The sequence below is a fragment of the Enterococcus sp. NBRC 3427 genome, assembly GCF_007996925.1.
Lineage (GTDB): Bacteria > Bacillota > Bacilli > Lactobacillales > Enterococcaceae > Enterococcus_B > Enterococcus_B lactis.
In genome coordinates, this window is the sequence record NZ_BJLL01000003.1 from 57672 (window position 1) to 105611 (window position 47940).

The following is a 47940-nucleotide window of genomic DNA, read 5'->3' on the forward strand; positions in this document are numbered from 1 at the left end:
AGCTAGTACTCCTTTTTTTGTCCGCTGTTGCAGTATTTGTTTCTTTTTTTCTTCTTGTTTCTTAACCAAGTTTTTTACCCCTTCTAGTTTGCTTGTTGCTCAGGTAAAAAGATGGAGAGGACAATTCTTTTCCTCTCCTCTCTTCCTTTTTCTATCTATCATGCGTCCTATTATTCACTCAAAGATGGCCATTATTCTGGTTTTAATGGTGTTGCTGCAAATAAGGCTTTTGCTAGTAATGGTGTTATGATTCCCGCACCTATTGCTTCGGGTATCCCATTGATTGCTGCAACTCCTGCTAAGGTTTTAAATAAAAGAGCAGAATCTACACCATAGGCATCTGCCGTTGCACCTGTATAAAACAATCCCATGAATCCTAACACTAAGACTGTATTGACCAATGAACCTAATACCCCTGCAAAGACCGAGCTGATCGTTATTGATTTATTTTTTTGATAAATCCAGTGGAAAACCAAACCAGCTACTAAGCCAACAAGCACTCTGGGAACTACCGAAATAATCGGGTTCGTGAATACCAATGTATCAAATGGTGTTGTCGGCATGGCGTAGGCACGGACAATTGTAGCAATTCCCCAAAACAGGCCAATTACCATACCATCTTTTGGACCCAATACTACTGCGGCAATAATTACTGTAATATGAATAATCGTTAAACTGATGAACCCTAATGGAATAAAGCCAAGCCAAGGTACCATAGCTTGTACGATGATGATTGCTAATAAGATAGCACGTAAGACTAGTCGAAAGGTTTTATTTCTGCTATTCATTTTTTTCACCCCTTTTTATTTATACTAATCGTAAAAATTTCTGTCACTTTCGTCAACTAAAGACCATCCGAAATCGACCATTTGATTAGATGCGCTCTTCTATTCCATCGAAAAAAGTATGAGGGCAAGACTATTTGTCTTCGCCCCCATGATCGTGTTTCGTTCAATGATTGAACAGTTGGTTTTTTCTATCAAACATAAACGGTCTATTGTTGCGCAAGCCATTCTTTCGCAGCTTTAAGTGCATCTGGAATACCAGCAGGATTTTTCCCACCAGCTTGTGCCATATCTGGACGTCCACCACCGCCACCGCCTACTTTCGGTGCGATTGCTTTAATCAAGTCGCCAGCTTTTAGTCCAGCTTCATTTGATTCTTTCGTCATTGCCGCTAGCAGACTGACTTTTCCTTCTTGTTCGTTTGCTAAAACAAGAATGTCTGAGATATTTTTTTGTTTCCATTGGTCAGCTAATTGACGCAGCTGATTCATGTCTTTCACTTTTACTTGTGCTGCAATAATTGTTTTTCCATTGATCGTTTCTGGATCCTTGAATACATCACCGGCTTGTTGATTCGCTAACTTGCTAGCTAATTGTTCATTTTCCTTTTGTAGCTCTCTTACTTGCTGTTGCAATTGTTCCGTTTTTGAAACAACTTCCTTCAATTGAGGTGATTTAACAATTGTTGCTACTTGTTTTAGTTGTTTTTCTTCTTCTTCAAGTAGTTCGTACGCTTCTTTGCTTGTTACAGCCTCGATTCGTCGCACGCCTGCACCAATTCCTGATTCAGAAACGATTTTGAAGATTCCGATATTTTCTGTGTTTGCTACATGTGTGCCTCCGCACAGTTCGATTGACCAACCGCCAATATTTACTACGCGAACGTCATGTCCGTATTTTTCACCAAACAAAGCCATTGCACCCATATTTTTGGCTGTATCGATATCTGTTTCAATTGTTTCAACTGGGATAGCTTCCCAGATTTTTTCGTTGACGATTCTTTCCATTTCAGCTAATTCATCTGAAGTGATTTGACCAAAGTGGGTAAAGTCGAATCGTAAATGTCCAGGAGCGACTAAAGAACCAGCTTGATTTGCATGCTCGCCAAGTACTTTTTTCAATGCTTTGTGCAGTAGATGGGTTGCTGTATGGTTTTTGATGATACGATTGCGCATCGATTGATCGATCAATAGATGATAGGTTTGTCCTTCGCTCATTGGTGCTTTTACTTCTACTGTGTGCATAAATTGACCATTAGGCGCTTTTTGAACATCTGTAACAACTGCAACGATTTCTCCTGCTTCATCCATGATCCAACCTTGGTCTGCTACTTGCCCACCCATTTCTGCATAAAAAGGTGTTTGGTCAAAGATCATTTGGGCTTCACTTTCTGCGATTTCATTCAGAAGAGATTCGCCTTTTACGATGACCAATAATTGACTATCTGATTCTTGCTCCGTATATCCGATGAATTTACTTTCTACTTTGATATCTGTCAATAAAGCAGATTGTACACCCATTGATTTTTCTGTGCTACGGGCAGAACGAGCACGTTCACGTTGTGCGTCCATTTCTTTTTCAAAACCAGCATGATCAACTTTCAGTCCTTCATCTTCTGCCACCTCTTCCGTTAATTCTACTGGGAAGCCATATGTGTCGTATAGTTTGAAGATGTCTTTTCCTGCTAGAGTCGTACCGTTTTCGTTTTTCACTTCTTGGATCACTTGATTCAAGATTTCCAAACCTTCATTGATCGTTTCATTGAAACGTTCTTCTTCTGTACGGATAACTTTTTCAATAAATTCTTTTTGTTGAAGTACTTCAGGATAATAACTTACCATGATTTCCCCAACGACAGGGACTAAACGATATAAGAATGCTTGTTCAATACCTAATTTTTTCCCATGCATGACCGCACGACGAAGCAAACGGCGTAAGACATACCCTCTTCCTTCATTCGATGGTAATGCACCGTCCCCAATAGCAAATGAAAGGGCGCGAATATGATCTGCGATTACTTTGTAAGAAATATCTGTTACTGGGTTTTCACCATATTTTACTTGTTTGCTTAGCTTTTCTACGGCGTGGATAATAGGCATAAACAAATCTGTCTCAAAGTTCGTTGGCGCATCTTGAACGATTGAGACCATACGTTCCAATCCCATGCCCGTATCAATGTTTTTATGAGGAAGTGGTTCAAATGTATTATCAGGTTTATGGTTGAATTCTGAAAATACCAAGTTCCAGATTTCTAAATAACGTTCATTTTCTCCTCCTGGATAGTTTTCAGGATCATCTTCTGCTAAATCGTTATAAGCTTCTCCTCGATCATAGAAAATTTCTGTATCCGGTCCACATGGGCCTGCACCGATATCCCAGAAGTTGTCTTCTACATCAATAATGTGATCTAACGGAAGACCGACTTCTTCATGCCAGATCCGTTTTGCTTCTGTATCTTTTGGATAAACTGTTACATAAAGTTTTTCTGGATCGAATGCCATCCATTTTGGATCAGTCAAAAATTCCCATGCCCAGTGGATGGCTTCATTTTTGAAATAGTCACCAATAGAAAAATTACCCAGCATCTCAAACATCGTATGGTGACGTGCTGTTTTACCGACATTTTCGATATCATTTGTTCGAATAGATTTTTGGGCATTCGTGATTCTTGGATTTTCTGGTACAACTGAACCATCAAAATATTTTTTCAATGTTGCAACACCAGAGTTGATCCATAATAAGGTTGGATCGTTCACGGGGATCAAAGACGCACTAGGTTCAATTGTATGTCCTTTAGATTGGAAGAAATCAAGAAACATTTGTCGAACTTGTGCACTACTTAATTGTTTCATGTCATTACCTGCTTTCTATAAATTAAATACAAAAAAACACCATCACAGCCAAGGACGAAAACTCGCGGTACCACCTTGATTGCAATGATGTGTAATCATTACCTCTTAAACTCGATAACGCTGAGCTGCGTCGGTATTTCTACCAAAATAGAAAAAGGGAGCAATTTGATTAGTGACTATTCTTTTTTCAGCCAAGAAAGAATTTTCTGTGAGTCTTAAAAAACAAATCATGTCCTTTTCGTACTTTAATAAGTATACGCATTCTGTCAATCACTGTCAATATCTCAATTGCCTATTTTTATTTCCTTTTGGTCATATTCCATATTTTTTGGTACGATAAGGATAAAGAAATCAATACATCTCTGTTATTCATGATGAGGAGGAACATAATGAAAAAAATAGTTGGCGCAGATGAATGGATCCGCGCAGCTAGCTGCTTTTTGAGATATCAAGTTTTTGTATTAGAACAAGGGATTCCTGCAGAACTAGAATTCGACGGAAAAGATATCCCGCAACAAAACTATTATCTATTTCTTGATCAAAAAAGACCAGTAGCCACATTGCGTTATGAAAAGAAAACACCTACTTGCTTCAAGCCAGAACGCTTTTGCGTAGCAAAAGAATACCGAGGAAAAGGGTTAGGCGGTCAGTTGCTTGAAGCTGCTGAAAAACGGGCGGTTTCAGAAGGTTGTCAGACTAGTTATGTAGTAGCTGAAATGACGGCTGTAGATTTTTATGAAAAACAAGGGTATCATACTTGCACAGAACCTTTTATTGAAGATGAAGTACTTTGTATCGGAATGGAAAAAAGTCTAGCTTAAAAACAAGAGATTGTGACACGCCTTCTGTCACAACCTCTTGTTTTTTATTTATGCGAATTTTTCTTATTTTTACGAGCAGTACGACTTTGCTGTCTGCGTTCGATTTTACGTTCTTTTTTATTTTTTTCTGCAATTGCCCAATCGATTTTTTTCTTATAACCAGGCTTGATCTTTTTCTTTTTCTTCTTCACAAGTCCAATCAGAGTTGGGTCTAATACATCCTTTGATTTTTCTCGTTTGGTACGTCTATTACGATCATATGTTTTAACGATTTCACCATTTTTGATTTCTTTTGGTTCAAACGAGACGCCTAATTTCTCGATCGCATCAATGGCTTGTTCATCGTTTGGTGAATACAACGTAATGGCCGTTCCTTTTAAACCATTACGTCCAGTACGTCCGACACGATGGATAAAGAAGTCCAGATCTTCTGGGATTTCAGCATTGATAACATGAGAAACACCTTCAATATCAATTCCTCTAGCAGCTAAATCAGTCGCTACAACATATTGATACTCCAGATTCTGTACTTGTCGCATCACTCGTTTTCTCTCTCTTGGTGTGATGTCCCCGTGAATCTTTGCTACTTTCAAGCCTTGGTTTTTCAAATAATCAGCAATTTCATCCACATGCTGTTTTGTATTGGCAAATACGATTGCTAAATAAGGATGACCAATCGTCAGCAGTTGATAAATCATTTGATTCTCATCTTTACCTTTTGTTGAAATCAGCCAATTTTCGATATCTTCAGAGATAACTGCTTTCGGCTTGATTTCTTCAATGATTGGATTCTCCATATATTTTCGCAAGAATGGACGCAGTTTTTCTGGAATAGTGGCAGAAAAGACTAAGAACTGCAATTTTTCTGGTAACCGACTTGCAATTTGGTCTACTTCATTTAAAAAGCCCATATCTAATGTCATATCCGCTTCATCAACAACAAATGCAAATGCTGTGTGAATCTTCAGCGCTTGTTCATTCATCATGTCTAATATTCTACCAGGCGTGCCTACTACGACCTGCGGCTGCTGATGGTGCAGACGGTTTAACTGACGCTGTTTGTCTGTCCCCCCGACAAAATTCGAAACACGGATCTCCGGTGTAGAAAATTTAGCGATTTGTGTAGCTGCTTCATAAATTTGTGCAGCCAGTTCTCTACTTGGAGCTGTAATAACAACTTGTACTTCCTCTTTATCTGCATTAATTTTTTCAAACAACGGCAACAAAAACGTATGTGTTTTTCCTGTACCAGTTTGAGATTGCCCAATGATATTTTTTCCTTTTTTAATTAAAGGAATCAAACGTTCCTGGACCTCTGTGGGCTGTTTGAAGCCCTTTGCGGCTAACGCTTCATTGATAAATGGTTTGAAGCGGAATATATCAAAATTATTCATTCGTGCACCTCTTCTCTTTAAATTATCACGACTTTGGCATTATAACATAGACAAAGTATTTTTGCTCAGCTAATTTCGAGAATCATCATCCTTTGTTTGAGCAATCGTGCTAACAGTATATGTGTGACTAGCTTTTTCATAAAACAGAATCCGTTTTTTTCTCAAAAATGATAGCAAGATATTTAAAATAAAAATACCTTGCAGTAACAAGACACCGAGAGAAATGAATACTGCACTCATCTGCAACACCGTATTCGTTGTCGAATTCATGATTTGCTGAAGTAACTGCCCCAACCAGCTTAAACCATAAAAAAGAAAATATAGATACCCATAGCGGATGATCAATGCTTTCAAAGAAATTCGCTCGCGGTCTTGCTCCACCAAGCGGATGCGTACAATTTTTTTCCCAAGTGTCCATCCATTGGTTATAAACGGTACAATCATAAAGTATAGCCCTACTTCCAATAAAAGCCACCAGATATGAGAAGTAACTGTCCCTGAATCAAACGCAAGTTTAAAGAAAATCGCTGCGATAAAATTGACAATAGATAAAAATGTCCAGTCGATCAAATAAGCGACTAAACGTCGTGTCAACGAGACAGTCTTCCCTTTTTCATAAGAAAGTTCATCCATCCGTCTTCTCGTAGGAAGCATAAATGTAAATAACGGCGTAACGACAAAACCAATGATCCCACCCAATGTATTTGTCACTAAATCATTCACATCAAATAAACGGTATGGTCTTGGATAGATAAAATAAAGTCCACTTAACTGTGTCAGCTCAAAAAATAGCGATAGACAGAAACTAGCAATCATCGTTTTCATAAAAGAAAGCCGGAAATAATATCTTAAATAAATGCCAAATGGTATGAGTAATAAAACATTAAAAGCTGGTTCCAAAAATACACTCTGCTTCATCGCCGGCAGATAGGTACTAGGTTCAGACAAGACCAATACCGTGTTGTCTCTGAAATGTTGCCATGAAGCAAATAAATGCAGCTCCATCTTTGGCCCTGTCATTTGGGCAACCGTCTCCTTTGCCGGAAGTGGTAAGATCACCAGAAAGTATGCACACAATAAATAAAAAACAAAGGAATACAAAATAACTGCCCTTGTTACTAGAAATGTTCCATACTTTCGATATTCATAAATAAAAAAAACAGATGAAATCGCTAAGGCTAAAAATGGAAAAACAATCAGCGCAAAACGAATCGGTTCGATATAACTTGCCATATGACTCCTCCTTGATTCTTTGTATCTCCCTTATCTTAGCAGTCCTTTGCTGTTTCAAGCAAGTAACGAGGCTATTATTTCTCATTTCTTTCAAAGTAAAGTAAGATAAACTCAAAGGGGGTGTCGAGATGCTGAATATGTACTTTGTTTTTGGCGTACCTATTTTTTTACTGTTCCTTTATGCTACGATAGCTTATGTAAGAAAAAGAACTACCATTCATTATTTAGGATTTATTCTCCTGATTATTTCGGGTTTCATGCTAGTCTTCAATCTTCAGACTTGGCAGCAAGCGCTTCTTGAAATGGATAAAATGACTCCACATGCTTTGTCTAAAATAATTGGCTACCCTGTCTATCTGATTTGGCTTCCCATTTTCATTTCTGGTTGCTTGGTTTTATTGAATATTTATCGCGGTGTACGCCGAATATTTCTCTTACGCAAAACAAAATAACAGGCAGAAATCGGGTTCAACCGATTTCTGCCTGTTATTTTGCTATTTCGTCGTAGACAGAACGTAATCTAAATGAATGAGTGCTTCTGTTATTTCTTCCGTGTATTCCTCATTCCCATAAAATAGTTTGTTTAGCAGAAAATTTGTTTCCAATGTATTTCGAATCATTTTTAGCTATCTACGTTTCAAATAAAGGTAAAACGGGATACCGGCAAGTGTCAATGCGATCCCCATCGAAGCTAAAAAAGTTTGAGTGATAAGTGTGCTTGATACAATAAAGGTTCCTCCAATGATTGCTACTAATGGGATAAACGGATACATTGGAACTTTATATGGTCGAATCAGATCAGGTTCTTTTTTACGAAGAAGAATGACACCTACAAAGACCATCGTATAAAAAATCCAAATGACAAAGATCAGCATATCCGTTAGTGTATCAAAACCACCGATCATCATCATGCCAATAGCGATGACTAGCTCTAAGATACCTGCGGCTACAGGAACTTTAGTTTTATCATGAAGTTTAGCAAAGAGCTTGCTAAAAGGCAGGTTGTTTTCTTTTGCCATAACATAAGGGAGACGCATTCCAGTAAGGGTATAGCCATTGATAGTTCCATAAACAGAAATCAAGATACCAATTGTGACCAGTCTTCCACCAAAGCCGCCAAAAATCATTTTTGCAACATCACTTGCCGCATTGCTGTTTCCTACGACTCCGTCGATAGATGCGGTTCTTAAGAACACCGCATTTACTAATAAATAAACGATCATGATTCCGATGATTCCTAAAGAAATTGCTTTTGGCAAATCTTTCGCCGGCTTTTTCAATTCTCCCGAAATATTTCCTACGTGTATCCAACCGTCGTATGCGAACATCGTTGCTAGCAAGCCAGCTCCCAAGGCAGAGAAAAATGAAAGGTTTTCTCCTGCTTGGATCGGAAACAGTTGGAAGTCTACTCCTTCTTGTCGGAATAAACCGAAAATAACGATCACAAACAAAGGAATGAGTTTGCAGACAAGCGTAATCGACTGAAAAGCTCCTCCAGCTTTAGAACCTAAAAAATTGATCAGCATGATCGATACAGCAGCTGTAACAGCTACAGGAACAATCATCGATTGGGAAAGATCGAATAAATTGACGAACTGTGTACCGAAAATGATCGACAAGGCTGCTACATTTGCTGGAAAATAAATCACGACTTGAGCCCAGCCAAGTAAAAATGCTGCTGTATTTCCGTAAATCCGTTCGATATATTTGATCATCCCGCCTGTTTCAGGAATAGCCGCTGCCAATTCAGCTCCTGTCAGTCCTGCACAAACAGAGATCACACCACCTAGAAACCAGGAAAACATATGCAAACTGACGGTACCTGTTACTTCTGCTACGCTTGCGGCTTTGAAAAACACCCCTGCACCGATTACTGTACCCATAACAGTCGATAAAGCAGTGAAAAAACCCATCGTACGCTTCAATTCATTTTCCGTTTTTACTTCCTTTACTGGCGTGGCTTGATATTCTTCCATTACTTACCTCCTTCCATACCATAGCCAAAAAGTATAGAAACCTTTTTGGCTATGGTTCTTGCTTTATACCGTCTCTGCTAATTTTTCTCTCAGTTTTTCCAACATATCCTTTGTCATTGCATCTAAATCGTATTTTGGCGAAAAGTCCCATTCCTCTTGCGCACAAGAAACATCTAGTGAGTTTGGCCAAGATTCTGCTATCGATTGACGCACAGGATCCACATCGTAATCCATTTCAAAATCTGGTATGATTTTTTGAATAGATGCTTTAATTTCTTCAGGCTCAAAAGACATTGCCGATATATTAAAAGCATTTCGATGAACTAGTCGATTAGGGTCTGCGTTCATGAGCTTTATAATGGCATCGATTGCATCTGGCATATACATCATATCCATTGATGTACCTTGATCAATGAAACTAGTGTACTTTCCTTCTTTGATTGCTGAATAATAAATATCGACTGCGTAGTCTGTCGTACCGCCTCCTGGCAAGGTTGCATAAGAAATCAATCCAGGGAAACGGACACCACGAGTATCTACGCCATACTTCACATAATAATAATCACATAGTAGTTCTCCAGCTACCTTCGTTACCCCATACATGGTTGTAGGACGCTGAAGAGTATCTTGTGGGGTATGATCTTTTGGAGTATTTGGACCAAACGCGCCGATTGAACTTGGCGTAAAAAATTTCAGCTGGAATTCTCTAGCGACTTCCAATGCATTGACCAGCCCAGTCATGTTCAAATCCCAGGCTAATTGTGGTTTTGCTTCTGCAACAGCTGACAAAAGAGCAGCCAAATGAATCAATGTGTCCACTTGATATTGTTCTGCTATACTGCGCATTTTTTCGTAATCCATTACATCTAGGATCTCAAAAATATCGTTTTTCTCAATGACTTCAGGCATGCGTATATCTGTCGCAATGACATTTTCACTGCCTAGTTCTTGACGTAGCCGTGTGATCAACTCTGAACCAATTTGTCCTAAACATCCTGTCACCAATACTTTTTTCATGATGATCCTCCCTGATCTTTTTTACTACTATCTTCAGATGATTAACAATATATGCGTGTACATGTTCTCTAATTTTAAATAGGCGAAAAAACTAAATTTAGTTAAATAATTTCCATTTCTTTTCCTATTTTTTGATAAACCGCTACTGCTTCATCAAGCATTTCCTTTGTATGTTCCGCAGTCGGCATATTTCTGATTCTGCCTGTCCCCAGAGGAACAGTTGGATAAACGATTGGTTTAGCATAAATCCCATGTTCGATCAGTTTCTTAGAGAAAGTCTGAGTCACTTTTTCATCTCCTAAAATAACTGGAGTGATAGGTGTTTCAGACACACCGATGTTATAGCCGACTTTTTTCAATTCTTCTTTAAAATAATTAGCATTTTCCCAAACTTTTTCGACAAGTTCCGGATGTTCCTGCATCAAAGAGATTGAAGCCAATGCAGATGCAGCTGCTCCAGGAGTTAGCGAGGTAGAAAATAGAAATGGCCGGCTTCTAGCTTTCAACCAGTCAATCAGTGTTTTTGAACCAGCAACATAGCCCCCAACAACACCTACAGCTTTCGATAACGTACCCATTTGCATATCAATTTTGTCGCTTAATCCAAAATGTTTGACGGTTCCTGCACCTTTTCCAGTTACACCTGAGCCGTGCGCATCATCTACATAAGTGATGAGTCCATATTTTTCGGCGATTGGGATGATTTCCGGCAATCGTGCAATGTCTCCATCCATGGAGAAAACCCCATCTGTGATATACATGATTTTTTTATATTTCTTACTTTCTACGGCTTCCTTCGCTTTATTCTCAAGGTCTTCCATATCTTGATGTTTAACTCGGATGATTGTTGCTCCGGATAAACGGCAGCCATCAATGATAGATGCATGGTTTAATTCATCCGATAAGATAGCATCTTCTTTTGTCATTACTGCAGAGATAGCGCCCATATTACAGTTGAATCCAGATTGAAAGGCGATTGCAGCTTCTGTCCCTTTGAATTCTGCGATTTTTTCTTCTAATTGTTGATGGATCTTCAGCGAACCATTGATCGTTCGGACTGCACCTGCTCCTACGCCATAAGTTTCAGTTGCTTCAATACATGCTTTTTTCAATTCTTTGCGATTGGCAAACCCGAGGTAATTGTTGGATGCCAGATTGATCATCTTTTTTCCGTCTACGATGATACAAGCACCGTTTTCACTTTCTAGTACATCGATCGTGTTGTACAATCCCTTTTCTTTCAGTTGCTCCAATTCTTTCTCCAAATACATCGTTAACTCTTTGGAAGACATGACCTCCACCTCCATATTCATCTGTCTTGCAGAACATACCAAACATATATCGTGTCATTCATCTACGAAGCAAGTATGCCACATTTTTGATAACGCTTACATCAATTATGAGAGTTATTTAACCATATTTTTTATTTACTGCATCTTTTTATTTTAGCAGAACTTGTATAGTATGAAGAATTAACTTTTAAATAATGGCGATATTTTGATTTACATAGAAAAAAAAACACAGCAAAACCATTGATAGAAGCTAGCTAGACAAAATCAAGTATATTCTGATTTTTTAAACTATTTATCGCATAGACCAATAAAAAATAAAAAAATAAGCAAAAAGCTTTCATCTTTGTTTATCAGCAATTTTTAATCTTATTATCTGATCATTTTTTCACAAAATATCCATGTAGAATTTGAAAAAAGGACTGTGACAAATATCTTATCACAATCCCTTCTTCCGAATAAACGGTGTTCTCCCACCAACTCCTCGGTCACAAGCTCCATCATTTTTTGTTATTTTTGATCCAATTGTCTGGTGTGAAAGATGGATCGTCAATAGACCACTCTAGAAAAAATTCTTCTAAAAATTCACGCATAAAGCCTTCTCTACGTTTGGCTTCTTTGTATCCGTAATCAGTGTTCATTTTATCAGGCAACAAGAACAGTTTTTCATAAAAATGATTGATCACTGTCGTGCCTTTTCGGTAATTTTTTTTGTCCTTGAATGTTTGTGGATACAGTTCAGAATCAAAAATCGGGTGTCCATGTCCTCCACCGAAATAAGCAGTTCGCAAAATGCCGATTGCTCCTAACGCTTCGATACGATCAGCATCTTGAACGATCTTCCCTTCCAAAGATAGTTCGACTGCTTCAGAGAGATTTTTAGAAAAGGACATATTTTCGATAATGGCAAAAATCATTGAAATCTGTTCCTCTGTGATTGGCAAAGTGCGAAGAAATACACGAAGCTGTTGCTTTGCTTCGTTCTCATCTTTAACGACTTTATCATCAATCGTATCATGTAGGTAAGCTGCTGCAAGCGTCACAAAACGGTCTGCCTGCGGTTCCGTATCCAAAATTCTCTCTGCTAGCTTGACGACTCTTTTGGTATGGTCGCTTCCATGTCCCGTTTGATCATGTGCTAATTGTTCCATGCTATAATCAGCGATTACTTGTAATTTATCCATCCAGTCCACTTCTTTCTTAAGTAAATAGCTGAAAACATCTAATCGATTAGATGAATTCCAGCTATCTTTATAAATAGGTTTTATTTTACCTGATATACATTGAAATATAGCTCTCTCATGTAATCGATCAGATATTGTGGATTAAGTGATTCATGCGTTGCATCCATAATCAATTGATTTGGCTTTCTAGATGCACCATATTGATGGATATGCTCTGACATCCAATTTTTGATTGGAGAGTAATCATCTGACGCTAGAACATTTTCCACATCTATTTCTTGCTGCAATGAATGAAGTAATTGTGCCGCATACATGTACCCCAATGCATAAGATGGAAAATAACCAAAGCTTGCACCTGACCAATGAACGTCTTGTAAGATCCCTTCCACATCATTTGTTGGTCGTATTCCCAGATACTCTTCATATTTTTTATTCCATATTTCAGGTAATTCAGCAACATCTACCCCTTCATTGAAAATCATTTTTTCGATTTCATAACGAATGATGATATGGAGAGGGTAAGTCAAACTGTCTGCCTCGATACGAACCAAACTTGATTGTGTATGTTTCAATGAACGATAAAACTTGTCAAAAGGAATATCATCGAATGTTCCTTCTGCACATTCCTGGAAGAAAGGATATTGCTTTTTCCAGAAGCTGCGACTACTTCCCACAATGATCTCATTAAACAACGATTGTGATTCATGAATACCCATTGATGTACCTTGATAAACCGGTGTATAAGCATATTTATCATCGATGTCTTGTTCATACATTCCATGACCAGCCTCGTGGATCACTCCAAAAACAGCCATTTTGAAATCTGTTTCGTTCCAGCGTGTCGTGATCCGTGCATCATTTGGATTGATTCCAGTCATGAATGGGTGGACAGTGTCATCTAGACGACCACGACTAAAATCATAACCAAGTTGTTCGATCACTTTTACTACAAATCTCTTCTGTTGTTCCTTTGTCATTCTCCGATTTAAGAAGTCTGTTTCAGGTTCCGTCCCTTTTTCTTGGAGCGTACGGCGGATCGTAAGAATTCCTTCTTTGAGTTGATCAAATACCTTATCGAGGATTTCAACAGTCATCCCAGGTTCATATTGGTTCAGCAAAACATCATAATCTGTCTTTTCTTCTTTTTTCCAATAAGGTATCAATTGTTTTGTCAATTCGATATTTTGGTCCAATGCTTCTTGAAAATCAGAAAACTGTTGTGTTTCTCTAGCTTTTTGCCATTGACCATGAGCGGAAGAAACAGCAGCTGTATATTTTCTCATGAGATCTTCCGGTACGCGATATTCTAAATCATACTCTTCTTTTACTTTGTCAAAAACGGACGTTCCGACTTCCGATAATTCTTCCGGATGTTCAGAAAAATAGCGAATGGCTTCTTTAATTTTTGGACCGATCTTTTTTGAAAAATAAATACTGTAAAGATAGCTATCTACTTCACTCCGGTATGCACTAGCTTTTTCTGGCATACCTGTTTGTGTATCCCAATCGAGGATTCCTAAAGCTTGTTGTAGAAGATTGATTTCTTTTACTTCTTGTAAAAACTCTTTTTCTTTCATTCCCTATTCCTCCAAACATCCAATTGAATGAATCAATTAGTCAGATTATTCGTCTTTCTCTTTTTTTCTAGGCGGACGAGTTCCCCAATACTGGAACAGATCCGTACGCAAAGCACCATTATACAATTTTCTTTTTTTGGTTGCTTTTTGTCCGTAAAATTCCTCAAACGCTAAGTCGCTAGTCAAGATATATTTACTCCATGTTTTTAATGGACGGAATACATCGCCCATTTCTTTATATAATTTTCGAACGGTTTCTTCTTCTCCTAGTCGTTCTCCGTATGGCGGATTAGCAACGATGACCCCATATTCTTTATCTGTCTTGAAGTCTTTCACTGCTTGTTGTTTAAAGACAATCGAAGAGCCTAGCCCGATTTCTTCTGCATTGGCTTTGGCAATTTCAATCATCCGTCCATTGATATCTGAACCAGTAATATCTAATTCAATATCATAATCTGCTTTTTCTTCTGCAGCTGATCGAACATTTTCCATGATTTCCTGACTGAACCAGTCCCAAGATTCGCAAGCAAACTCGCGATTGAATCCTGGTGCGATATTATGACCTATTAAGGCTGCTTCAATACAAAGCGTACCTGAACCACATACAGGATCATAAAATGGACGATCTTTCCGCCAATTTGTCAGCATCACAAGCGCGGCCGCCATGTTTTCTTTCAATGGTGCACCACCTTTTTCTAAGCGATAACCACGTTTGAATAAACTTGGTCCTGTCGTATCCAAAGTTACCATCACATGGTCTTTCAGCAAAGCTACTTCCAATTGGAAATGTGCGCCTGTTTCCGTCAGCGGAACAGAAGCTGGACGATGATAATACGTACGAAGACGTTCAACAATTGCTTTTTTTGTGATTGCCTGGCAATCAGGTGTACTATATAGTTTCGACTTGATTGATTTTCCAGCTACAGGGAAAGCTGCATCTAGTGGAAGAAAATCTTCCCAAGGCAATGCTTTTACGTTTTCAAACAATTCATCAAACGTATACGCATCGAATTCCCCAACCACGATTTTTACTCGATCTGCTGTACGTAACCATAAATTAGCTGTAGCGATCGTTTCCATTGTTCCTTCAAATCGTGCACGTCCGTTCTCAACTTGGCATTCAATTCCAAGATCTCTTAATTCTTTACCAACCAGCGCTTCGAGACCGCTTGCCGCAGTTGCGACGAGGTTGAACTTCCTGTTTTTTTCCATACATAATCTCCTTATTTATAAAAAAAGGGGGGTGGGACATCAGTCAGTCCTACCCCACGCTTTTACTCAAACTCCGAATAACCGGTGACACAAAAGTCTGTTTTGTAATAAGAACAAAATACTTTTGTCACGACCTTATTCCCTGATGTTTGCGGTTTTCTATAAGCCATGTTCTGTACTTTGCTTTTCCAGGGAGAAAAAGCAAAGCGGTAACCATCTATCTGCAGTTGTACTGCCTTTTTGTCTTGTTCTTCTTCCAGACAAAAAGCGCCCCTACCATTGTTTGGGTTGCTCGCTCGAGGGGTTTACCGCGTTCCACCGGATGGGTTTCCCCAGCCGCTTCGTCACTGTGGCACTTTCAAGGATACTTAAGCATAGCCGAAGCCTTAGCTTGTTTTCCTGCCGTTACTCCAAAGAGTACCTTAGCTTATGGTTTCGCTAAGCACGAACACTACAGGCATCACAGCCTGTGCGAGCATGGACTTTCCTCAGCCTGATCAAGTCAGACCGCGATTACCCGAAAACCGCAAATTCATTAGTCAAAAATTAAAATTGACGTGTTTTTTCATTATCATCTAAGCTTGTATCTGCATTTGTGTAGTTATTTGGATTAGGTTGTGCTGGTTTGACTGCACTTGCTTGTTGATCAAGCTTTTTACCGAATACTTCACGTTCAAGGTTTGACAAGCGTTTTAAGATATCGAAATTGGTTACTGCTGCGCTCTTCGGTGCTTCTGTTTGTTGCACACGTGTTTGAGCTGCTCCTTGAGTTTTAGATAATTGAGCTACTTTCGCACTCAATCGATCGTTTTCTTCTTGTAAAGCAAGGAGTTCTTTGCTGTAAGTTTCATAATCTTTGATGATATTGTCTAAGAATTCATCAACTTCAACGGGATCATAGCCGCGCATTTTTGTTTTGAATTCTTGTTGTAAAATGTCTTTAGGACTATAAACCAAATTCGCCATATTTACACCTCTAGTTTTCATTTACGTAATAACATTTCTACCTTTTTCATTGTATAGGAAAAAAGTTGATAAATCAAACACAATATCGATTATTCACTAAAATTTTGAAGATCGTCCATACTGATCAGCCGAATTTCGTAGGGATGATCTGCTTGGTAATTCTGTGCATCTTCAAAAAAATACTTCGTTTTCCCAGGGAATTCTTCATCATAGATCAGCAGACAGCCTACTGTATGTTCAAGTATAAAACGAGTATGATTCTTTAGCTGACTAGGTGATTGGTAGGGTTGATGGCTAACAGCTTCAACATAATCTGCTAATTGTTCTGCTAATTGTTTTTTCTCTTGGTTCCCTTCATTCCAGTTATTACCAAAATCAGCAAAAGGATACAAAATACCAAGGGAAAGTTCCGGATATTCTTCTTTTAATTCCGCTACCGTTTGCACGGTCCATAGTTCAACGCCCAAATTCCCACTGACAAGTACCCATTCCAACCCTTCTTCTGCTAACTGACGGAGTTCCCTTTTTAAAACATTTTTAACAACTTGGATTTTAGGGTCATTTTCTTTAAAAACACCGAGTTCGAAACTTCGATACCCAGACACATAGATTACTTTTGACTTATCCATCTCAGATTCCTTTTCTTTCTATCTGCTTTTTTGCTATAATGTGGCCTAGGAGTGTGATTAAAGATGGTATTGCGCTATCCAAACGGCCAACCTTATTATAAGAATGCCTCTCCCGTCGAAAAAATTCAAGAAAAAAGAAAACAAATCACCGAATTCGGCAATCGGGGGATGCGCTTTGAAGAAGCAATCAATGAAAGTAATGAGTATTATCTTTCCCGCGGGTTGGCAGTTATCCATAAAAAGCCTACCCCTATCCAAATCGTGAAAGTAGACTATCCTAAGAGAAGCGCTGCTGTGATCAAAGAAGCCTACTTTACCCAAGCCTCAACCACAGACTATAATGGCGTCTATCGAGGCTTTTACTTGGACTTTGAAGCAAAAGAAACCAAGAACAAAACATCGTTTCCCTTTAAAAACTTCCATGCCCATCAAATCGAACACATGAAAGCATGCCTCGAACAAAAAGGAGTCTGCTTTGTCTTATTATGGTTTTCGACTTTGAAACGCTGTTTTTATTTGAATAGTGTTCATTTGATTGCTTACTGGGATGCCCAAAAGGAAAAAGGACGCAAATCACTGCCTTTATCTTTGATCGAAGAACTAGGAATAGAGATCAAAACTGGTATTTCTCCGCGGATTCCTTATTTGGACGCGGTTGACTTCTATTTATCAACATTATCTATTGAAGGAGAAAGCAAGAATGGCAAATGAACAAACTAGAAGCTCTAGACGACAGAAACAGCCTACTCCTAAAAAGAGTGTGAAGAAGAATTCTGGCAAAGGTTCTGGGAAGTCTTCTGGACCACATAAAAAAGGATTGTTTATCAAGATCCTTTTAGGCATCCTCTCGTTTTTCTGTATCCTCTTTTTAGCAGGTGTAGGACTGTTCTGGTATTACGCAAAAGATGCACCCGAATTGACAGATAAAAAATTAGACGCTACCGTATCTTCCAAATTATATACACAAGATGGTGAATTATTCGAAGATCTAGGTGCGGAAAAGCGAGAAAAGATTTCTGCAAATGAATTACCGAAAACATTGGAAGATGCGATCGTGTCAGTAGAAGATCGCCGTTTTTATAAACATATCGGGGTCGACCCTATTCGGATCATCGGTTCTGCCCTTTCTAATTTCACCTCTGGCGGTCTACAAGGCGGAAGTACTTTGACACAACAATTGATCAAACTGTCCTTCTTCTCCACCAGCGCCGAGGATCAGACTCTGAAACGTAAGGCTCAAGAAGCGTGGATGGCTGTAAGATTGGAACAGAAAAAATCGAAACAAGAAATTTTGACCTACTACGTAAATAAAGTGTACATGTCAAATGGTTTGTACGGGATGGAGACAGCTTCTGAGATGTACTTTGGTAAGAAACTATCAGAACTTTCTTTACCACAAACAGCATTGCTTGCTGGAATGCCGCAAGCCCCTTCTGCCTATGATCCTTATGTTTATCCCGATCAGGCGAAGAAAAGACGAGATACTGTTTTGTATACGATGCTTCAAAACGAAAAAATCTCTCAAACAGAATATGATCAAGCTGTTAATGTACCGGTAACGGATGGTTTGCAAGAGCTGACTCAATCTGATGACAACACTAAGATCGTCGATAATTATGTCAAAGAAGTCATCAATGAAGTACAAGAAAAAACAGATAAGAATGTCTACACAGACGGTTTAGAGATCTATACGAATTTGGATCTGGATGCTCAAAAGAAACTATATGATATCGTCAATACGGATCAGTATGTCTCTTATCCAGACGACGAGATGCAAGTTGCCTCCACGCTTATCGACACAAATACTGGGAAAGTCAAAGCCCAGATTGGCGGGCGTCACATCGCAGAAGACGTGACTTTAGGCAACAACTTAGCAGTGAATACTTCCCGTGATTTTGGTTCTACGATGAAACCTGTCACAGATTACGGACCAGCTTTTGAATATTTGAAATATTCTACTGGAAAAACTATTACTGACGCACCGTATAACTATGAAGGTACTTCTACACCTGTAGGAAACTGGGATAATCAATATATGGGCACCATTACTTTACGCCAAGCACTTTACTTATCCCGTAATGTTCCAGCAGTCAAATTATTCAATGAAGTTGGTTCAGATAAAGTGGCTTCTTTCTTAAAAAATCTTGGGATCGAATACAGTACGATCCATCAATCGAATGCGATCTCTAGTAATACGGAAGAACAAGATGGGACAAAATACGGAGCTTCTTCCTTAAAAATGGCAGCAGCCTATGCGGCTTTCGCCAATGGAGGAACCTATTACAAACCTCAATATGTTAATAAAATCGTCTTCCAAGACGGTACAGAAGAAACTTATGAACCAGATGGAAAAACAGCCATGTCTCCAGAAACAGCTTATATGATTACAGATATTTTAAAAGATACAATCACTGAAGGTACTGGTACGAATGCGCAAATCGCTGGGTTATATCAAGCCGGTAAGACCGGAACATCAAATTATACAGATGACGAGTATGCGAAACTTGGTATTTCTTCTGGTGTATATCCAGATATCCTATTTGCGGGCTATACACCAAATTATTCGATTTCCGTGTGGACAGGTTACAACAAGAAAATGACACCTGTCACTTCAGAATCGTCACACGTGGCCTCTGATGTTTATCGCGAGCTTATGCAGTATGTTTCAGCTAACGTGACAAATACAGACTGGGAGATGCCAAGTGGCTTGATTCGTGTGGGCGGTGAACTGTACTATAAGGATCAATATACAGTGAAATCAAGCACAGTTGCGCCATCAACAACTATTCCTTCTTCCAGCTATGTCCAGACTCCTGGAAGTTCAACAACAGAGCCGACGACTCAAACTAGCACTACTAGTCAAAGTGAATCAACCGCTGAGTCGTCAACAGAAAGCACGAAAGCAGAGACAAGTGAGCCAGCGTCATCAACGACGGTTCCTTCTTCTTCATCTGAAGAAAGCTCGACGCCGTCTTCATCTGCTCCTCCTGCTTCTTCTAGTGAGCCAGCAACTAGCGGAGCGGATGCTGCAAATGACCATACACCATCCAGTAGCACCTCAGCTTCTGGAAACAGATAGAAAAAAGAAACCACGTCTACAGGCGTGGTTTCTTTTTTAGCGTCTTTTCTTTTAGGCGCATCCGATTTTTCCCATCTTGGCATATTGATAGCAAAGGACACACCTCACACTTAGGATTTCTTGCTGTACAATGATATCTACCGAAAAAAATCAGTGTATGATGTGTCTTTACCCATAATTCTTGCGGCACTTTCCGCATCAGTGTTTCTTCTACTTCCATGACCGAGGCATCTAGTTTGCAGATCCTCAGTCGTTTTGAAACACGCTCAACATGGGTATCTACTGCGATTGCTGGTATCCCGAATGCATCTCCTAATACGACATTTGCCGTTTTTCTGCCCACGCCAGGAAGAGACATCAATTCTTCTCTTGTCGTTGGCACTTGTCCGTCGAAACGTTCAATCAGCTGCTGCGCACACGCTTTGATATTTTTTGCTTTGTTACGATACAAACCAATCGTTTTTATTTTGAGGATGATTTCATCGATCGAAGCATCTGCTAATGCATCAGGTGTTGGGAAGGAGGCAAACAAATCTGGCGTTGCTTTATTTACTGATACATCTGTCGCTTGGGCACTTAAGATCACTGCAATCAATAACTCAAATGGATTATTGTGTTTCAGTTCTCCGTGTGCTTCTGGGAACATTTCATACATCGTTTCTAGAGCTTCCATTGTCTTTTGTTTGCTTAACATATTCTGCTACTCCTCCAACCAATTTTTCAGCGAAACTTTTGGCAATTCTTCTTGTTGAGTTGGCTGCTCTACTTCTTTTTGAAGAAGTTGCTGTTTTCTTCGTTTTTGGTCTTCTTCTACTTGCTGTTTTGTACGTAGATTTTTTCTTTCCCACGATAGCAAAATGCGGTCAACGTAATTAAAACTATAAGCCTGATTCAATACGGCTTCTCGCAGTGCTAGCTTCAAAATTTCCGGCTGATAATGGTCTTCTTCTAGCCATTGTCCGATCCGCTGGAACTCGATCGAAGAAAGCGGGCGTCCAAATTCTTGTTCAAATAATTGATACACTGACTGGATTTCTTTTTCTTGTGTTTTTTCTTCGTATTTTTTTTCTTGTGTTTTTAAATACTCACCTAATTGACTATAAATGGGGTAAAGATTATATCGATCTGCTTTTTTACCGTTGACAATCGTCGTTTCTATCTTGATAAACCCATTTGTTACGAGACGATCCAGTATTTTAAAAATCTGATCTTGTTTGATTCCCATATCCATAGCAATCATCTGCAAATCAGGGAAAGTATCTCCTTCAAGCTGTGCCATGTGCAACTGTAGCACAAATAAAAATTCTTCAGATTGTAGACCGATCCTATGATAATTTTTAAGTAAAAGATTAGATATGACTGTTTGTCCAGCGCTTAAGTAATTTTCTAAATTCAACATGATTTCTCCTCCGCTCAATCACAGTATACGTAAAAAAAACATGGGAAGCAAGAACAGGTTTCTTTTCTATTACTTCAATGATTGGTCAGATTTATAGTGTCGTCTACTTGTTTTTTGTTTGTTCATGTTTTTGATGCGCACCTTCACTTTTCGGAATAAATAAATTAAGCAGATTTTGCTGTTCCTTAGAATGTTGACAAGGAAACAAAATTGCTATACACTATTTTTGTTTCCAAGTTAACATTATTTCATAAAGGAGTTTTTTTAATGTACAGTTTCACAAATAAACATTCTAAAGTTTTTGGATACGTCTCTGTCTTATTCACTGGATTAGGATTTACTATCGTCAGTCCTGTACTTCCGTTTTTAGCGCTGCCTTATTCCCACTCCGTACATCAGCAAGCTTTCTATATCACTTTGCTCATGTCTGTTTATGCTCTAGCTGCCTTCTTATCTGCCCCCATTCTCGGTAGCTTAAGTGATCATTTTGGGCGTCGCCCGATCCTTATTATCAGTTTATTAGGATCAAGTATCGGATATTTGATTTTTGGTTTAGGAAATTCGATATGGATGTTGTTCCTTGGTCGTATCATTGAAGGATTGACGGCAGGAGAAATCTCCACCTTATATGCTTACTTTGCCGACATTACGGAACCTAATGAAAGAACCAAAGTTTTTGGATGGATGGGTGCTTTAGTCGGTATAGGAACAACGCTTGGTCCTATTATAGGGGGCCTATTAACTGAGTTGGGGAATTTTGTTCCTATATTTATTGGAGCTCTCTTTACTTTCTTAAATGCCGTTTATGGCTACACATTTTTGCAAGAAAGCCTTCCAATAAAAAAACGTTCAGTAGATTTAAGTTTCTCCCATGTAAGACCTTTTCACCAATTACAACAATTATTCAAGATTTCATCCGTTATTCCTTTATTGACAGCAGGTTTTGCTGTTTGGTTAGCAGCTGGCTCTCTTCAATCTATCTTTTCTCAATTTTCGATTGACGCCTTTCAGTGGAAGGCTGGGTTGGTTGGTTTAAGCTTCTCTTTGATTGGAATCTTGGATATTGTCTCGCAATTGTTCATTATGCCTCGATTGCTCAAAAAATTTTCAGAACAGCAGATCACAAGAATAGGGATGTTCAGTGAAATCCTCGCCTATCTATTCATCACATTATCTGGAATTCTTCTACTGCCGATTTTGTTTTTATTTGGGATTATCTGTTATGGTTTCGGCGATTCTATTTTTACTCCTGTATTCAATGGACAACTATCCAATTCTGTCTCAGATAACCAGCAAGGTCTTGTAATGGGCGGTACCCAAAGTATACAATCTCTATCGCGCGTCATCGGCCCGCTAATCGCAGGGCAACTTTATGCTGCAGCACCATTTCTTCCGACGATATTCGGGTTTTTACTTATGATCTTTGCCTATTATTATTACAATATAAAACATTAGTTTCATTTGCTTCTTCGTATAAATTCTCTGTATCGACCGATAAAACGAAATACTGTGTCAAATTCTTCTTTTGACATATTTTCAAATACAGCAGCATCTCGCTGTACCCATTTTTGATGGAGCTGCTCATGTCTATTCCTTATTTTTTGTCCGATTGGCGTCAATTGAAAATAGATTTCTTTTTTATTCTCTTCGCTTTGATAAGTGTTTATGATCCCTCTGGCTATCAGTTTTTTTGTTAGCTTACTGATGGCTCCTCTAGTCATATAACTAGCATTCGCTAATTTTGTCACATTAGGATCAGGGATTTTCCCGATATGTTCAATCACTTCTAGTTCATTTAGCGTAAATCCTACAAATTCTTTTTCCATTTCTGGTTTATTACGATGAATAATCTCATTAGCTAAATCCAGATATTCTTCTATTAGCAGCTGTCTTTTATCCATTTCTACACCTTCTTTTTCTTTCATTATATTATTTTTTTGTTTCCTAAACAACAAAGCTAAAAGGATTTTATAGTAAAAATAAGAATGAAATCAAGAAAAAAGGGTGTTGACAAAAATGTCACAACCCTTTTTTCCGAATAAACGGTGTTTAAACATCATCTTCTGTTTCTAGTTCATACGGCTGTCCTTCATATGTGTACTCCGTATTCAATGTGCCGTCATTTTCATCTGAGTAGATGCGTCGACTGAAAGGAAAACGATGAGAAGCATTATCTTTCGCATCTTCTGCTGGCATCGTATAATATTCCTCTTGTGTTTCATTCAATTGAGAGAGCACTTGCTCCGCCAACTTATCTATATTGATCGTCGACTCCTTCGCAACATTTTTATAATCTTCTAAAAATGCATCTTGTTGGACAAAATATTCTTTATTCATCTTCTTTCTCACCTTTCTTTTCAAGTTCAAGTAAAACTGCTTGTTCTTTTATGTAACAGCTTTATCTTTGTTGCTTATTGTGACAAAAAATGCGAAGAAAGACAACTAATTGCACTTTTCACAAAAAGACAGAGGGTCGTGACAAAAAACGCGTCACAACCCTTTTTCCAAAATAAACGGTAATCAATCAAAGCTAAACAGCTTTTTCATAACCGCTCTCGTCTGTCTTTCTTTATTGTGCTGTTTCGATTTCGCCTAGCGCTGCTTGTGCAAGTAGGTTCAAGTAATTCCAAGGACGGTCAAAATGTGGTTGGAAGAAGAAGTCTGAAAGAGCAAGATCTTCTACAGTCATTTTATTTTGAACAGCTAAAGACATAGTATTTGCTGATTGCGTAATGTCGTATTTAGACATGAACTGAGCACCAACGATACGATTTGTGCCTTTTTCATAAACTAACTCCATCATTACTTTTTCAGTAGTCGGCATGAACTCTGGACGATAATTGTCTTCAAATACCGTTGCTTGGACTTCTAGATCGTTCAATGTTGCGCTTTCTTTGGTCACTCCTGTCGAGCCAATCGTCCAGCCAAATAGATAAAGTCCTGAAGTTCCTTGAGTCCCACGATATGCCATTTTATGCTCTGTCAAGTTATTTCCTACAAGCAATCCTTGGCGCACGGCATTTGTTGCCAGTGGAATATAGTTTTGTGTGCCACTTGGATTGTAGTTGACTACTGCTGAATCTCCAGCAGCAAAAATGTCTGGATCACTTGTTTGCATGTATTCATTTACTTTGATTGCCCCGTTTGGCAGTGTCTCTACTTTTCCTTCGATCAGTTTTGTATTTGGACGGAAGCCCACACATAAAATAACCATATCTGTATCAAATGTATCTGTTGGTGTAGCTACTTGTTTCACTTTTCCTTCTTCATCTGTGATGAATTCAGTAACATTTTCACCTAATGCAAGAGTGACACCGCGGTCTGTCAATTCTTTTTCTAAGATATCTGTGAATGGTTTATCTAGATATTTGTTCAAGATGCGATCTAACCCATCAATCAATGTTACTTGTTTTCCAGATTCGACAAAAGCTTCGACTAATTCAATACCGATATACCCACCACCAACGATTACTACACGTTTTGCTTCTTTTGCTTGTGCAATGATTTCATTTGCTTGGTTGTAGTTTTTGCATAGGAGTACATTTTTTGCATCAATTCCACTAATCGGTGGGATGATAGGCCATGAACCAGTTGTCATTACTAATTTATCATAAGAAACCGTTTCTGTTTCTCCTGTTTTCAGATCTTTTGCCGTCACTGTTTTATTTTCTGTATCGACGTCTGTTACATCGTGTTCCATTTTAACTGTTGCTCCTAATGAAGATAATTCTTCAGGGTTTGAGTAGAACAAGCCTGCTGGGTCTTTTACTACTCCGCCGACATAAAGTGCAATACCGCAAGATAAGAAAGAAATATTGTCATTTCTTTCATATACTGTCACTTCTGCTTCTGGATGATTTTTTAAAATACTTTTTACAGCTGCAGTACCTGCATGAGTACAGCCAATTACTACTACTTTCATTTATGGTCCCTCCGATTAACATTTTGTCCTTCGACAAAATTACTATAACAGAAATAAAACGGATACAACAGTTTAATGCTTGTGAATTCACAAAGGTTTATTTGTAGTTTTACTCATTTACAATCATAGAAATCCATTGTTAGCAAGGTTATAATTGTGATAACATTCACTTTAACGTTTGTGTTTGTGAACAAAAGACAAAAAAATAAAAAAAGCTAGCGTTTTTTTACGCAGCCAGCTTTTTTAGGTGTAACACTTGTAGAAACTGTTTTTACATTTGTGCCTTTTTTGCTGATTCTTTACAGTCTGGACAAAGTCCATACAATTCCAGCCGATGTTCGTTAATCTCAAAATCAGTCAGCCTACTCGCAGCCATTTCTATATCTTCTAACCCTGGGTAATGAAAATCAACGATCTTACCGCAGTTTTCGCAAATCACATGATAGTGACGCTTTGAGCTGAAATCAAAACGGCTAGAAGCATCGCCGTACTTCATTTCTTGAACAAATCCAATCGAAGTAAACAGACGAAGATTGTTGTAAACGGTCGCAACACTCATGTTTGGGAAACGATGTTCAAGTGCTTTATAAATCTCATCAGCTGTTGGATGGGAATGATGTTCAATCAAATATTCTAAAACCGCGTACCGTTGAGGTGTGATTCGAATGTTCTCTTTTTTTAACTTTTCGATAACCTCTTCGACTAACTTATTTTCCATGTAAACACCCCACGTTGTTATTCTCGTCTTATCATACTATTTTTACATTTTAAAATCCACTTAACATGAAAAGAAAATTCAATTTTATTGTATTTTAATGAAAAAAAGACGTAAAACAGTCATGTTCACCATTCTACGTCTCTATTCAACTAACTCTTTTCTTATCATAGATTTTTGTGTTTTCTTTTCATCTGTAAAAGCCTTCCACATAAACCTATTTATAGAGAAACAAGTTTACTTATATTTCTTGGTAAAGGGCTGTAGATAAATAACGTTCACCATTGTCGGGAACGACTGCTAATACCTTTTTGCCTTTCCCTAGTTCTTTTGCGACTTTTAATGCAGCAGCAATTGCAGCGCCAGATGAGATACCAACTAAAATTCCTTCTTTTCGTCCGACTTCTCTAGCTGTTTCCATCGCTTCGTCTCCAGTCACAGAAAGGACTTTATCATATACAGAGGTATCCAATGTTTTAGGAACAAATCCTGTACCGATCCCTTGTATTTTATGAGGACCTGCTTCTTTTCCTTCTAAAATGGCAGATTCTGCCGGTTCTACCCCAACTAATTCGATCTTTGGATACACACGTTTTAATTCTCGGCCAGCGCCAGTGATTGTCCCGCCTGTCCCGATACCTGCGACAAAAGCGTCCAATCCATTTACTCCAAAGGCTTGATGAATCTCTGGACCAGTCGTTTTTTCATGTACAAGAGGATTTGCTTCATTTTCAAATTGTAATGGTAAAAAGTAGCCATTTTCTTTTGCCAAACGTTCTGCTTCTCTAATGGATCCAGAAATACCATCCACACCGGGCGTCAGAATCAACTCTGCGCCGTATCCTTTCATCAATAAACGTCTTTCGATACTCATCGTCTCAGGCATCACGATAATGACTTTATATCCCTTCGCGACTCCTACCATCGACAATCCGATTCCTGTATTTCCAGAAGTAGGTTCAATGATGGTATCTCCTGGTTTCAGTAATCCATCATGTTCCGCTTTTTCTATCATACTTAGAGCAATCCGGTCCTTTACACTTCCTCCTGGATTAAAAAACTCAAGTTTCACAAATACATCTGCTGAATCTTCTGGTACGACTTTATTTAATTTGACGATTGGCGTTTTACCAATCAATTCGGTGACTGAGTTATAGATAGCTGTCATCTTCAATTCCCCCTTGTCTTTGCTCTTTCCTACTTATCATAATACAATCTGTTCATTTCTGGCGAGTGATTCGTCTTTGACTAGCAAAAAAAGGCAAAGATATACCAGATATGGTAGTTTCTTTGCCTTTTTATCTAAATCAAACGTTTAGTTCTTGTCCGACTAATAAAGAATAACTGGACATGGACATACCGTTTTTCGCCATTAGATCATCAACAGACATGCCAAATTTTTGTGCAATATCCCATAGCGTATCTCCTGATACAACTGTATATGTTTGACTACTATTTGTATCCGCGCCTGTTGTCGAAGATGATGATGACGTTGAAGTCGTCGTCGTAGTAGTTGTTGTACTTGTGGTAGTTGTGGTCGCCGAACCAGTTGATGGTGTATCAAAACGGGTTAAATTATAAGTATTAATTAATGAGTTCAATTTGGTCCCATAATCTGGATCGGTAGCATAACGACCTGTCAAGTACGCTGTTGCATCATAAAAACTTGTTGTATTGCTTTTCCATACACCAGCATAATGATAATCGCCTGTTGAAAAACTGGTTGAACGAAGAACATTTGCATGGTCTTGGAAGGATTCCCAATAAGAAGAATATTTTCGGAATGGTTCATTCATCGTTACCCATTGTCCGTTTACATATTCTTTGGTTGCCATATAAACGACCTGTCCGTTATAGCTTCCTTTTACACCGAACAAATTATAATTGGGCGCACTAGCTAATCCGGAAGTACCATATGCACTTTCCAACAACGCTTGAGCGATCATGACTGAAGCATACAAGTCATTACTTGCAGCAACTTCTGATGCAGACCAGCCGATTTGATCGATAAACGCTTGAGGATCAGCGACTGTTTGAGATCCTTGTTCATCTGCATGAACACTTTGCGGTACCGCTGTAACCATCATCGGCCCAACTAAAAGACTCGTTCCAATTAAAGGAGCAATCGCTTTTTTATTGATCACCATGTTTCTTTTAGGTCTATGGTGTCGGGCACTGCGGGTCTTCAGCTCTTGCATTCAAATTCCTCCTCAAAATAAAAAAACTTAATAAAAAGTTCTCTTCTTAAAACAAACTTAATTAATTAAATTATACTTTTAATTTTCAAGAAACACAAACTAATCCGAAGAATTCTTTGTTTTGTCATTTAAATGTAATATAACAGAAAACGAAAAGTAACATTGACTCATTCTTTCCACCACATAAAAAACAGCTGCCTCCAACTTGCAGACAGCTGTCTTGATCATTCAAACAATGATTGGTGTCTATGATAATTGATTGTACGTATTCACAACATTTTCTACTGTAAATCCAAACTCTTCTAAAATTTTAGCACCAGGAGCAGATGCACCGAAATGATCGATGGTAATCGTTGTTCCTTCTGTCCCCACATAGCGTTCCCATCCGAATGATGCAGCAGCTTCGATCGCCACGCGTTTCTTCACTGCTTTAGGAAGTACGCTTTCTTTGTATTCAGAAGATTGTTTTTCAAACAGGTCGAAGCTTGGCATAGAAACAACAGAAACATCTTTCCCGTTTTCTGCCAATTCTTTTTGAGCTTTCACGGCTAAATCAACTTCAGAACCAGTTGCAATCAAAATACCTTCTGGTGTTTCTCCTTTAGCTGGAGAAAGAACGTACGCGCCTTTTTTGACCATTTCATCTGCTACTTCTTTTGTAGAAGGCAATACAGGAAGGTTTTGGCGACTCAATACAAGGATAGTAGGCGCATCAGTAGTCTCCATCGCCACTTTCCAAGCAGCACGTGTTTCATTTCCGTCTGCTGGACGAATCACTTGGACACCAGGCATGCAACGAACAGAAGCTAATTGTTCAATCGGTTCGTGTGTTGGTCCGTCTTCTCCGACAGCAACGGAGTCATGTGTCAAAACGTAAACAACAGGCGTATGTTGAATCGCTGCTAAACGAACAGCTGGTCTTAGGTAATCGACAAAGACAAAGAATGTTCCGCCATAGATACGAGTTCCGCCATGAAGTTGGATACCATTCATAGCCGAAGCCATCGCAAATTCGCGAACGCCAAACCAGATGTTACGTCCTTCATAATGTTCAGGAGTAAAATCTTTATCAGCAGCTACCATTGTATTATTGGAACCTGATAAATCTGCTGAACCGCCCCAGAAACTTGGTATAGCTTTCGATAATTCTTGGATGACTTCTTTACTTGAAACACGGCTTGCTTGACTGCTTCCTACTTCATAAGTCGGCAATTCTGCATCCCAGTTTTCTGGCAGTTTTCCATCAAAGGCATCTTCAAATTGTTGCGCTAATTCAGGATAAGCTTTTTTATAATTGGCAAACATTTCATTCCACGCATCTTCAGCTTTTTGTCCTTCTTCTATCATTGTTTGATGGAAGCGGGCAGCTACTTCTTCGGGAACAGTGAAGTCTGGATAATCCCATCCGTAAACTTCTTTAGCCATCTTGATACCATCTTCGCCAAGAGGAGCACCATGAACAGCAGATGTTCCTTCTTTAGGAGCACCGTAGCCGATGACTGTTTTTACTTCGATCAACGTTGGTTTATCTGTTTCAGCTTTTGCTTCTTCAATCGCTTTAGAGATTGCTTCTAAGTCATTTCCGTCTTTCACTAAGATATGTTGCCAGCCATATGCTTCATAACGAGCACCAACATTTTCTGTGAACGCTTTTGAAGTTGGACCATCTAATGAAATATCGTTTGAATCATATAAAACGATTAATTTACCTAACTTCATATGACCTGCCATCGAACTTGCTTCTTGAGAGACTCCTTCCATCAAGTCTCCATCCCCACAGATTGCATACGTATAGTGATCCATTACGTTGAAGTTTTCTTTGTTATAAGTGGCTGCAAGGTGTGCTTCTGCCATCGCCATACCAACAGCCATTGCAATCCCTTGGCCTAATGGGCCTGTAGTAGCTTCTACACCATCTGTATGATGGACTTCAGGATGTCCCGGTGTCTTAGAATCCCATTGACGGAATTGTTTCAAATCATCAATTGTCACTTGATAGCCAGCTAAATGAAGTAAACTATATAACATTGCTGACCCATGTCCTGCTGAAAGAATGAAACGGTCGCGATCAGCCCAATTTTTCGATGTCGTTGGATTTACTTTCAGGTGTTTTGTCCATAACGCATATGCCATAGGTGCTGCGCCCATCGGCAATCCAGGATGTCCTGAATTTGCTTTTTGGACTGCTTCAATACTTAATGTACGAATTGTGTTAACGCCAAGTTGGTCAATTTTGTCAAACAAAATAACCCCTCCTATTAATTTAGGTTTTTTTTACCTTTATTTCTTACACTTTCATTCTATAAGATGTCACACGAAAAAGCAATCATTTTCAGTATTTTTTACTAAAAGTTGTCATTTCGGTTGTGTAAGCCTTTTTTCTTTTGGATTTCTTTTAATTTTTCCGGGGTTACGTCATTGCCCTCAGGATCGACGATTTTCATTCCTTCGATATGATGACGCATACCGGAACGAAAAGCTTCCAAATACTCTTTGCGTAAGTTGATTTGTTCTTGTTCTTCGGCTTTCGAGAGACCATTTTCCTTCTTTTTACGTGCAAGTTCATTGATCCGCTCTATTTTTTCAGGTGACAGCATGCTCAGCCCTCCTTTTACTCTCCTTCATATTATATAAAAACTGAAAAAAAAACAACTAGATAAACTAAATAAAATACGAACATTCGTTTGATTTAGCGCTTTTTATATGGTACTATTTATTTATCAAGTGAAAGAAGGTGTACCTTGTGGCCCGACAAACTGAATCAAGACAAATTGAAGTCTTACGTTATATCCATGAACAAGTAACCCAAAAAGGATACCCGCCAACTGTCCGTGAAATCGGAGAAGCTGTTCAGCTTTCTTCTACTTCTACTGTTCACGGTCATCTTGCACGGCTTGAAAAAAAAGGGTTTATCCAAAGAGATCCGACGAAACCTCGTGCAATCGAGTTGACAAAACAAGGTTTAGAAAAGATTGGGATTCGTCCAACAACTATTCCAGTACTTGGCGTAGTAACAGCTGGAGAACCAATTTTAGCAGTAGAGGATGCTTCGGACTTCTTTCCGATCCCTCCTAATCTTTCTTCTGAAGAAGGCAGTCTCTTTATGCTGACGATTCGTGGAGATAGTATGATCAATGCTGGAATTTTGGATGGCGACAACGTGATCGTTCGGAAGCAGGAAACTGCACAAAACGGTGATATCGTCATTGCAATGACTGCAGAGGATGAAGCGACTTGCAAACGATTCTATAAAGAAAAAAACTACTTCCGTCTTCAACCTGAAAACGACTTACTCGAACCAATCATTTTAGATCAAGTATCTATATTAGGACGAGTAGTAGGGCTCTATCGTAGTCATATCTATTAATTAGTACTAAAAAAGAAAATTTTTTAAAACCGAGTTTGAGACCATTGTCTCAAACTCTTTTTTCGCCCAAGTTCTTCTTCTTTCAAATTTTTATCACTTCCCTCTTTACAAACCGAACAAATATTCGTATACTAAATATACGAACAATTGTTCGCATAAATTAACGAGGTGAGAATTCATGAAATCAATGAGACGTCTTGGCTTAGTATTAACTGTTTTGTTTTTAGGTATTATTATTGGTAATTTCGGCATACGTCCAGCTTTACTTGTGTTTGTTCCGTTATTTACTTTGTGGTTCATGTTGTGGGATGAAAAGAAGTACCGTCAATCTGAGCGGCGCAGAATTCATGAAGATCATTTCTATCATGAACCCTACTACAGATCCAGGCAATCATAATGAGGATTGACTGCTAATTGTTTAAAAGACAAAAAGTTAAACTTTTACGAGGGTGTGACAAAAATCGGTCACATCCTTTTTTTCGAACCTTTACCGGACTTTGACTGGTTCCATTTATAAAAATAGCGACCCTCAAGCGTCAGAGTGCCTATCTGACTTTTGAGGGTCGCTTCAAAATCGCTTCTTTATAAATTATAAATCGCTTTTTCTGCTTAATATTCCATTAATGTAATAATGTCGTATCCTTTGATTTTGTCACGTCCATGGAGATCCATCAATTCGATTAAAAATGCGCAGCCTACGACTACACCACCTAATTGTTCGATCAGTTCGATTGTCGCTTTGATCGTTCCACCTGTAGCCAGCAAATCGTCACAAATCAGCACACGCTGACCTGGTTTAATGGCATCCTTATGCAATGTCAATGTATCTGTTCCATATTCTAATCCATAAGTCACTTCGATGGTTTCTCGAGGTAATTTCCCTTTTTTGCGGACTGGTGCAAAACCAACTCCTAACTCATAAGCAACAGGACATCCTACGATGAACCCACGTGCTTCTGGTCCAACTACCATATCAATTCGTTTTTCTTTTGCATAATTTACGATTTGCTTCGTAGCTTCCCGATAAGCGTCACCATCTGCCATCAGCGGGGAAATATCTCGGAACACAATTCCTTTTGACGGATAGTCGGGAATACTGGCAATATAATCTTTTAAATCCACTCTTTGTTTCCTCCTAGGTTGTTAACCATTTCTTTATGGTAGGAATATCGCTCAAAAGCAAAAATTCCTCAACTTTGATTTTATTTAGCCGCCGCTGGTATAATTTGCTCTCAGTCAAAGGATGACTTTCTGGGCTGGCGACTTTTTGTAAAACACCGTTCTCTATTGTAACAAATTTCAATTCAAAAAACACCTGTATCATAAAAATTAATAATTTTTCAGGGATACGCAAATATTGAGCTACTGCTTTTATTTTATGACGTATATCTATTCGTTCTTGAGAATGGATCAATTTAAACAATTTTGCGTACTGTTCTCTTGTGCCTACCCCATTCAAATAAGCCTCATCAGGTGAAATCCCCATCAGATAAACACGATTGAATGAATAAGACCGAAAGACTTCTTTCAGCTCTGCTAAATCATCTGGACAATCCATAATAACCAGAGATTTCGGTTTTCTTTTTTCAATTACCGCCTGTATAGAATCCATTCCTTCGAAAACAATCGCCGTTTCTTGGATGCTCTCCGGTACGAATTTTAACGTCGAAGAATCAAAAGCTAAATAAAGACTGTCTTCAGATATTCGGCTCTGTTCACGGAAACGTTTTGCCCGCCAATCAAATACCTGCAGACCCCCTACTGCAAAATCAGATACCATCAATTGCGGTTTCTTACGTCCATTCCATTCATTGATCGAAAGCTTTCCTACTACATCTACTAGATTATTCAGCAGTTCTTCTTCTTGAGTTCCAAAACCAAAAGCGACCGCATCAAGCTGACTAGATTCATCGGAAAGGACAAATTTCAGATGCTGTTGATTTGCTCCGATTCTTTTGACATTCGCTGCTTGGACTTGCCGAAATAAAAATTGAGGTAAAGGATTATCTGTACCAAATGGCGCTAATAATTTTAGTTCATCAATACGCTCTACTGTTACTTCATCCGGAAATAGCACTTCATCAATTCTTAATTCAGGTCCTCTTGTCAAATCGATTTGACGATCGACTATATATTGGTTCATCTTCTCCTGTAGTATTGTGACATTTTCACTTGGCATCGTTAACCCGACTGCTGCATGATGTCCCCCGAAGTAAGTGAATAAATCCCGCATCTGGTCAAGCATTTCAAAAAGGTTCAAGGCTTCAACACTACGTCCAGATCCTTTAGCTGATCCGTCTTCTTTTAAAGTAAGAACAAGCGTTGGTTTACCAGTTTCGTTCATTATTTTTCCAGCAACAATACCCAAAACGCCTTCATGCCATCCTCGGTTTACCAATAGATGGATATGATTCTCCTTATTGACCATTGCTAATGCTTCTTCTGTTATCTGCTCTACGATTGCTTTTCTTTCTTCATTGATTTCATTCAATTTTTTTGCTTGAATGGAGGCCTCTTCTTCGTCAAACGTTGCAAGCAATGAAACGGCAGGTCGCGGGTCACCCATCCGACCAATGGCATTTAGTCTGGGCGCAATCGAAAAGCCGATCGTTGTTTCGTCTGCATCTCTCATTTTTACGCCACTTTCTTCAAACAGCGCCTGAAGTCCTATCCGTTCTGAATGATGGATGGCATCGATTCCTAATGAAACAAGGATTCGATTCTCATCAGTCAATGAAACTAAATCGGCGATCGTTCCTATCGCTACTAAATCCAAAAATTCTGCAGGTGGTTCTTCCAACAATGCAGAAGCTACTTTGAATGCTACTCCGACTCCTGCCAGATCTGGAAATGGATATTGCCCCGCTGGATGACGAGGATGAACAATCGCATAGGCGTCTGGTAATTTCTCAGGTAGCTCGTGATGGTCTGTAATGATCACGTCTACACCAGCTTGCTGAGCATATGCTACCGCATCATTTCCTGCTACCCCGTTATCAACAGTGATGATCAGCTGGATGCCTTCTTCGATCTTTTCTTGGTATACCGATTGGTTTGGTCCATACCCATGCTCAAATCGATTTGGCAAAAATACTTCTACTTCTGCGCCAAGTAATTCCAGTGTTTCTTTCATTACCGTTGCACTGGTGATTCCGTCTGCATCATAATCACCGTAAACAAGGATTTTTTCTCCACTGATTACAGCTTCTTGTATTCGACTGATTGCTTTATCCATATCGTGCATCAGATACGGATCATGTAGTTCTTGTTCCTTTGGATGTAAAAATCGGTTGATATCCTCTTCCTCATGGTAACCTCTTTGCCACAGTAACTTACCGACAAATGGAGATAATTTCAGTTCACGAATCATTTGGAGAAAGGATTCAGAAGGCTCTGTCTCGCTTAACTTCCAATCAAAATTTGCTTGTCTCACTTTCTCACTCCTAACTTAGTTATTATAGCAAAGGAAATCAGCAAAAAAAAGCAGAAAGAAAGAATAAAAATAGATCAGATCCGCTAGACTGATGTTCAGCAGGACCCGATCTTTTATACGACCATTTATGAAATATCCCTATTAGTCAAAATAATTGAAGCTTTGTTTTGGCGCTTGCGTTTTTTGTTCTTCCGGTGCTTTCAATTGACTGATTTGTGCTGTTTTCGCTTGTAATTCCGCCTGATAAGCAGCTTCTAACTCCGCGCGTTCGTTTCTAAACTCGCGTTGCTGTTCTTCTTTTGCTTCTTCAATTTTCTTTTGCAGATCTGTTTGGTATTCTGATATTTCCTGAGTCAGCTGCTTGATTTGCTTTTTTTGCTGCCATAGTGTTGCCGAAGCAGTCAAGAATACAATCAGTGCACCAATCAGCGCAGAACCGATAATCACTAAGATCAACGGTGCAGAAAAGGAAGTGAAGCCAAAACTTACAGGGACATTTTTATTGTTCAATACAGCAAAAAGAACAATAATCAAAACTAAGATAAATCCAAGAATCACATTGCTTTGCTTTTTCAATTCCTCCACCTACTTTTTGTTAAAAATTCCGCTGGCTAAATAATCACCAATCGTTGGAAACAGCGTATAAAATTTTGATGCAACTTCTAAAATAAACGGTTGATTGATTTCCCGTTTTGGATGTCTCATATTGCGGACGATCATTTTTGCCAACTTAGTGGGTTCTAAAACGATTTGCCCGACTTTTTCCAAATAGCTTCCGCTTGGATCAGCCTTGTCAAAGAAATCTGTCTCGATTGGACCTGGATTTACTGTCGTAACAGCTACACCAAGTGGTTTCAATTCTAATCGCAAAGCGTTGGAGAAGCCAAGGACCGCAAATTTCGTGGCAGAATAAACCGTTGATTTTGCAGTTGCCATTTTCCCAGCCATTGAGGCGATATTAATAATATGTCCCTGTCTTCTTTCTGCCATATCGATCGCAAATTTTTGTGTCAAAACCATCATTCCTAAGATATTGACTTCAAACATATCGTATGCTTTTCCAAGATCGAATGTAAGGAAGTCCTCGAAAATACCAAAACCAGCATTGTTTACCAGAATATCGACACGTCCAACTTCTTCCATTACTTTTTCATATAGTTCATCCACACTATAAGGATCGCTGACGTCTACTTTGAAAGCATAAGCCTCTTTGCCGCTCAAGCGTCTGCACTCGTCTCTGACACCTTCTACAAATGCCATTCTTCGTGCGCAACTTATAACGATTGCTCCTTGCTTTGCTGCTTCATAACAGATTTGCGCGCCTAGACCACCTGAACTACCTGTTACTAAAACAACTTTATCTTCTAAATTCATGCCTCATCCTCCTCACGAAATGGTATCTCAATGCTATCAAAATCTTTCATAATCGTCGTGTTTTCAAACACTTCTTTTGCTTCTTTTTCAAGCTCTAGAGCTGCTTTCCCTAAATATCTTGCACTGATATGAGTAAGCAACAACCGTTTTGCCTGCGCTTCTTTTGCAACTTCAGCAGCTTGATGAGTCGTGGAATGGAAATAGTTATGCGCCATTCTTGCTTCATCTTTATTAAATGTGCTTTCATGTACCAAAATATCACTGTTCTCCGCAAGCACAACAGAATTATGTGTTTTTCTCGTGTCGCCTAAAATAGTCACGATCCGCCCTTTTTTATTTGGGCCTACGAAATCTTTTCCATTGATCGTCCGACCATCTTCTAGTTGGATCATTTCCCCTTGCTTCAGCTTGCCGTACAGTGGTCCAGCGGGAATGCCTAATTCTTTCAGACGATCCACCTGCAATTCTCCTTTATGATCATGTTCAACCACACGATAACCGAAACTGTCGATTCCATGATTTAGTTTTTTTGCATAAACAGAAAATTGCTGATCAGTAAAAATCGGGTCTGTTTCATTTAACTCGATGAATTTCAGCGGATAACTTAACCGTGTTTGCGAAATGCCTAAAGAGACTTTTATGTATTCCTCTATCCCTTTTGGCCCGTAAATCTCTAATGGCGTATCCCCACCTTGAAATGAACGGCTGCTGATGAGTCCAGGAAGCCCGAAAATATGATCGCCGTGTAAATGTGTAATGAAAATTTTTCCGATTTTTCTCGGACGGATAGTCGTTCGCAAAATCTGCATTTGCGTGCCTTCACCACAGTCGAATAACCAAACTTCATTACGTTCGTCTAAAAGTTTCAATGCTATACTTGTCACATTTCTATGTTTTGCAGGAACACCTGCGCCTGTTCCTAAAAATTGTAATTCCATAATCTACCTGACTTTCTTTAAGTTCCTCTTTAATTTTAGGGGAAAAAGATAGGATAATCAACCGTAAGTCGATAAAGGCTTCAAATAAAAACGATGTTCTTCTGTGATAACGTTTTCTTTAAACTCCATTGTAAAAACAGCAGCGAACCCTTTTGAGATTCTCTGCTGTTTTTATTAATTTGAAGATTCGGAACTCTCATTGTCATCGGAAGATTGCAGATGTTTGTCCTCCCAAGTCTTTTGGGCAGCTTCTTTCGCCTGCTTTTCGGCTTCTTTCGCATCGTGCACATCTTTTTCGACATCTTCATAATCCAAACGGGTAATTTCTCCGCCTAATTCCATCATCACTAATTGATTCAATGGACGATTGTCTTCTTCATCCGCAATCAAAATCAGTCCTGTAGCTCCTTCACCGATTTTATTTCCTACAAAGTCGAACACAGTCTGAGCATCTTTTATTTCTTTTGCATCTTGTGTCGCACCAATCATCCCTCCGGCAAACCATCCTAATAGAATCCCTAGCGGCCCACCTAATACGCCAACCAACATACCAATCAACCCACCAGTAGAAGATTTGTTATTACCAGTAAAGTCGATAAAATCTTCTATTTTGAATTGATGGGTTCCATTGGGATCATGGCTGACAACGGCCATCTGTTCTCCTTTGATCGAACGAACAGCATGGAGTTTTTTGATTTCTGAAAATGCCTGATATGCTTGGCTTTCTACTTGAAAATTTAAAATGATTACTCGCTTGCTCATTGAAAACGCCCCTTTCATACCTTCTTGTTATTTATTTTACCTTTAATTGTAAAATAAGAAAAGAAAAGCACTCTTTTCTACCTAATAAAAAAGGAGAATGGCCTCAGCCATACTCCCCTTAGATTTGAAACTATATTTTTTGGTATTTGTTTTTATTTGTTTGCCTATTCGACAAATTCAAATTCAAATTCACCGATACGGACGAGGTCGCCATCTTTCGCCCCACGTGCCCGAAGTGCCTCATCCACACCCATACCACGTAATTGACGAGCAAAACGCATTACCGTTTCATCATGATCGAAATTCGTCATTTGGAATAATTTTTCGATCTTCTCACCGGATAAGATCCACGTTGCATCTGAATCACGATCGATTTGGAACTCAGGACCTTCTGGATTGAATCCATAGTGTACAGTTTCTTCTTCCAGTTCTTCCTCGTACAATGGGAATTCTGGCGTTACTTCTAACAGGTCTGCTGTAGCATTCAATAACGCATCCAATCCTTGTCGAGTCACTCCAGAAATTGGAAATACCGGGATATCATCAGCGAATTCGTCTTCTTTTTCCTTGTTCAGCTGTTCTTTGAATTTCACTAAGTTTTCCTGTGCATCCGGCATATCCATTTTGTTTGCCACGATGATTTGCGGACGCTCTAACAAGCGTAAGTTGTAAGTAGATAATTCTTTGTTGATGGCAAGATAGTCTTCATAAGGATCTCGTCCTTCCATCCCACTCATATCGATCACATGTAAAATAACTCGCGTTCTTTCGATATGACGAAGGAATTGTGTACCTAGTCCAACACCTTGCGAAGCTCCTTCAATCAACCCTGGCAAGTCTGCTGCGGCAAAACTTCTGCCATCACTTGTAGTAACCATTCCCAAGTTAGGGACGAGTGTCGTGAAATGATAAGCGCCGATCTTTGGACGAGCAGATGAAATCACAGATAGCAAAGTCGATTTCCCAACAGATGGAAAGCCTACAAGCCCAACGTCTGCCAATACTTTCAATTCTAGTTCGATTTTTCGTTCTTGTCCTGGTTCCCCGTTTTCAGCAATTTCCGGTGCAGGGTTCCGAGGAGAGGCAAACCGGATATTTCCTCGTCCGCCACGTCCCCCTTTCGCCACAACTAGTGTTTGACCATTTTCAATCAAGTCTCCTAAAAGAGCACCAGTCTCTGCATCTCGGACAGTGGTTCCTTGCGGTACTTTCACATAGGTATCTTCTGAACCACGGCCGTGCATCCCTTTACTCATTCCATTTTCACCTGGCTGCGCTTTGAAATGGCGATTAAAACGAAAGTCCATCAATGTACGCAAACCTTCATCGACGACCAAGATGACATCACCGCCACGACCACCGTCTCCACCAGCCGGTCCGCCGTCAGGAACGTATTTTTCGCGACGAAATGCAACCATTCCGTCTCCGCCCTTGCCAGCTTTCACATCGATCGTTACTTGATCTAAAAACATGGACATAATTAAGTCCTCCTATTATTCAATTTATTTATTTGACTGCCTGAATTTCCACAATAAACAAAAGTCTTCCTTATTTTATCGGTGAAATCTGTTTTTGTCTATCATTTCAGCAAAAAGATTGATTGCCTTCTTCTTTTTTTATTATTTGGTAAGGTTTCCAACCATTTTTCTGCTATCGAGTATAATTTTTTGACAAAATATGCTTTGCGTAGCAGAATAACAGTGTATTAATTGTATTAATTGAGGATGCCGTTTCATAGCACCCCTAATAAAGGAGGAACTTTTGATATGACAGTAAAAGTAGGTATTAACGGATTTGGGCGTATCGGCCGTCTGGCTTTCCGCCGCATCAAAGAAGTATCAGATGATATTGAAGTAGTAGCAATCAACGACTTAACAAGTCCAACTATGTTGGCACAATTATTGCAATTTGACTCTACTCACGGTACTTATCCTGGCACAGTTACTGCAACAGAAGACTCAATCGTAGTGGATGGCGAAGCAACGCGTGTTTATGCAGAACCCGACGCAAGCAAAATCCCTTGGGTAAAAGAAAACGGTGTAGATATCGTACTAGAATGTACTGGTTTTTATACATCTGAAGAAAAAGCGAAAGCGCATTTAGATGCTGGTGTCAAACGAGTAGTTATTTCTGCCCCAGCTGGTGCAATGAAAACCATCGTCTATAACGTCAATGATGATACATTAGATGAAAACGACCGAATCATCTCAGCAGGTTCATGTACAACAAACTGTTTAGCACCTATGGCTTATTTCTTGAATAATGAATTTGGGATCGAAGTTGGTACAATGACAACAGTCCATGCCTACACTTCAACCCAAATGCTGTTAGACGGACCAGTAAGAGGCGGTAATTTACGCGCTGCTCGTTCAGCTGCTGACAACACTATTCCACATTCTACTGGTGCTGCAAAAGCAATCGGCTTAGTTATCCCTGAGTTACAAGGAAAATTACAAGGACATGCGCAACGTGTTCCAGTCGTTGATGGTTCATTAACTGAATTAGTTTCAGTATTGAAAACCAAAGTAACTGCTGATCAAGTAAATGAAGCAATCAAAAAACACACAGTTGACAATCCTTCATTTGGGTATGATGACCGTCAAATCGTTTCTAGCGATGTCATTGGCACAACTCAAGGTTCGATCTTTGATCCAACCCAAACAGAAGTAACAACTGCTGGCGATTTCCAACTTGTCAAAACTGTTGCATGGTATGACAATGAGTACGGATTCACTTGCCAAATGATTCGCTTACTAGAAAAATTCGCTAACTTGTAATTTAATAAATCAAACAATAAAACAAGCCTTTGACTGGGTCCAGTCAAAGGCTTGTTTCTTTTTATCCTCTTGCATTTAAACTAGTTCAATGAACATATTGGCTTAAAAATTGTCGGACTACTTGCTGATACTTTTCAGGATCTGTCTTGTATGCTTCCGCATGCTCGGCTCCTTTTACAACATACTTTTCTTTTGGCCCCTTCGTTGCACGATAAACCTTATCCAACATTTCAAATGGTACAAATGTGTCTGCGTCTCCATGTATAAATAGCATTGGACGCTGGTTTTTCTTCAATTGATCCACTGCACTTGCCTCACCGAAAAAGTAGCCGGCACGGACTTTTGTCACTAGACTCGTTACTTGCATAAGCGGAAATGCTGGAAGACTAAACATATCGTCTAGCTGATACGCAAGCTCATCATGGACAGAAGAATAACCGCAATCTTCAATAATTGCTTTTACGTTATTTGGTAATTTTTCTCCGCTAGTCATCATGACAGTTGCTGCCCCCATGCTGACACCATATAGAACGATTTCTTGCGAGTTTCCATTTTCTTCTAACACTTTGTTGATCCACTGCACATAGTCTTTGCGCTCTGGCCATCCAAATCCAATATAATCCCCTTCGCTTTTTCCATGCCCTCTTGCATCTGGAACAAGGACATTGTAGCCCATATCATGGAACATCTTTGCATAATTGGTCATCGTTTCAGCATCTCCCATGTAGCCATGAGCAACCAGAGCTGTTTTGTCACTTTTCGTTTCAGCAGGAAGATAAATCGCTGATAATTTCAGACCGTCTTTTGAAGTAATCGTCCAATTGCTTCGGTTCTCTTTTGAACTAAACCACTTATGTGCATCCGTTTCTTTGGATGTCTGTGTTGTACCTGGCGTATCTTCATCTAAAAAGTCTTTCTCAGACGGTACGACAGCATAATTATAAAAATAATTCCCTGCAAACAATAGCGCAACGATTAGAACTAGGGCAATGCCTAAAAGGATTTTCATCCAAAGTTTCATAAATTATCCATCTCATTTCTCTTTTTTCATCTAACCTTGAATTAGTATAATCAAAGAATCTCTACTATGCAATGTTCATTTTTATAACCTATAAAAAAACAAAATAAAAAAGCAGAAATAACTGGCTATTTCTAGCGGATTATTTCTGCAGCAACTCATTATCTATTTTTTATTTTCAGTTAATTTAAAGCTTGACCAAGGTTTCAAAAAGTCAAGGAGGAACAATTCGTCATCAGAAATTCTTCCTACAACATTGACCCGTCCGTCATTTTTCATATCCTTCAAGGCGATTTGTGTTTCTCCTTTATATTGACCATACCCTTCATTATCAATCAGCACATCACCATGATGCATATCTCGCGTATTGTGAGGTGGAAAATCTTTCTCTTTATAATATACACGAGTCATCGTCGAACGAAGGATATACTCTGAGCGATCTCCTCGATAACTGTGGAGGTTGTCAAACAAGCAGATTCGTTCGTTTTCTGTAATCCCTTCTTCCGTATCTACTTTCAATGTTGGATAATCTGCATTAAAAGCTTCTGCCATTTCTTTCAATTCTTCTTCGCTTGCATACGCATTTCCAATAGAAATATCATCAATCAGCCCTGTAAGGATCAAATGCTTCACTTGTGTAGCAATCTCAAGGTCTCGGTGGTCTTCTAATGTGCACAAGCCATCTTGTGTAGGCCAAGGGCCAAACTCAGCGGATTGCGAATTGACGAACGCCATCGTATTCAAATTATATTTTCTAAATTTTTCTGAACAAAAAACAAAATGGTCGTAGCCTAAACCAGAATATCGATGAGGATAAAAATTATGAGAACCTAATAAATTATCCGTGTTTGGCGAATAACTCATAATGTTGTCAACATAATTCGTGCCCGAACTCATATTGATCTCGATTTTGATACCGAAAGGATTACGCGTCATTTTTGCTTCTTCTGCTCCGGTGAACCCGATATCCAAGCGAACTCCATAGGCACCCATCTTATGGAAAAAGGATAAGTCATCGTAAGAAATCTCCAACTGTTCAAATAACGCTGGATTGATATCTACCATTACTTCCATGCCTAGGCTATTCGCATAATCAACTACTTCTTTAAATTCTGAAAGAACTTTTTCTTTGTCGTCGTTGATTTGCAGTAAACTGGTAAAAACCCGTTTATACCCATACTTATGAGCTAAATCCAAGTACGCTTTGTCCTTTTCAAATGTTGATCGTTCTGGATAAATCGAGATTCCTAATTTTCCCATATTGCCATTTCCTCCTGCATCTTTTCGTTTTTGTATCCACTTACATTATAGCAAAGACAAGATAAATGGTCTACACCTTTTCTTTTTCTTTTAAAATAAATGATAAATTCCAATAATTTAAGTAGGTATTTCTCCTCTATTTTGTTATCATTAAAGATAACAAAATAGTAAATTGGAAAGGAATAGTTATGAAGAAAAATAAAGTTATTTTAAGTATTAGTTTAGCTGCAGCATTATTGTTTGCTGCTGGTTGTTCCGTAAACAGTACGACTTCTCCTAGTACATCGGCTGAAAGTTCAAAAAATACATCCACTGCGGAAAGTACAACTGCCAGTAGTGTCGATTTGAATGCATTGGAATTGCCACAATTGACGAAAGATGTAGCTGAAAATGAAGATTTGGTCGAAATGGTGACAAATAAAGGCACAATCAAAATCAAATTATTCCCTGAATATGCACCTAAAGCAGTTGAAAACTTTATGACACACGCAAAAGATGGTTACTATAATGGTCTGACTTTTCACCGCGTCATCAAAGATTTCATGATCCAAGGCGGTGATCCTAAAGGCGATGGCACTGGAGGCGAAAGCATTTGGGGAGAAGGATTTGAGACAGAGATCAACAACCACCTTTACAATATAAGAGGTGCGTTATCTATGGCTCGCTCACAAGATCCTAACAGTAACGGCAGCCAGTTCTTTATCGTTCAAAATTCAGATGACATGCATGATGGTCTCTTAAAAGATGATTACCCTCAAGCGATTATCGATGCTTATAAAAACGGCGGTTATCCTTCCCTTGATGGTCAGTACACTGTCTTCGGTCAAGTGATTGAAGGAATGGATGTCGTGGATGCTATTGCAAATGTCGAAACAGATAGTTCAGACAAACCAAAAGAAGAAGTAAAAATTGATAAAATCAATATACTGCAAGAAGCAAAATAAACAGAACATAAAAATAACGTCTGAATCTAGCAAATATGACAAAATGTGCTAGATTCAGACGTCTTCTTTTTACATAAAAAAGCAAGTAAGCATCCTTCTATTTTTCTATAACAACTTTTTTATGATCAAGCATTTTGGTTGACGATGAACGTGAACTCACACTCACAGACTTTTTTATCATCTACATATGCTGCAGATAACGCTGTACCGACTGACCCCTTCATTTTGGTGATTTCAAAATGACATTTCAGTACATCTCCTGGAACAACTTTTTGACGGAATTTGGCCTTATTGATTCCACCGATATAAGCTCGTTTTCCTAGGAACTCTTCTGATTTTAGGATAAGGATCGAACCTGCTTGTGCCAGTGTTTCTAGAATCAACGCACCCGGCATCACTGGATTGTCAGGAAAGTGACCTTGGAAAAAATCTTCATTGATCGTTACATTTTTTGTCGCAACGATCTTTTTTCCTGGTTCTAATGTATCTACATAATCAATATAACAAATAGGATAACGATTAGGGATCAAGTCCATTACTTCAGTAGCAGATAATACATAAGACATAATTAAACTCCTTCTTTCAGGCAATTGCCATTTTCATTACTTTGACTATCAAAGTATCATATTCCTAAATATTTAGCAATCTTTTTTTAATTTAAGAAAAAATAGTTTGACAATCAAAACATTTTGACTAATAATTAAGAAATCAAGAAGTTATTTTAGCTATTATTCTCTATTTTTTACGACTATCAAATTTTTATCAGAAACAAAGGAGAGTCATTATGTCATTTCTAGAAGGAAAAAAAATCGTCATCATGGGCGTCGCTAACAAAAAAAGCATTGCTTGGGGGTGCGCTGAAGCAATGTTGAAACAAGGGGCAGAGATTATCTATACTTACCAAAATGAACGAATGAAAAAATCATTAGTCAAATTGGTCGGCGAAGAAGCATTCACTGTAGAATGTGATGTTTCTAGCGACGAAAGCATCGAAAAAGCAATGAATGCCATCGGTGAATATGCTGGAGAGATCCACGGCCTTGTCCATGCAGTTGCTTACGCCAACAAAGAAGAATTGTCCGGAAATGTGTCTGATATTTCCAGAGACGGCTATCAATTAGCTCAAGATATCAGTAGCTACTCTTTGATTGCTGTATCAAAATACGCACAACCGTTTCTTGCACCAAATAGCGGAATCGTTAGCATGACTTATCTAGGTTCAGAGCGCGCAATCCCGAATTATAACATGATGGGTATCGCGAAAGCTTCTCTTGAAGCAGCTATCCGTTATTTGGCAGCTGAGTTTTCACCTAAAGGCATCCGAGTCAATGGTATTTCAGCTGGAGCAATCAAAACATTAGCTGTCACAGGGGTTAAGGACTATCAAAAACTGATTCAGTTATCTGAATCTCGCACGCCTGATCAGCAAGGTGTAACGATCGAAGAAGTCGGTAATGCTTGTGCTTTCTTGATCAGTCCTCTTTCCAGCGGAATCATCGGTGATATTATCTACGTTGACAAAGGTGTCCATCTTTCATAATCCGTTTGTTGCATTCTTTAAAGTAAAACATATAAAAATCAGGAAAAAACTTTTTAAAGTCTCTTCCTGATTTTTTCTTTTTTTACGTTTTTCTCAACTTATTACTTTGAAATTACTCCACGACTTCAATCCAGCCTTCTGGTGCTTCTATGTCCCCGAATTGAATACCTGTCAATTCATCATACAACCGCTTTGTTACTGGTCCTACTTCCGTTTCGCTATAAAATACATGCAGATTGTTATTGTGGTAGATCCCACCGATCGGAGAAATAACAGCCGCTGTACCACATGCACCAGCTTCTGCAAATTGATCTAGATCATCAATGAAAATATCTCCTTCTATTGCTTGAAGTCCTAGTCGCTCTTCGGCTAATTGCAGCAAAGAGTATTTCGTGATACTTGGTAAGATAGATGGCGATTGTGGAGTGATGAATTTTCCGTCTTTCGTAATCCCAAAGAAATTTGCTGCCCCTACTTCTTCGATTTTCGTGTGTGTGGCTGGATCAAGATAAACACAATCTGAGTAATCCAGTTCTTTTGCTTCTGTTCCTGGAAGTAAACTCGCTGCGTAATTTCCGCCGACTTTTGCTGCGCCTGTTCCCTTAGGAGCAGCACGATCGTAATCAGATACAATAAAGTTCGTTGGTTTTAGCCCACCTTTGAAATACGCTCCTACTGGCGTACAGAAGACGACAAATAAGTATTCTGGAGCAGGATGGACACCAATGTTTTCACCGACCCCAATCAGTAAAGGACGCAAGTATAATGTAGCGCCTGTTCCATACGGAGGCACGAAAGCTTCATTTGCTTTTACCACTTGCTTAACAGCATCAACGAACATTTTTTCAGGGACCATCGGCATCAGCAAGCGTCTAGCACTTTGATTCATCCGTCGACTATTTTGATCAGGTCGAAAGAGATTGACCTTGCCATCTTTTCGACGATAAGCTTTTAGACCTTCAAAACATTGCTGACCATAATGAAGCGCTGGAGATCCTTCATGAATCGTCAGGTAATTATCTTCTGTCAATTCCCCTTCTTCCCATTGTCCGTCTTTCCATTTGGCAATGAAACGCCAAGGAGTTTTGATATAAGAAAATCCTAAATTATTCCAATCGATTTGCATATACTTACCACCTTCGTTATTTTCTCCACATTTTATCATTATCCATATTATTTGTCATTTTATTTTCAGCTTTTTTCCTTCATTATAGCTATTTTTGCTATTTCCTTTTTTGAAAACTTCTTGGTACAATACAGAAAGAATCAAATTTTAGAAAAGAGGATTTTATGTTTTCATTATTAGCAACTGCCGGTACGACAGACTCTTCTGGCGAGACATTGACAGATCAAGCTGTCAGCAAAGTAAATGCGTTTCAGCGGTTTTGGGACGGGATTGATTGGGACGCCATTTTGGCTGCCTTTATCCAAAAAAGTTTATATCTGGTTTTTTTGATCATCCTTTTTTGGATTCTTCACCGTGTGGGAAAATATCTGATTGATAAGTCTTTTAATCAGTATTCTAAAAAAGCCATTCTAAACGAGAGCCGCTTAAAGACTTTACATAGTCTTTTAAATACTATTTTTCATTATACCCTTGGTTTCTTCTTTATCTATGCAATTTTATCTGCTATCGGTGTGCCGATCGGATCACTTTTGGCTGGTGCCGGAATTGCAGGTGTGGCAATCGGTCTTGGTGCCCAAGGGTTCATGAGTGATGTTATTACCGGATTTTTTATTATCATGGAACAACAGATGGATGTTGGGGACTACATCAAGCTAGCAAACTTAACGATTGAAGGAACCGTCGTATCTGTTGGTATCCGTACCCTTCAGCTGAAAGCAACGGATGGTACTGTCCATTTCATCCCGAATCGAAACATCACCACGATCAGCAATCTCTCTCGTGCAAATATGCAAGTACTTTTAGATATCCGGATCGTTCCTGAAGAAGGATATGACAAAATCTATGAGATCATTGATCGAGTAAATCATACATTAGCTGAAAAATACCAAGAAGAGCTTCAAACTGAACCTTCCATCTTTGGTTTAGTGGATCTTGGTAATAGTAATTTTGCTATTCGTACGGTCTGCTACGCATTGAACGGAAAACAATATACCTTAAAAGAAGAGTTCTTGAGCTCCTATGTCAAAGAATTGACAGCTTCTGGGTTCACGATTCCGAACAGTCCAATTGCTGTCGGAAAATAATTTGGTCAAACGATGCAACGAATCTCACTAAAAAGAGCGTGGGGCAAAAGTAAAGAACACTTTTGTTT

At 38.9% G+C, this 47940-nt stretch carries 45 protein-coding genes and 1 other RNA gene (1 of these 46 cut by a window edge); 11 read left to right on the forward strand and 35 right to left on the reverse strand.

Translation table 11 applies throughout. From position 1 onward, the window contains the following. From ESP02_RS01330 to alaS, 3 genes are all read right to left on the reverse strand, one after another. A protein-coding gene (locus ESP02_RS01330) for a cation diffusion facilitator family transporter (RefSeq protein WP_002372416.1) crosses the window boundary here: on the reverse strand, positions 1–69 show its 5' end (the start). It extends 1080 nt beyond the left edge of the window; only the first 69 of its 1149 coding nucleotides appear in the window; it begins with the start codon at positions 67–69; its stop codon lies beyond the left edge, outside the window. A gap of 122 nt (positions 70–191) precedes the next feature. Beyond that, on the reverse strand, positions 192–788 hold the full coding sequence (locus ESP02_RS01335) for an ECF transporter S component (RefSeq protein ID WP_002309336.1): 597 nt from the start codon (positions 786–788) through the stop codon (positions 192–194). Between the two features lie 206 nt (positions 789–994). After that, entirely contained in the window at positions 995–3637 is a 2643-nt protein-coding gene (gene alaS / locus ESP02_RS01340) for an alanine--tRNA ligase (RefSeq protein ID WP_002372413.1), read from the reverse strand. 389 nt (positions 3638–4026) lie between these two features. Between alaS and ESP02_RS01345 the strand changes: the two genes are divergently transcribed. Beyond that, the gene (locus ESP02_RS01345; RefSeq protein WP_010732656.1) at positions 4027–4458 is read left to right on the forward strand and encodes a GNAT family N-acetyltransferase; all 432 of its coding nucleotides are present in this window, start codon (positions 4027–4029) and stop codon (positions 4456–4458) included. Between the two features lie 44 nt (positions 4459–4502). On the opposite strand, the gene ESP02_RS01350 is transcribed toward ESP02_RS01345, so the two are convergent. Both ESP02_RS01350 and ESP02_RS01355 read right to left on the reverse strand, forming a co-directional pair. After that, entirely contained in the window at positions 4503–5852 is a 1350-nt protein-coding gene (locus ESP02_RS01350; protein ID WP_002372411.1) for a DEAD/DEAH box helicase, read from the reverse strand. Positions 5853–5921: 69 nt separating this feature from the next. Further along, complete coding sequence (locus tag ESP02_RS01355) at positions 5922–7085, reverse strand: VanZ family protein (RefSeq protein ID WP_002329179.1); 1164 nt, start codon at positions 7083–7085, stop codon at positions 5922–5924. Positions 7086–7213: 128 nt separating this feature from the next. Here ESP02_RS01355 and ESP02_RS01360 point away from each other — a divergent pair, with 128 nt between their 5' ends. Continuing rightward, positions 7214–7537: a hypothetical protein gene (locus ESP02_RS01360; protein ID WP_002372405.1), complete on the forward strand. Its 324-nt coding sequence runs from the start codon at positions 7214–7216 to the stop codon at positions 7535–7537. 174 nt (positions 7538–7711) lie between these two features. Here the strand turns inward: ESP02_RS01360 and ESP02_RS01365 are convergent, their stop codons facing one another. The 9 genes from ESP02_RS01365 to ESP02_RS01405 form a co-directional block, all read right to left on the reverse strand. Further along, a complete protein-coding gene (locus tag ESP02_RS01365; protein ID WP_002372401.1) occupies positions 7712–9061 on the reverse strand; it encodes an APC family permease in 1350 nt (449 codons plus the stop codon). Between the two features lie 63 nt (positions 9062–9124). Next, the gene (locus tag ESP02_RS01370) at positions 9125–10078 is read right to left on the reverse strand and encodes an L-threonine 3-dehydrogenase (protein ID WP_002372400.1); all 954 of its coding nucleotides are present in this window, start codon (positions 10076–10078) and stop codon (positions 9125–9127) included. 101 nt (positions 10079–10179) lie between these two features. Then, on the reverse strand, positions 10180–11370 hold the full coding sequence (locus tag ESP02_RS01375) for a glycine C-acetyltransferase (RefSeq protein WP_025478246.1): 1191 nt from the start codon (positions 11368–11370) through the stop codon (positions 10180–10182). A gap of 497 nt (positions 11371–11867) precedes the next feature. After that, positions 11868–12551: an HD domain-containing protein gene (locus tag ESP02_RS01380; protein WP_002372396.1), complete on the reverse strand. Its 684-nt coding sequence runs from the start codon at positions 12549–12551 to the stop codon at positions 11868–11870. Between the two features lie 80 nt (positions 12552–12631). Next, entirely contained in the window at positions 12632–14128 is a 1497-nt protein-coding gene (locus ESP02_RS01385) for a carboxypeptidase M32 (protein ID WP_038398901.1), read from the reverse strand. A 45-nt stretch (positions 14129–14173) separates the two neighbouring features. Then, positions 14174–15340, reverse strand: coding sequence for a class I SAM-dependent RNA methyltransferase (locus tag ESP02_RS01390; RefSeq protein WP_002372394.1), 1167 nt, complete (start codon positions 15338–15340; stop codon positions 14174–14176). A gap of 157 nt (positions 15341–15497) precedes the next feature. Beyond that, positions 15498–15865: RNase P RNA component class B (gene rnpB / locus ESP02_RS01395), an RNA gene on the reverse strand. A gap of 21 nt (positions 15866–15886) precedes the next feature. Then, complete coding sequence (gpsB, locus tag ESP02_RS01400) at positions 15887–16306, reverse strand: cell division regulator GpsB (RefSeq protein ID WP_002295835.1); 420 nt, start codon at positions 16304–16306, stop codon at positions 15887–15889. 89 nt (positions 16307–16395) lie between these two features. Continuing rightward, a complete protein-coding gene (locus ESP02_RS01405; protein ID WP_002372392.1) occupies positions 16396–16935 on the reverse strand; it encodes a DUF1273 domain-containing protein in 540 nt (179 codons plus the stop codon). Positions 16936–16998: 63 nt separating this feature from the next. Between ESP02_RS01405 and recU the strand changes: the two genes are divergently transcribed. Both recU and ESP02_RS01415 read left to right on the forward strand, forming a co-directional pair. Beyond that, positions 16999–17646, forward strand: coding sequence for a Holliday junction resolvase RecU (gene recU / locus ESP02_RS01410; protein WP_002309362.1), 648 nt, complete (start codon positions 16999–17001; stop codon positions 17644–17646). After that, complete coding sequence (locus tag ESP02_RS01415) at positions 17636–20014, forward strand: PBP1A family penicillin-binding protein (protein ID WP_146925974.1); 2379 nt, start codon at positions 17636–17638, stop codon at positions 20012–20014. Before recU ends, ESP02_RS01415 begins: the two co-directional genes overlap by 11 nt. A 16-nt stretch (positions 20015–20030) precedes the next feature. Here the strand turns inward: ESP02_RS01415 and nth are convergent, their stop codons facing one another. After that, on the reverse strand, positions 20031–20708 hold the full coding sequence (gene nth / locus ESP02_RS01420) for an endonuclease III (protein WP_002309365.1): 678 nt from the start codon (positions 20706–20708) through the stop codon (positions 20031–20033). A gap of 6 nt (positions 20709–20714) precedes the next feature. Beyond that, positions 20715–21413, reverse strand: coding sequence for a DnaD domain protein (locus tag ESP02_RS01425; protein WP_002372388.1), 699 nt, complete (start codon positions 21411–21413; stop codon positions 20715–20717). 267 nt (positions 21414–21680) lie between these two features. Between ESP02_RS01425 and ESP02_RS01430 the strand changes: the two genes are divergently transcribed. Then, complete coding sequence (locus ESP02_RS01430) at positions 21681–22868, forward strand: tetracycline resistance MFS efflux pump (protein WP_002372386.1); 1188 nt, start codon at positions 21681–21683, stop codon at positions 22866–22868. Between the two features lie 2 nt (positions 22869–22870). Here ESP02_RS01430 and ESP02_RS01435 read toward each other — a convergent pair whose 3' ends face one another. The 8 genes from ESP02_RS01435 to ESP02_RS01470 form a co-directional block, all read right to left on the reverse strand. Continuing rightward, complete coding sequence (locus ESP02_RS01435; protein ID WP_025478245.1) at positions 22871–23314, reverse strand: MarR family winged helix-turn-helix transcriptional regulator; 444 nt, start codon at positions 23312–23314, stop codon at positions 22871–22873. A 148-nt stretch (positions 23315–23462) separates the two neighbouring features. Beyond that, entirely contained in the window at positions 23463–23750 is a 288-nt protein-coding gene (locus ESP02_RS01440) for a DUF5960 family protein (protein ID WP_002372384.1), read from the reverse strand. A 232-nt stretch (positions 23751–23982) separates the two neighbouring features. Continuing rightward, entirely contained in the window at positions 23983–25335 is a 1353-nt protein-coding gene (locus ESP02_RS01445; protein WP_002309372.1) for an NADH oxidase, read from the reverse strand. Positions 25336–25606: 271 nt separating this feature from the next. Then, complete coding sequence (locus tag ESP02_RS01450; protein WP_002289542.1) at positions 25607–26053, reverse strand: Fur family transcriptional regulator; 447 nt, start codon at positions 26051–26053, stop codon at positions 25607–25609. A gap of 238 nt (positions 26054–26291) precedes the next feature. Then, a complete protein-coding gene (cysK, locus tag ESP02_RS01455) occupies positions 26292–27218 on the reverse strand; it encodes a cysteine synthase A (protein WP_038398898.1) in 927 nt (308 codons plus the stop codon). 139 nt (positions 27219–27357) lie between these two features. Next, positions 27358–28248 (reverse strand): glucosaminidase domain-containing protein, encoded by an 891-nt coding sequence (locus ESP02_RS01460; RefSeq protein WP_010732669.1) that lies wholly within the window; start codon positions 28246–28248, stop codon positions 27358–27360. Positions 28249–28494: 246 nt separating this feature from the next. Next, positions 28495–30492: a transketolase gene (gene tkt, locus ESP02_RS01465; protein ID WP_002309376.1), complete on the reverse strand. Its 1998-nt coding sequence runs from the start codon at positions 30490–30492 to the stop codon at positions 28495–28497. Positions 30493–30593: 101 nt separating this feature from the next. Beyond that, positions 30594–30845 carry a DUF896 family protein gene (locus tag ESP02_RS01470; RefSeq protein ID WP_002309377.1) on the reverse strand — a complete coding sequence of 84 codons (252 nt, stop codon included), beginning with the start codon at positions 30843–30845 and terminating at the stop codon, positions 30594–30596. Positions 30846–30991: 146 nt separating this feature from the next. Here ESP02_RS01470 and lexA point away from each other — a divergent pair, with 146 nt between their 5' ends. Together lexA and ESP02_RS01480 are read left to right on the forward strand one after the other, a co-directional pair. Continuing rightward, a complete protein-coding gene (lexA, locus tag ESP02_RS01475; protein ID WP_002309378.1) occupies positions 30992–31615 on the forward strand; it encodes a transcriptional repressor LexA in 624 nt (207 codons plus the stop codon). A 178-nt stretch (positions 31616–31793) separates the two neighbouring features. Beyond that, the gene (locus ESP02_RS01480; protein WP_002297436.1) at positions 31794–32012 is read left to right on the forward strand and encodes a hypothetical protein; all 219 of its coding nucleotides are present in this window, start codon (positions 31794–31796) and stop codon (positions 32010–32012) included. Between the two features lie 212 nt (positions 32013–32224). On the opposite strand, the gene ESP02_RS01485 is transcribed toward ESP02_RS01480, so the two are convergent. The 7 genes from ESP02_RS01485 to obgE all read right to left on the reverse strand — a co-directional run bounded on the left by ESP02_RS01485 (position 32225) and on the right by obgE (position 39600). Next, on the reverse strand, positions 32225–32737 hold the full coding sequence (locus tag ESP02_RS01485) for an adenine phosphoribosyltransferase (protein WP_002295813.1): 513 nt from the start codon (positions 32735–32737) through the stop codon (positions 32225–32227). 13 nt (positions 32738–32750) lie between these two features. After that, the gene (gene recJ / locus ESP02_RS01490; RefSeq protein ID WP_038398895.1) at positions 32751–35048 is read right to left on the reverse strand and encodes a single-stranded-DNA-specific exonuclease RecJ; all 2298 of its coding nucleotides are present in this window, start codon (positions 35046–35048) and stop codon (positions 32751–32753) included. 141 nt (positions 35049–35189) lie between these two features. Next, positions 35190–35633 carry a lipopolysaccharide assembly LapA domain-containing protein gene (locus tag ESP02_RS01495; RefSeq protein WP_002390566.1) on the reverse strand — a complete coding sequence of 148 codons (444 nt, stop codon included), beginning with the start codon at positions 35631–35633 and terminating at the stop codon, positions 35190–35192. Next, a complete protein-coding gene (locus ESP02_RS01500; RefSeq protein ID WP_002329154.1) occupies positions 35634–36422 on the reverse strand; it encodes an SDR family oxidoreductase in 789 nt (262 codons plus the stop codon). It abuts the gene before it with no gap. Next, on the reverse strand, positions 36419–37360 hold the full coding sequence (gene rnz / locus ESP02_RS01505; protein ID WP_038398893.1) for a ribonuclease Z: 942 nt from the start codon (positions 37358–37360) through the stop codon (positions 36419–36421). Before rnz ends, ESP02_RS01500 begins: the two co-directional genes overlap by 4 nt. Positions 37361–37534: 174 nt before the next feature. After that, positions 37535–38122, reverse strand: coding sequence for a hypothetical protein (locus tag ESP02_RS01510; RefSeq protein ID WP_010732673.1), 588 nt, complete (start codon positions 38120–38122; stop codon positions 37535–37537). Positions 38123–38286: 164 nt separating this feature from the next. Next, positions 38287–39600: a GTPase ObgE gene (gene obgE / locus ESP02_RS01515; protein ID WP_002309385.1), complete on the reverse strand. Its 1314-nt coding sequence runs from the start codon at positions 39598–39600 to the stop codon at positions 38287–38289. A gap of 288 nt (positions 39601–39888) precedes the next feature. Between obgE and gap the strand changes: the two genes are divergently transcribed. Further along, the gene (gap, locus tag ESP02_RS01520) at positions 39889–40899 is read left to right on the forward strand and encodes a type I glyceraldehyde-3-phosphate dehydrogenase (protein WP_002309387.1); all 1011 of its coding nucleotides are present in this window, start codon (positions 39889–39891) and stop codon (positions 40897–40899) included. Positions 40900–40984: 85 nt separating this feature from the next. Here gap and ESP02_RS01525 read toward each other — a convergent pair whose 3' ends face one another. Both ESP02_RS01525 and ESP02_RS01530 read right to left on the reverse strand, forming a co-directional pair. Next, positions 40985–41920 (reverse strand): alpha/beta hydrolase, encoded by a 936-nt coding sequence (locus tag ESP02_RS01525; protein WP_038398891.1) that lies wholly within the window; start codon positions 41918–41920, stop codon positions 40985–40987. A gap of 162 nt (positions 41921–42082) precedes the next feature. Further along, positions 42083–43177 (reverse strand): DUF871 domain-containing protein, encoded by a 1095-nt coding sequence (locus ESP02_RS01530; protein WP_010732676.1) that lies wholly within the window; start codon positions 43175–43177, stop codon positions 42083–42085. A gap of 188 nt (positions 43178–43365) precedes the next feature. Between ESP02_RS01530 and ESP02_RS01535 the strand changes: the two genes are divergently transcribed. Next, positions 43366–44121, forward strand: coding sequence for a peptidylprolyl isomerase (locus ESP02_RS01535; RefSeq protein WP_038398889.1), 756 nt, complete (start codon positions 43366–43368; stop codon positions 44119–44121). 125 nt (positions 44122–44246) lie between these two features. On the opposite strand, the gene fabZ is transcribed toward ESP02_RS01535, so the two are convergent. Further along, entirely contained in the window at positions 44247–44687 is a 441-nt protein-coding gene (fabZ, locus tag ESP02_RS01540) for a 3-hydroxyacyl-ACP dehydratase FabZ (protein ID WP_002309395.1), read from the reverse strand. A gap of 218 nt (positions 44688–44905) precedes the next feature. On the opposite strand from fabZ, the gene fabI reads away from it, so the two are divergent. After that, on the forward strand, positions 44906–45661 hold the full coding sequence (fabI, locus tag ESP02_RS01545) for an enoyl-ACP reductase FabI (RefSeq protein WP_002295795.1): 756 nt from the start codon (positions 44906–44908) through the stop codon (positions 45659–45661). 112 nt (positions 45662–45773) lie between these two features. Here fabI and ESP02_RS01550 read toward each other — a convergent pair whose 3' ends face one another. Next, positions 45774–46826, reverse strand: a complete 1053-nt coding sequence (locus tag ESP02_RS01550; RefSeq protein WP_073994710.1) for a branched-chain amino acid aminotransferase — start codon at positions 46824–46826, stop codon at positions 45774–45776. Between the two features lie 125 nt (positions 46827–46951). Here ESP02_RS01550 and ESP02_RS01555 point away from each other — a divergent pair, with 125 nt between their 5' ends. Further along, a complete protein-coding gene (locus tag ESP02_RS01555; protein WP_038398886.1) occupies positions 46952–47872 on the forward strand; it encodes a mechanosensitive ion channel family protein in 921 nt (306 codons plus the stop codon). The last annotated feature ends 68 nt before the right edge of the window (positions 47873–47940 follow it).

Excerpts from the sequence above, each read along its gene's own strand:
- ESP02_RS01335 (WP_002309336.1), bottom strand. The coding sequence starts at position 788 with ATGAATAGCAGAAATAAAACCTTTCGACTAGTCTTACGTGCTATCTTA.
- alaS (WP_002372413.1), bottom strand. The coding sequence starts at position 3,637 with ATGAAACAATTAAGTAGTGCACAAGTTCGACAAATGTTTCTTGATTTC.
- ESP02_RS01345 (WP_010732656.1), top strand. The coding sequence starts at position 4,027 with ATGAAAAAAATAGTTGGCGCAGATGAATGGATCCGCGCAGCTAGCTGC.
- ESP02_RS01350 (WP_002372411.1), bottom strand. The coding sequence starts at position 5,852 with ATGAATAATTTTGATATATTCCGCTTCAAACCATTTATCAATGAAGCG.
- ESP02_RS01355 (WP_002329179.1), bottom strand. The coding sequence starts at position 7,085 with ATGGCAAGTTATATCGAACCGATTCGTTTTGCGCTGATTGTTTTTCCA.
- ESP02_RS01360 (WP_002372405.1), top strand. The coding sequence starts at position 7,214 with ATGCTGAATATGTACTTTGTTTTTGGCGTACCTATTTTTTTACTGTTC.
- ESP02_RS01365 (WP_002372401.1), bottom strand. The coding sequence starts at position 9,061 with ATGGAAGAATATCAAGCCACGCCAGTAAAGGAAGTAAAAACGGAAAAT.
- ESP02_RS01370 (WP_002372400.1), bottom strand. The coding sequence starts at position 10,078 with ATGAAAAAAGTATTGGTGACAGGATGTTTAGGACAAATTGGTTCAGAG.
- ESP02_RS01375 (WP_025478246.1), bottom strand. The coding sequence starts at position 11,370 with ATGTCTTCCAAAGAGTTAACGATGTATTTGGAGAAAGAATTGGAGCAA.
- ESP02_RS01380 (WP_002372396.1), bottom strand. The coding sequence starts at position 12,551 with ATGGATAAATTACAAGTAATCGCTGATTATAGCATGGAACAATTAGCA.
- ESP02_RS01385 (WP_038398901.1), bottom strand. The coding sequence starts at position 14,128 with ATGAAAGAAAAAGAGTTTTTACAAGAAGTAAAAGAAATCAATCTTCTA.
- ESP02_RS01390 (WP_002372394.1), bottom strand. The coding sequence starts at position 15,340 with ATGGAAAAAAACAGGAAGTTCAACCTCGTCGCAACTGCGGCAAGCGGT.
- gpsB (WP_002295835.1), bottom strand. The coding sequence starts at position 16,306 with ATGGCGAATTTGGTTTATAGTCCTAAAGACATTTTACAACAAGAATTC.
- ESP02_RS01405 (WP_002372392.1), bottom strand. The coding sequence starts at position 16,935 with ATGGATAAGTCAAAAGTAATCTATGTGTCTGGGTATCGAAGTTTCGAA.
- recU (WP_002309362.1), top strand. The coding sequence starts at position 16,999 with ATGGTATTGCGCTATCCAAACGGCCAACCTTATTATAAGAATGCCTCT.
- ESP02_RS01415 (WP_146925974.1), top strand. The coding sequence starts at position 17,636 with ATGGCAAATGAACAAACTAGAAGCTCTAGACGACAGAAACAGCCTACT.
- nth (WP_002309365.1), bottom strand. The coding sequence starts at position 20,708 with ATGTTAAGCAAACAAAAGACAATGGAAGCTCTAGAAACGATGTATGAA.
- ESP02_RS01425 (WP_002372388.1), bottom strand. The coding sequence starts at position 21,413 with ATGTTGAATTTAGAAAATTACTTAAGCGCTGGACAAACAGTCATATCT.
- ESP02_RS01430 (WP_002372386.1), top strand. The coding sequence starts at position 21,681 with ATGTACAGTTTCACAAATAAACATTCTAAAGTTTTTGGATACGTCTCT.
- ESP02_RS01435 (WP_025478245.1), bottom strand. The coding sequence starts at position 23,314 with ATGGATAAAAGACAGCTGCTAATAGAAGAATATCTGGATTTAGCTAAT.
- ESP02_RS01440 (WP_002372384.1), bottom strand. The coding sequence starts at position 23,750 with ATGAATAAAGAATATTTTGTCCAACAAGATGCATTTTTAGAAGATTAT.
- ESP02_RS01445 (WP_002309372.1), bottom strand. The coding sequence starts at position 25,335 with ATGAAAGTAGTAGTAATTGGCTGTACTCATGCAGGTACTGCAGCTGTA.
- ESP02_RS01450 (WP_002289542.1), bottom strand. The coding sequence starts at position 26,053 with ATGGAAAATAAGTTAGTCGAAGAGGTTATCGAAAAGTTAAAAAAAGAG.
- cysK (WP_038398898.1), bottom strand. The coding sequence starts at position 27,218 with ATGACAGCTATCTATAACTCAGTCACCGAATTGATTGGTAAAACGCCA.
- ESP02_RS01460 (WP_010732669.1), bottom strand. The coding sequence starts at position 28,248 with ATGCAAGAGCTGAAGACCCGCAGTGCCCGACACCATAGACCTAAAAGA.
- ESP02_RS01470 (WP_002309377.1), bottom strand. The coding sequence starts at position 30,845 with ATGCTGTCACCTGAAAAAATAGAGCGGATCAATGAACTTGCACGTAAA.
- ESP02_RS01480 (WP_002297436.1), top strand. The coding sequence starts at position 31,794 with ATGAAATCAATGAGACGTCTTGGCTTAGTATTAACTGTTTTGTTTTTA.
- ESP02_RS01500 (WP_002329154.1), bottom strand. The coding sequence starts at position 36,422 with ATGAATTTAGAAGATAAAGTTGTTTTAGTAACAGGTAGTTCAGGTGGT.
- rnz (WP_038398893.1), bottom strand. The coding sequence starts at position 37,360 with ATGGAATTACAATTTTTAGGAACAGGCGCAGGTGTTCCTGCAAAACAT.
- ESP02_RS01510 (WP_010732673.1), bottom strand. The coding sequence starts at position 38,122 with ATGAGCAAGCGAGTAATCATTTTAAATTTTCAAGTAGAAAGCCAAGCA.
- obgE (WP_002309385.1), bottom strand. The coding sequence starts at position 39,600 with ATGTCCATGTTTTTAGATCAAGTAACGATCGATGTGAAAGCTGGCAAG.
- gap (WP_002309387.1), top strand. The coding sequence starts at position 39,889 with ATGACAGTAAAAGTAGGTATTAACGGATTTGGGCGTATCGGCCGTCTG.
- ESP02_RS01525 (WP_038398891.1), bottom strand. The coding sequence starts at position 41,920 with ATGAAACTTTGGATGAAAATCCTTTTAGGCATTGCCCTAGTTCTAATC.
- ESP02_RS01530 (WP_010732676.1), bottom strand. The coding sequence starts at position 43,177 with ATGGGAAAATTAGGAATCTCGATTTATCCAGAACGATCAACATTTGAA.
- ESP02_RS01535 (WP_038398889.1), top strand. The coding sequence starts at position 43,366 with ATGAAGAAAAATAAAGTTATTTTAAGTATTAGTTTAGCTGCAGCATTA.
- fabZ (WP_002309395.1), bottom strand. The coding sequence starts at position 44,687 with ATGTCTTATGTATTATCTGCTACTGAAGTAATGGACTTGATCCCTAAT.
- fabI (WP_002295795.1), top strand. The coding sequence starts at position 44,906 with ATGTCATTTCTAGAAGGAAAAAAAATCGTCATCATGGGCGTCGCTAAC.
- ESP02_RS01550 (WP_073994710.1), bottom strand. The coding sequence starts at position 46,826 with ATGATAAAATGTGGAGAAAATAACGAAGGTGGTAAGTATATGCAAATC.
- ESP02_RS01555 (WP_038398886.1), top strand. The coding sequence starts at position 46,952 with ATGTTTTCATTATTAGCAACTGCCGGTACGACAGACTCTTCTGGCGAG.